This window comes from Paenibacillus sp. OAE614, assembly GCF_040546645.1.
In the GTDB taxonomy this organism is placed as follows: Bacteria; Bacillota; Bacilli; order Paenibacillales; family Paenibacillaceae; genus Paenibacillus_AQ; species Paenibacillus_AQ favisporus.
This window is the reverse complement of record NZ_JBEPOD010000001.1, coordinates 247,407-303,311: the sequence shown is the minus strand read 5'-3', so window position 1 is coordinate 303,311 and position 55,905 is coordinate 247,407. Positions and strand designations below refer to the sequence as shown.

Genomic DNA, 55,905 nt, shown 5'->3' with positions numbered 1-55,905 from the left:
TTTCCATCGCAGAATATCCAGTTTCCACAGCGGCCTCCGTAAGCTGCTTCATTCCGGGCCATGCACTGCGGCTTCTGTACCATCGCACTTTTATCAGGCCATCCGGCTTATTTTTCAGTCCTGCGGCAATATCAGCATAACCGAGCTCTCTACAGCCATGGACTGTTCAACACGGAGTTTTCGCTCCCTGTTCGAGGCGTATATAGGCCTCTCTCCCAAGCTGTTCTGCCAAATCATCCGGTATCAATCGGCCGTGGGCAGACTGCTGCATCCGTCGCGGGCGGCTTTTAACGACATTATTTCAGAGTACGGCTATTACGACCAGGCCCACTTTATCCACGAGTTCAAAAAATTCAGCAGCGAATGCCCAACCCGCTGGATGGTGCAGCTCCTGCGGAAATCGTAATCTAGTTATTACTGCGTAAACTTTCCTGACACGACTTCCGTTTTATACAATTCATGTTAACTCTTCTTCAATATAATAGACTCCAATGACGGAGTGAAGGCATTCGTTTATCCCCAGTTTCTGCGGGTTCGTCCTCCATCCTGCGAAGTTTCTCCCGCGGAAATTTCAAACGATGCCTTCCTTCCGCCAAAAAGTCAGAATACATAACGCTGTATTGGAGGAAAACGACTTGAAGAGTTTTAAGAGCAATCTATTCACGGTTTTAATCGTTTCAGCTTTATCGCTGACCCCGACGCTGGCCTTTGCCTCACCAGCCGCTTCCGCAGCAGCTCTAAGCGGTGAGACGGCCGATGCACTGTCCCAGAACTGGATGCCCAAATCTCTGACCTCCCTTACCGCCAGCAGCAAACCGATTACCGCCGCAGAGTTTGCCGAAGCGATGAAACTCGCTGCTGAAGAAGCCGGGACGACGGTAAGCCCATCCGGTTCCAATATTAGCGGTGCATTGACACGCGAAAAGGCCGCCGTACTGCTGGATTCCGTCATCCATGTCCCTTACGCCGCTTCCGCAGGCTACCAAGACATTGCCGGAGGCAGCCCTTACAGCAAAGCCATCGCCAATGTCTATACCGCCGGCCTTATGCAGGGCAGCTCCTCCCAAACTTTCGGATACGGCAAGCCGCTGACGCACCGGGAAGCCGCCACGATCATCTACCGCCTGTATCAATATTTGCAGCCGTTCAAGCTGACGGAAGCGACTATTGCGGAGATGCAAAAGGCGATGGAAATCGGCCGGCTGACCTCAGAGGAACTTGTCCAGCAGTATTTGGACCGGATCGCGAAGTACGATGACCAGGGCCCGAAGCTGAACAGCATCATCACCTTGAACGATAAAGCGCTGGAAACGGCGAAGCAGCTGGACGCCGAACGCGCAGCCAAAGGGGAACGCAGCCCGCTGCACGGGATCCCGGTGATCGTCAAAGACAACTACAACACTTCCGATATGCCGACCTCTTCCGGGAATATTGGCTTAAAGGATGTCATCCCTCCGGAGGATGCCACACAAGTCAAGGAGCTGCGCGATGCTGGGGCAATCATTATCGGCAAAGCTAACCTGCATGAGTTCGCTTTTGGCTATACAACCGTCAGCTCATTGGGTGGGCAGACGCTGAACCCTTATGACCCGACCCGCGTGCCCGGCGGATCCAGCGGTGGAACCGCAGCCGCGGTAGCCGCCAATCTGGCAGCCGTAGGCATGGGTACCGACACCGGCGGATCGATCCGGATTCCTTCCTCGTTCAACAGCCTGGTCGGCATTCGTCCGACGGTCGGCTTGTCGAGCCGCTACGGCATCGCTCCGCTTGCCCTGACGCAGGATACCGGCGGCCCGATCGCGCGTACCGTGGAAGACGCCGCATTCATATTGAACGCGACGGCAGGCTATGACCCAAAAGACATCGCAACCGCGAAGAGCGTCGGCTTCGTGCCGAAGGATTATACGGATTATCTCGATAAGGACGGCCTCAAAGGAGCACGGATCGGCATCGTCCGCGAAGTATTCGGAGACGACGCCCAGGTCAACGCAGTCGTGTCCCAGTCTATCGAAGAGATGAAAGCGGCCGGGGCGACGTTGGTGGACAACGTCAAAATTCCGAACTTCGATCTCATCAACAAATATGGAAGCCTAAGCGCCTGGGAATTCAAGTTCCAATTCAACGACTACCTGAAGTCCCTCGGCGACGCTACGCCTTACAAGTCTTTGGACGAGCTAATCGCTTCGGGCAAATACGACCCGTCGATTGAAAAGGCCCTGATCGACCGCAACAACCGTGAATCGCTGGATGCCCAGGAGTACAAGGACATCGTCCTGTTCCGCACTAAATACGTACAGGAAGCGGTCCTCAAAATGATGGCGGACAACCATCTGGATGCCCTTATCTTCCCGACCTCCTCCAAAACAGCCGTGAAAATCGGCCAGGAGCAGGTGGCGGGCGACGCCTTCAAACTAAGCTCCTTCACCGGCTGGCCGACGGTCACCGTACCGGCCGGCTTCACCAGCGACCATCTGCCGGTCGGCATCGATTTCTTCGGCAGAGCCTTCAGCGAGCCGGAGCTGATCAAGCTGGCGTACAGCTTTGAGCAGCACACTCACCACCGCGCGGCTCCGCAGACGACGCCTTAAGAACACCCAAGAAAATCGTCTATCCGACGTACCTTCTAAGATTCATTTTCAAAAAGCGCACCCCCGGCTGCCTGTCCGGGCGGACACCGTAATCAGGTCCGACCCTTTCAGCGTGCCGCAAGGTGCGCTTTTTCTTTTTCCATATCAGCTTCCTACCACGGCCACTCCCGGCCCAGCCAGTCCCTCATGACCAGCCGGTCCTCCTCCTGAATCCCTGGTCCTTCATAGCGATCCCGCAGAAAATAGGCCACCGCCATGCGCGCCGCATCATCGGCATCCAGGTCACCGTCGGTATTCAACTCACCCGACATATAGGATCTGACCCAGCCCGGATGGTACAGGCGAAAGGTAAAGCCTTCGGGACGGAGTTCGTCAAACAGGCATTGAACACCCCGGTTCAGCGCGGTTTTGGACATACAGTACCCGTACCAGTTATCGCGAAAGCTGCGGTTGATGCTCCCCGCTTCCGAGGACACGAAACACATGCGCTTTCCGGATCCCGCTCTCAGCAGCGGCACAAACGCCTGCGCCATCCGCATGGGCCCAACCGCGTTAACGTTGTAAATTCGCAGCAGTTCCTCCTCGATCTGCTCTTCATGAATCGTTCTGGGGTAACGCGTGGCGATCCCCGCATTATTGATCAGCACATCCACCCGATCAGTCTTGCCCTCAACCGCCCGGCTGGCCTCCTGAACGCTCTCATCGCTGGCTACGTCCAGCGGAATGATATGCAGCCGCTCCGGCTCTTTCTGTCTAAGCTCCGTCAGTTCCGGCCAATCCGCCAGGTAACTCCCGGCAAAAACGTCCCAGCCCAGCCCCAGCAGCCTTTTTGTGATGCCGAGTCCCAACCCCCGGTCCGCGCCTGTAACAACGGCGATTCTGCTCCTGCTCATCCGTAAGCACCTCCTTTTTAAGCCCGTTATAAAGGAATCTCCTGTCCCCGCCAATCCAGCATAACTACCCGCTCTTCATCCTCCCGGGCCCCGGTAAAATAAGCAGCCGCCGCTTCAGCCGAAGCCCCCGTTTCAAGCTCCGATCCAGGCTCGAACAGCCGGAACGTGAACCCCTTCCCGCTCAGATCCCCATGCAGCATGGTGTACGCCATATGCAGCGCAGCTTTGGACATCGCATATCCTGTCCCTGCCCCCGAAAGGCCAAGCCCCAAACTGCCCTGGACATCGGACAGCAGCGCGATTCTTCGCAGCCCGTTATCCATAAGAGGCAGGCACGCCTCGATGACACGAATCGGACCTAGCGTATTCGCCTGGTAATCTTCCAATACGAGATCCGCCGACATATTGGCGATTCCGGCCGCCTCCCTCCTCTGGCTGGATGCCGTTCCGCAAACGAGCAGATCCACCCGGCTGGTATGCTCCTGAGTCCGCCGGACTGCCTGCTGCACCGATTCTCTGGACCTTGTATCCATCGTGAAGATATGTATTTTATCCGTATCAAAGTCGTCCTGAAATTCCTCTTCGGGAACGGGACTGCACCCCATGACGCGCCATCCCTTTTTGGCGAATTCCTGAACTAGTGCGCATTCCCACGGACGGTGAACTTCCGTAATCAAAACAATCTGGTCCATGACTCGTTATTCTCCTTTTGACGCTGATGCGGTCCACGTCAATGCTTGCCGCAGCAGCTGCTGGTAGCCCGGATGCAGCCAAACCGCCAAATTGTGGCCGGGAGTCAGCACGCAAACCCTTCCCTCGCCTTCCGTTCGGGTCCATCCGCCCGGCTGCTCTCCATGTTCCGACCGGGTCACCATAAATATATTCACGTCACTCTGGTCAGTCATATCCATGAAATAGTGCTCATCTTGCAACGTGAAGGCTTGGACTCCCCGGGTAATCTCCGTGTTTTGTACAGGCTCGACCGTGACCGGACACTGCTCCGGATGGTGATGAAAGACTCCGCCGACCAGCCCGCGCACGTCCTCTATGTCCCGGTAACCTACCGTACCGGAGTGCAGAACGAGCAGACCGGCACCCCCGCTGACGTAACGCTGCAGCAGACCACCGGTTTGGGCTGTGAGCCACGGTTGCTCTTTTACCGCGGAGACCCGATTGGATTTCGCCAAGATCAGCAAATCATATTCCGTAAGCAACCTTTCCAGCGAGTCCTGCCATTCGGCACCGGTTTCCAAAATGTAGTGAAAATTGAACCCGCCTGCCCGAAGCGGCTCCAAGCCTCCCTTCACTACATCGGCCGGATGCCATTGATCGTCGCATAATACGAGTATGTTCACGATGCTCCCCTCCATTGACAGCGTTTGCAAAGTATATTACTCCCAGTATTCCAGAAACCCGCTTGCCACGCAACCCGGTTCCAGGTCCGATCGTGCAGAATGTGGATATAACAAAAAAATCCTTGCCCATTCGCAAGGATTGTCATTAATCAAATTATGGTGCGGTAGAGAGGACTCGAACCTCCACGGGCGTACGCCCACTACCCCCTCAAGATAGCGTGTCTGCCATTCCACCACTACCGCACGTTTAAAGGGAACTTCTATTTAAAAAAACTGGTGAGCCATGAAGGACTCGAACCTTCGACACCCTGATTAAAAGTCAGGTGCTCTACCAACTGAGCTAATGGCTCTCGATGATCCACGACCTGTGCGCCCATAAGCTATAGATGGTACAGATATTGGAATTCTTATTCTGCTGCAAGCAATGAAAGTGGTGACCCGTATGGGATACTCTCACTTCGTTCGAGACTGCGAAGCTGATCCTAACGATGCAGCGCTTCGACGAACCCTCTTGGGTTCTCATCCCTGTTGCAAGCAATGAAAGTGGTGACCCGTATGGGATTCGAACCCATGTTACCTCCGTGAAAGGGAGGTGTCTTAACCCCTTGACCAACGGGCCATATCGTAACATCACTTTCTTGACGACAAGACTGAGTATAGCATAGAACAAAAAAGGTTGGCAAGCCCTTTTTGTAATATTTTTAAAAAAAGTGTCGCTGCCATTTCTCTCCTATTCCCGGGCATAAAATCATCCCTTATTTGGCATCCTATACATGTCAATGACATCAACACACGACAAGGAGACAAAATCAATGGCTAAACCAGACGACCGTTCTGATAACGCGGAAAAGATCAAAACCGCCATTATCAACACGCAGGACAACATTAACGAAACCAACGATTATTTGGCCGAACACGCCGAGGAAATTTCCGGTCAGGAAGTACACAACCTTCAGCACAAAAACGCCAAGCGCGAAAGAGCAATTGAAGGCATGCGGGAAGAGTACGAAGACGAAAAATAAAGCTTTGAGGATTTGCCCAAGCAGCCCCCTGTCCAATGATGGATGGGGGTTGTTTTGTTGCTCCGACGAACCCTCCCCCGAGGGTTCTCATCCCTTTACACCAAAAAGCCCCCAGCCGCAAAGGCGGTGGGAGCTTTCTTACGAAGTATTTCAAAACGGAGAGAGAGGGATTCGAACCCTCGCACCGCTTACGCAGTCTAACCCCTTAGCAGAGGGTCCCCTTATAGCCACTTGGGTATCTCTCCAAGAAACTGGCTCCCCGAACAGGACTCGAACCTGTGACAACTCGATTAACAGTCGAGTGCTCTACCAACTGAGCTATCAGGGAACATTGTTATATGGTAACACCAAATAATTTATCATGATTTTGTAGCGGAGTCAAGCTTGTTCAAGCGAAGATTTCCAGCGCATTTCCCGCACCGGTAACGGTGAGGATCGACCTTGCGTTTGCGCAGATATACCATCCCGCACTGGCGGCACACCAGCTGGTACCGGTAAGGCTGAACCTTACGCTCGCGTGCCGAAGGCAGCGACTGGCAGTAACGGCTTCCCCCGACCTGCTGCAGCAGCATTTTAAAATCCGGATCCCGGTGCTTGTAGCCCCTTCCCGTCAGGTGCAAATGGTAATGGCACAGCTCATGCTTGATGATCTTTTCCACTTCCTCCCGCCCGTTCGCTTCCAGCTGGTGGGGATTAATCTCGATATGATGGCTTTTCATAAAATAGCGCCCGCCCGTTGTGGATAATCGCCGGTTGAACGTGGCCCGGTGCCTGAAAGGCAGGCCGAAGCTTTCCTCCGAAATCCGCTCCACCCAAGCTTGCAGCTCTTCATTGCTCATGACGTCCATGAGGTCCTCCTCTGACTGAATTTGACGGTCTTCGGGGCGGTCGTCCCGAAAGAAACATTCTCTTGAATTATAACTTCCCCATACGCTACACTGACAAGTAGAATGTTATGGAGGGAGATTTTTGCGCCTTATGCCGAAGATGAGATATGTAATTTTACAGAAAAATGCCGACCTCTTTTTTGTGGAAATGCCCGCCGATTACGCTTACCAGCTCAGCGCGCTGAACCTGCGCCTCAATAAGGAAATAGACAAATTGACGGCCTCCGTCGTCCCCGAGCTGCCGCTCGCCGTGGCGGAATGCGATCAGTTGGATCTGCTGCAGGAACATCTGCAAATTCAGGATGGACTTGCCTACATCAACGCACTCGAACAATCCTTTGCTTCCATCGATGAACAGAGCTATCCCCTCATCGCCCTGCTGACCGAAATCCGTGCCCTTCAAGCCCAACTGGAACAGTGGTATGAGGAGGAAGCCGAGGGCTAGGCGGCCGCAGCGTTATTACGGAAATAGCCATGAATTGCCCGGGATCACAGCGAAAAGAATTGTGAAGGAATGCATAATGGGATGCGTTTATAAAAATACAATCCCGTCCCCTTGCTGAACCCGGGAAATTCAAATGAGACCTGCACGCTTTGGGCGTTCTCCCCATATGCTGACCGTAGAGACGGAATGCAAGAGGAGGAGATCACCCTTGCCGCAATGGCTCTGTAATCAGCTGAGGAAGGCGTTTCACAAAAAAGACAGACGCCAGATCAAACTGCTCAACGAATGCTGGTTCTTCTACCGAAACGCCCCGGAAGAAAACTCGGACGCCCGATAAATATTTAGAAATGAAGCCCGCTCCATGCAAACAGGCCGGTACCGTGTACCTGCCTGTTTTTTGCGTTTGGTTTAGACGATTTCTATAGTCAGTGTGCTCCTTGTTACCTACTCAAAGCTTCTCGAAGCCGGCCAGCTTCCTTTCAGCTTGCGAAGTAAAATGATCTGACCCGTATGATAGGCGTCATGCATCATCAGGCTGTGAATCAAGCCGGAAAGCGGCCTGTCCCGAAACAGCGCGTTCAGCTCGCTGTCACTTAAACCGGACAGGAAGCTACGGATCTCGAGATGGATCCTTTTGAGCCGATCGACCGTCTTCTGCCAGGCCTCATCTCCATCTTCGACGTTCCTGAACGTCTCATCATTGCTGGACGCCTTGCCGTCCGGTTCCTCGCCGCGCATCCGCTGCAGGTAATATTCCTTGTAATAAAGCAGGTGGTTTACGTTCTCCCAGATCGTGTTGACGGCTTCCCCTTCCGGTTTCCATACCGCTTCCGCAGCGGTTACACCATCCAATGCCGGCACGAGCGGCGGATACCAGCCTTCCTGATCGAAACATTCATCCCATCTTTGCAGCTGCTCTTGAGTTTGGCCCATCTGCAAATCCTCCCTGTCCGGATTTTTGTAACGAACTAAAACCATTTTATTAGTTACATCCATAAATTAACACAATGCTTTTCTATCGGTCAAGTAACTAGCAAAAGAATTATTTAGTTGTTACAATGTTCCTGAAAGGAAGGATAACGAATGCTTTGGGATGATTTTTTGAACAGCGACTGGCATGATTGGCGGGGCAGCGGCAAGTCCGAGGACCGGTTGGACCGGCCCGGATGGCTGCGGGCATGGCTGCAGGAGCAGCAGCTGCCGTTACTCGATGAACCAAAACCCCACGAGCTGCAGCAGCTGAAAGAGCTCCGCTCCTTGATCCATGGCATGGTCACCTCCATCGTCCAGGGCGTTTCCCTTGAAGCCGAGGCGATCGGCAGGCTAAATGCGGTCATGTCCGCCGGCCCCGTCATTCGGGAGCTGTTCTACCGCGAAGACAGCTTGTCTACTGGGAACAAACCGGTCCGCTGGGACTGGCAGCAGGTCATGTCGGAGATCGCCGCGTCTTTTGCCGAGACGATCGCCAATGGCGAAACGGCAAGAATCCGGATCTGTGACAATCCGGACTGTCTCTGGGTGTATTATGACGATACCCGCAACCGGTCCAAACGCTACTGTGATGACAAAATGTGCGGGAATCTGATGAAGGTCCGACGATTCCGGGCACGGAAGAAAGCAACCCCGCACGACCATGACCAAATCTAAACCCGAACACGCCAAAATCCCGAAGACCGGAAACATTTTTTTCCATTCTTCGGGTGGGCTATGGGATGGAGTCCGGCAGCTGCTCGTGAACCATTAACGTACGCCATGCTGGCCGATACTCCATATATACCGATCTTATAAAATCCTTTAAATCCTGATCTGGTTATAATCCGATCTTGTTTACTTACAGTCTTAAGATAAGGTTATTCTCACTGATGCGGGTTGCGCATCGTCAGGCCAACACGGCCTTTTTTCAAATCGACATTGAGCACCCATACCGTCACATTATCGCCGACGGACACCACGTCCATCGGATGCTTGACATAGCCGCTGCTGAGCTGCGAAATGTGGACGAGACCGTCGCTTTTGATCCCGATGTCCACGAAAGCCCCGAAGTCGATGACGTTGCGTACGGTGCCCTGCAGCTCCATGCCTGGGGTCAAATCCTCGATCTTCAGCACGTCCGTCCGGAAAATAGGCAGCGGCAGCTCCTCCCGCGGATCGCGGCCCGGGCGCTGAAGGCTCTCCAGAATGTCGCGCAGCGTAGGCACGCCGACTTCCAGCACCTCCGCCAGCTTCTCCACGTCCTGACGTCCCAGCAGCTCAGACAGCTCAGGCGTTCCCAGCTTCTCCATGCCGACACCAAGCTCGCGGAACAGACGGTCCACCACTTTGTACGATTCCGGGTGGATCGGCGTGCGGTCGAGGGGGTTATCGCCCTCGGAGATGCGCATAAATCCGATGCACTGCTCGTAGGTTTTGGCTCCCAGCCGCGGCACGTTCTGCAGTTCTTTACGGCTCAAAAACTTACCGTTGGAATCGCGGTATTTCACGATGTTTTTGGCGGTCGTCGCGTTGACGCCGGACACATAGGACAGCAGCGACGGTGAAGCGGTATTCACGTCGACACCAACATGGTTGACGGCCGATTCGACAACGGTCTTCAGGCTCTCGTCCAAATGCTTCTGGGAGACGTCATGCTGGTATTGGCCGACACCAATCGCCTTCGGCTCGATCTTTACAAGCTCAGCCAGCGGGTCCTGCACGCGGCGGGCGATAGACACTGCACTGCGCTCCGCAACGTCAAGATCCGGGAATTCTTCCTGGGCCAGCTTGGACGCCGAATACACGCTTGCTCCAGCCTCATTGACGATCAGGTAAGCCAGATCCGGCACGCCGATGCCACTGATCACTTCTGCCACGAACTGTTCCGTCTCGCGCGAAGCCGTACCGTTGCCGATCACGATCAACTGGATGCTGTATTTCTTAATCAGCTCGTTGAACTTCGCGGCGGCTTCTTTCTTTTTGTTGTTCGGCGGCGTTGGGTACGTCACTGCCACCTCCAGCAGCTTGCCGGTATCGTCGACGACGGCGAGCTTGCAGCCTGTCCGGTAGGCCGGATCTACCCCGAGGACGCAGCGGCCCTTGACCGGCGGCTGCAGCAGCAGGCTGCGCAGGTTGCCGGAGAAGATCGAAATCGCCTGATTCTCCCCCTTCTCGGTCAGCTCAGCGCGGATTTCGCGTTCGATGGAAGGGGCGATCAGCCGTTTGTAAGCATCTTCAATAACGGCCGTGAGGATCGGCTGCACCGCCGAGCTGCCCTTGATGACCTGACGCGCCATAAAATTGTGGATCGACTCAGGCTGTACGTCGAGGCCGACTTTAAGAATATTTTCGCGTTCTCCGCGGTTAATGGCCAAAATGCGGTGAGGCGGCATCTTTTTCGCCAGCTCCCGGTAGTTGTAATAGTTCTCGTACACGGACTCCTGCTCGGGATCCTTCGCTTCCGAGGTCAGCATCCCATGGTCCATCGTATAACGCCGCACCCAGGCCCGGATGGTCGCATCGTCGGCCAGGTTCTCCGCCAGAATGTCCATCGCGCCGGAAATCGCATCGTCCGCCGTTTCCACACCCTTTTCCGCATCGACGTATTTGGCGGCTTCCTTGTGCACATCCCCCTGCTTCGGCTGAGCCATGATCCACTCGGAGAGCGGCTCGAGCCCCTTCTCTTTGGCGACGCTGGCACGGGTTTTACGCTTCTGCCGGTACGGACGGTACAAGTCCTCCACTTCCTGGAGCTTGGCCGCCTTCTCGATCGCCGTCTTGAGCTCCCCGGTCAGTTTCCCCTGCTCGTCGATAATCCGGATGACCTCGCGCTTGCGCTCTTCCAGATTCCGCAGATAAGTCACGCGCTCTTCGATTCCGCGCAGCTGGTTCTCATCCAATTCCCCGGTCATTTCCTTACGGTAACGGGCGATAAACGGAATCGTGTTGCCCTCATCCAGCAGTCCCACCGTCGTCCGAATCTGCTTCAGGGACAGCTGCAGCTCCTTGGCAATCTGCTGCACGATCCGCTCCTTTTCCTGTGCCTTCAGTACTTCACCATTCTGTTCGATAACCATTTCCTTTTCCGTCAAAAGAAATCCCTCTTTCCCATTCGTACTTGCGTTTCCATGTATTCAAACGTTCTCTCATCATCGTCGTCATTAAAACATTCATTCGTCATCATGTGATTGGTCACAGACTTGTCCGAGTAAAGAAAAACGTCTATCGACGCATCTTCAAAGAAGACAGACCGCGTTTAAAGGAAGTTTTTCTTGCAATATCAGGAAGCAATGGCTCTGAAGTTTATACTTTCTGATATTATGAAAAATCGGCTTGGTCTGGTTTATAAACACCTGCTGCCGCAAACCGTCATACCGAAAATTTCATATCAGCGGGGCGGCTTCCTGCGGCGTTATAGGTATCAGCGTCAGCTTGCCTGGCGGCCAGTCCGATTAACGGGCGGACAGCCACTATGGAAAACTGTGAGATCAAACCAAAACTTTAGGCAAATCTACAAAGTTTTCATATCTTATTATCACAAACTTTTAACCATTTTTCCAGCGGTCATGTTTGGCAGGAGAAAGCTTCCACGCCACGGTAGATTTCCCCTAGAAAAGCAAAAAGAACCTTACCCCATAAACAGGGCAAGGTTCATCATACTGCTGCGGCTTCCATCTGTATAGACCTTTACGCAGGCCGGAGGCCGGTTAATTCTGGAAAGGCCCGGGGCTTATACGCGCCGGAAGCGGAAAAACTCGCTGTGGTAATCCCTGCGCTCAGCGCCTACCGCGATGCCCGCATACATCAGGGCGTCGCCAGTGTACACCTCGCTTGTGCCCACCAGCGCATAATCTGCGGCCGGATCGAGCCCCTTCAGCTTGAGGCGGTTCAGCGGCGCGTTGGATTCGGCCAGCACCCGGAAATAGAAGACCGCGGCCTCGCTGCCGTCTTCCGCCACGAACATCCAGGCGGTCTCATTGCCTTCAAACGGGCTGAGGAGCCGATACATCTCGCCGGTCTGGACGAGCCCGCGGATTTCCTTATACAGCGCCACCTGCCGCTTGACGACTTCCTTCTCTTCTTCGGTGAACTTCGTCAAGTCAAGCTCGTAGCCGAAGTTGCCTGACATGGCGACGTAGCCGCGCATGTCGAGCGGCGTAGACCGTCCCACCTGGTGGTTCGGAACGGCGGAAATATGCGAGCCCATGGCGCTCACCGGGTAAACGATGCTCGTGCCGTACTGGATGCGCAGGCGGGACACCGCATCGGTGTTATCGCTTGTCCATGTCTGCGGCATGTAATAGAGCAGGCCGGGATCGAAGCGTCCGCCTCCGCCGGAGCAGCTCTCGAACAGGATGTGCGGGAACGCCGACGTGATCCGTTCCATCACTTCGTAGAGGCCGAGCATGTAGCGGTGCGCCGTCTCCCGCTGACGCTCCGGCGGCAGCAGCGCCGAACCGATTTCCGTCATGTTGCGGTTCATGTCCCACTTCACGTACGTAATCGGCGCGCTGCTCAGCACCTCCGTCAGCATCCGTACAATCTCCTCGCGCACATCCTGCCGCGAGAAGTCGAGGATCAGCTGCTGGCGGCCTTCCGTACGGCGCCGGTCCGGTACATGCAGGCACCAGTCCGGGTGCTTGCGGTACAGGTCGCTGTCCGGTGAAACCATCTCCGGCTCGAACCACAGGCCAAACTGCATTCCCATGCCCGTCACGCGGTTCACCAGGTCTTCCAGTCCTCCCGGCAGCTTGTTCTTATCAACCACCCAGTCGCCAAGAGAGGAATTGTCGCTGTCGCGATGGCCGAACCAGCCGTCGTCCAGGACGAACAGCTCGATCCCGAGCTCTTTGCCGGCCTTGGCAATGTCGACGATTTTATCCGCATTGAACTGGAAGTAAGTCGCCTCCCAGTTGTTGACGAGGATCGGGCGCTCCTTGTCCCTGAACTGGCCGCGGGCCAGGCGCTCGCGGTACAGCCGGTGATAGGTCCGCGACATGCCTCCCAGGCCTTCGGGTGAATAGACCATGACGGCCTCCGGCGTCTGGAACGCGGCTCCCGGCTCCAGCAGCCAGGTGAAATCGAACGGATTGATCCCAATCGACAGACGGGTCGTCCGGAACTGGTCCACCTCGGCTTGGGCGATAAAGCTTCCGCTGTATACCAAGCTGAAGCCGTAGACCTCGCCGTGGTCTTCATCCGCCCCCGGAGACAGCAGCGCCGCAAACGGGTTCTGCTGGTGGCTGCTGGCCCCGCGGCGGCTCTCCACCGCCTGCATGCCATAGGCGACCGGACGGCGAACAACGTCGCGTTCCCGGGTCCAGGCGCCGGACAGCTGCAGCCACTCGTAGTCGGCGCGCGGGAAGTCCACGCTTGCGCTGAGGGCTCTAAGCAGTTCCAGCGGCTCGGTGCTGTCGTTCACGATTTTTAACGAGCGGGTCAGCGCATCATAAGCTTCCATCACCGTGTACTGCAGCTCCACATGCAGCCCCGACACGGGATCCTGCATATTCACAAACAGCGTTTCGGCTTCGGACTCGCTCTCCACATATGTTGAAGGGAGTCCCTCCATCCGCGGTTTGCCCTGCTCTACCCGATGCGACACATACTTGAATTCGGTGACGGTTGAGCCGTCAGGCAGCCGGAACTGTACCAGCGGGTGACGGAAATCGCTCGTTCCGTACACTGGAAGCTCCTGCGGCAGCGTGTCCAGGGAGATCGTACGATCCTCCGGCACCGGATTCGGGCTGAAGGAAGCCCGCTCGGTCGTCACGAGCAGCCAGCTCAGGTCAGCGTCGCGCAGCCTTTTCCCGTAATAGAGATGGGCGGCATAGCCGGACGGAAGAATCCGAAATACGTAGCTTGAACTGCGGGTCTGAAGATGAAATAATTGCTGCTTGGTATCGATATGAATCGCCATAATTCCCTCCCTGATATCACAAGCGGATAGACGCAGATGCAGTACTCACCTGCCCGCTCATACGTTGGATACCATTCATTATAGCGGATGCGTAACCCCTTACAATGGACTTATGTGACTTAAAAACAAGTTCAAAAACAAGAAAAAGGCGCCCCCTTTCGGGTACGCCTTATCCTTCACAACCATATCATCAACCTTATGGTTCAACGCTTAAAAATCGATCAGGCTGAGACTGATTTGCAGCGAATCATCCACCTTTTTCATCGTTTCCTCATCCAGGTGGGTAATTTTGTCCGTCAGCCTCTGCTTATCGATGGTCCGGATTTGCTCCAGCAAAATGACCGAATCCCTGTCGAAACCATGCGAAACCGCATCGATCTCCACATGGGTCGGCAGCTTTGCCTTTTGAATCTGGGCGGTAATGGCCGCCACGATGACCGTAGGACTAAAACGGTTGCCGATATCGTTCTGAATGATCAGAACCGGCCTGACTCCACCTTGCTCAGAACCGACTACGGGTGAAAGATCCGCAAAAAAAACGTCGCCGCGTTTTACGATCAATGTCTACACCCCGCTCACTAAGCGGCCTAGAGTGCTGTCTGCATCTTCTTCCGCGTGAAAGGCCTCCGATGCCATCGTCAAATTGATCTTGGCCATTTCCATATAGCCGCGCTGCATTGACTCCCGTATATAACGTTTCTTCCGCTCCGTTAAATACAGTTTCATGGCTTGCCTGATGAGTTCACTGCGGTTCGAATTCTCCATCGCAACGATGCCATCCACTTCCTGCAAAAGATGATCCGGCAAGCTGATCATAATTCGTTTGGTATTCTGCATATTAGCCACCTTCTGTTCCACCCCCACAATACCTTCTCACCCTTGTGCCCAGTATAACTTGAATCAAGGAAATTTATACAAAGGAATATATATGCCGAAGATATACCAGGTATGCTGCATACATTATAAACTAGACTCGGCATTTACGTACAGTCATTCCGTCATTACCTTTATTCGGGATGCTTGTGCCATATTCCTTCATTTCCAGCAAAAAGGCTGAAATTCCGCCTTTCTTCGCATTAGGTGAGCAGTGGGTTGACCCGGTTGTACAGCGCCCCGTGCTTCGTGTAAACACGAGGTACCCGGTGGGAAATCATACAGATGACCTCATAGTGGATGGTACCCAGCTGAGAAGCCAGCTCATCTGCCGTAATACACTGGCCAGACTGCTGACCGATGAGCACAACCTCCTCGCCCGCATGAATTTCTTCTGCCTCTTCGGCAAAAGATTGAAGTGTTACCATACACTGGTCCATACAGATCGTTCCGACAACGGGAACGCGGCGGCCGCGGATCAGGACTTCCGCTTTACCGCTCAGCATCCGCGAGTACCCGTCGGCATAGCCGATCGGCAGCGTTCCAATGACTTCATCTTGATCCGTCACATATTTGGCGCCGTAGCTGACGCCCCAATGCGGCGGAAGGGTTTTGACATATACAAGCTCTGTCTTCAGCGTCAATACCGGGGAAAGTGCGACAGTCTGATGATTCACCTCATCCGATGGATACAATCCGTACAGGCTGATGCCGACGCGGACCATATTGTAGGACAGCTGAGGGGTATCAATCGCTGTGGCGCTGTTGCCCGTATGTATAAGAGGAGGGCTGAATCCTTTCTCCCCGAGCGAGGCCACCACGCTCTCGAAACGCCGGTACTGCTCCAGTGTATAGCTTTTATCTTCTTCGTCCGCTTTGGAAAAATGGGTAAACAAGCCTTCAACCTCAGCCTGCGAAAGAGCATAGAGCGACTCGATAAACGAAATGGCGTCCGGGCCGGGAAGAAGTCCCAGTCTGCCCATTCCGCTGTCGATCTTAATGTGCACCTTCAGCGGTCTGGACTCGGCGTCCGCCGGGAGCTGCCGGATAGCTTCCCGTACTTCCGGGCTGAACACCGTCACTGTTATGTTATTCTCCCACGCCGTTCTTATGCCTTCCGGAGGCGTGTAGCCAAGCACCAAGATGGGCAGCGTCAAGCCGGCATGCCGCAGTTCAATCGCTTCATCCAGGAAAGCGACGCTTAAATAGTCCACCCCGATGCTCGCAAGCTCCCGCGCCACCTGCACGGCTCCATGACCGTACGCATCCGCCTTGACACAGGCCAGAAATTTCATGCCTTCGGGCAGAGCCCGGCGAAACGCCGTAACGTTCGCTTGAAGATGGTCCAGATTGATTTCCGCTCTAGTTGCTCTATATTGTTGCTGCATTCATTCGTCACCTTCTCTAAGAATTAACACACTCATTACATACAGTCATTGAAAGGAGAGTTGTCATTTTCGTTCGATCATTCTATGGACATAGATGGATCGGATCGAAAATCAGTTGTTATTTACCTTTCGTTATCCTATGTAATCGTAATGTTCAGGAAGGTGACTGTCAATGAACCACGCCCCGGCTGAATCCGGCTGGTTTACCGTACCACAGCAGTTTTCGAAGATGGATAGGCGAAAGCCCCTTCGTTTCGCCGGTGGAATCATGCCCCGCCGGCCCGAAGGGTCCGCCTGTCTGCGTATTATTTACCCGATTGTTCCTGTAAAGACGCTGCGATCTGTATCATTTCGTCCACCGGCAGGTTTGCGCTTGTAATGCGGAATTCCACGCCGTCCCCATTCATCCAGGTCAGCGTCTGCTGCTCATCGCCAGCCAGAAGGCCCGCCGTAAATCCAAGGTCCACCACTTCACCCGACATCAGGGACACGGCACGGTCCTGCGGACGGGATTCCATGATCGTGAACTGGTATGTACCATCATACCGAAGCAGCAGCGCATGGTTGTCACTGTTGTCCAACTTGTTGCTGTCCTTGAGCGTAACGCCTTCAGGCAGGTAATCCGGAATAATCATGCCAAAGTCGCCAAGTTCCTTGGTGACTTCCTGCGCCGCTTCCCCGTTATCGCCCTGCGGCTGGTCCTGGGATGCGACCGGATTGCCGTTCTCGTCGACTTCGGCCACCGTGCCGACCGACGGATCGCTTTGCACGGTCATGTTGCGCTTCATGTCAAAAGAGTCCTTGTCGAATTTCGCATCGAACTGGAACTGGTCGAATTTGACCTCAACGACGACATGGGCGTCAGAGTCGGAGACTTGTACTTGTTTTGGCGCGTAATTGTCCTTGCTGAGCCAAATTTTTTGGCGGACGAGAGACTGGCTGTGATAGTTTGCCGCAACATCAAATACATAGCTGTCCTTGTCAGCTGCAAACTGCCGGGTGTTATCGCTTAAGATGCCCCGGACGAGCGTTTGGTATAAATAGACTTGCCCCTGGTTGTCCGGCCAGTCGCTTTTAAACCGGAAGCTTTTATTCAGGCTCGGCGTCAGCACGAATACGCCATCGTCGTTGCGGAGAACGATTTGCGTAACGTCCTTCTGGGCGTTCGTCAGGCTGATGCGGTAGTAGTTTGGATTCTGGTACCATACCTCCACCTGGTATTCCTGCGGCTTCTCCCCGGTATACAGCGTCATTTTCCCCGTTCCTTTGTAAGAGCCATCCTTGCTTTGCAGTGTATCGACCACGTTGTTCAAGTCTTTGACAACGGAAGCGGCATCCTTTTTGCCACCACAGCCTGCCAACACAACCGTAACGCACAAGATCATGGCGAGCATCCATGAAATCCGGCGCATGACATCATCCCCCTTAGCACTTGGTTTGAACTGATTGATACATGTCTATGAGGGACTTGGTCACATTATGCAGACTAGCATGACAAGCCTGATACCGAATCCGTGTACTGAATATAATGTTATTAATACGCTGTTATATGACGCTGTATAATGGTGACTCGCGGCGGTACCGCTCCATGAACGCTTGCCTGGTCATGAGCAGCATCTGCGGAACCAGCTTGGGAGCGCTGTGCTTCACGCGTTTTTGCCCGGCAGGATGAAGCATTCGCAGCAGAAACCTTAAATAGATCGTCGTCAGCAGCCGGAACCACCCGGCCTTCAGCTGGTGCTGCTCAAAGCCCAGCCCGTGGGTCAGCCCCCGGTGAAGCAGCGTGATCCCGGTCAGTGCTTTGACCTCAGCCAGTTCGGGAACCTGGTCCATCGCTTCACGGATCTGTCTGAGCGATTGCTTCAGGAGCCTGGCGGTTTTCAGCGCCGCCCTGTCCGGCCCAAGGCTCCGCGACAGTTCCAGCACCTGCCCGTTATCCAAATGAAGCTCCCCGATCCAGTCGCCGGCATGAAGCCACTGCCCGCTGTCACTGCGGATGCTTTTCCCGTGAAAAGGCCGAACCACCAGCTTGCAAATTCCGTAACTCAGCACCCGCTTGCTCCGCAGCCGCGTGATCCGGTCGAACAAGCCCTCCCATTTCATCCATGCCGTCTGGACTCCCGTCTTCAAAGCCGTCGTTTTGATCAATTTCATCACATCTCTTCTCTATTAAGTTCGTTCTATTCAGTTTGACGGTTCAAATAAGGGAATCCATGCAAATCATCCAAAAAAAGATATTTGTCTGATTTGCTGACCATGAAACGTTCCTCGTGGAACAAGACGTGTCCGCGGCGCTGTCTGGCAACATGCCCGGATTCCGTTAGCGGGGGAAGGCAGCCATGTTCCAGTCATTCGGCAAAAAGAAACGGCAGGCCGGAGGCAGGGCCAGGATACCGCCCCTGCGGTACCATCTCCGACCCATCCCTCCTGACCTGCCTGTCTTAAAAAATGCTGCTGCTCTATTGATCCGCCAAAATACGATCGATCGATACCAGCTGCACGCATGCGCACAAAATATCGATGGCCTGCGCAAGCTCTTCGAGCGATGGATAGGTTGGCGCAATACGGATATTGCGGTCCCGCGGATCGCGCCCGTACGGATAAGTGGCCCCGGCAGGCGTTAGTGTCACCCCGGCCTCCGCTGCACGCCGCACGACTTCCCGTGCACAGCCGTCCATCGTATCCAGGCTGATAAAATAACCGCCGCTGGGCTTGCTCCATGAAGCGATATCCTTGGTGCCAATCCCGGATTCCAGCTTATTCAGCACCAAGTCGAATTTCGGCTTGATGATCGCAGCATGCTTTTCCATGTGGCGGCCCAGATGCTCCATATCCTTAAGAAAGCGGATGTGCCGCAGCTGATTCACTTTATCCGGGCCGATCGTCTGCACGGACAGCTGTTTTTTCATATGGCTGAGGTTGTCCCTGCTCGCCGCCAATGCCGCTACGCCGGAACCCGGAAAAGTCACCTTGGAAGTGGATGCAAAGATGAACACACGGTCAGGATTGCCGGCGTTCGAGCAGGCTTCCAGCATATTTTTCAGCTCGTCATGCCTTGAAGTCAGATGATGGACCGTATAAGCGTCATCCCAGAAAATGCGGAAATCGCCAGCCCTCGTCTTCATCCGGGCCAGCCGTTCCACCGTTTCGTCGGAATACGTGATACCGCCGGGGTTGCTGTACTTCGGCACACACCAAATTCCCTTGATGGAGTCATCTTCGGCGACAAGCCTCTCTACTGCGTCCATATCCGGCCCTTCCGGCGTCATATCTACGGTGATCATTTCGATATTCAGCTGCTCGCAGATCGCAAAATGGCGGTCATACCCAGGGCTTGGACACAGGAATTTGACGGACGGGAGCTTGCTCCACGGCTGCTCACTGCCAAGCACCCCGAACAGCATCGCCCGTGCCAGCGCATCATACATCAAGTTTAGGCTGGAGTTGCCCTGAACGATCACTTCAGAAGACTGAACCCCAAGCATCTCGGCAAAAAACCGCTTCGCCTCCGGGATTCCGTCAAGGCCACCGTAATTGCGGCAGTCCGTCCCATCCTCCGCCCGAAGTTCTTCCCCGGACGGCAGAACGTCCAGCATTTCGTTCGAAAGCTGCAGCTGCTCCGGGCACGGCTTGCCCCGGGACATATCCAGCTTCAAATTAAGACTCCGGTATGCCTCGTATTCAGCTTGCAGCCGGCCTTGCTCCCGCCTTAACTCATCTTCCTGCCATCCGGTATAACCCGTAACCATCTTCATCTCTCCTCGCTCAGCTCTTCATCTAACTTTTACTAAATTACACCATATGACCGAAGGCAGGCGGATGTCAACTACAAAAATCACCACGCCTGGCGTCATGAAAATCCAAAAAAACCGGACTGCTGTAACGCAGCCCGGTTCCGGTGCTTTTTATGTTTAGCTGTGTGGGGTTGGAGGCTCCTTCGGGACCAGCTTGAATATCTCTCCGCTCTCAAACGTATCGATGAGCCGGTCCAGCCAGCCGTAATAAGCAACCGCCTCGTGCAGTTTGGCGATATCCTTGCGCAGCAGCTCGGTGAACTCGGGATCATGCTCGTACGCCGTCAGCAAGCGGCCCATTTCGTCGATGGACTTGCTCAGAATCTGGATATTGCTCTCTACCGATTTTCTCCACTTGATATCGAAAAAGTCGGTAAACGTCTGATACCAGTCGTATTCCACTTCATATAAGTCCTTGCGGGAGCCCTTCTCCCATACTTTATTGACCATCTTCAAGTCCAGCAGGGTCCGGACGCCCGTGCTCATGCTGGTCTTGCTCATTTTCATTTCCCGTCCCATTTCATCCAGAGTCATCGGCTTGTCTGCAAAAAAAAGCAGCCCGTATAAATGTCCGGTGGACTGGGAGATTCCATATAAGTCCATGTTTCTTCCGATCGTTTCAATGACGCGCTTGCGTACCTTGTGGATTGCTGCGTCGCGTTCATCTTCGAATTGGTCCAAGCTCATGCTTGCAACCTCCTTATTTGTTCAACCATTCTCCGCAGAATCCCCGGCCCATAAGCCTGAACAAGGTCCGGAATCCGCTTGTGTTGCCCGTGTTTGTAAGTGAAAAAGTATGGAGAAGACCAAACCTTCATCGTCTATTGTATGTAAACCGATTTTAATTGTAAAGAAACCGATCCGTCAGGAAAACGGCGGATATGGGAGCATTCGGCAGTAAATTTCGTACAGTTTTTTCTGTACGTTCTTTACGTACGGTTAAAACGTTTGATACTATATATATTAATTGTTACACTGTTACCCGTTGGTTATTCACGCAGCATCGTGTTCGCACTTATCAACGATAGAGAAGCAATAAGGGGGTATCACAGTTGTCTATTTTGCAGCTTAAACAAGTCAGCAAATTGTTCGGAGCCCAGGCGGAGCAAAGCGTCGGACTGCTCGAACAAGGCTGGAACAAGGAGAAGCTGGCGAAGGAAAAATCCGTGACCGTCGGGGTGAACCGGGTCAACCTCAGTATTGAAGCTGGCGAAATTTTCGTCATTATGGGGCTGTCCGGCAGCGGCAAATCCACCCTCGTCCGGATGCTGAACCGGCTGATTGAGCCTACGGCGGGGGAAATCCTCGTTCACGGGCAGGATTTAAGAAAAATGAATAAGGAGCAGCTCCGTAAGGTACGGCGCCAGACGATCAGTATGGTTTTTCAGAAGTTCGCGCTGTTTCCGCACCGGACCGTACTGGAAAACGTGGAATACGGGCTTGAGATTCAAAAGGTCAAAAAGCCGGAGCGCACGGAGAAAGCGATGAAGTCGCTCGAACTGGTCGGCCTCAAGGGCTGGGAAAACAAATCTCCCGACGAGCTGAGCGGCGGCATGCAGCAGCGCGTCGGTCTGGCGCGGGCGCTCGCGAATGACCCGGAGATTCTGCTGATGGACGAAGCCTTCAGCGCGCTTGATCCGCTGATCCGCCGTGACATGCAGGATGAGCTGCTCGAACTGCAGGAGACGATGAAGAAAACGATTATCTTCATCACGCACGATCTGGACGAAGCGCTGCGGATCGGCGACCGGATTGCGCTCATGAAGGATGGCGCCGTCGTGCAGGTGGGCACGCCGGAAGAAATTCTGACGCAGCCGGCCAACGCCTATGTGGAGCGGTTCGTCGAGGACGTCGACCTGTCCAAGGTGCTGACCGCCGCCCATGTCATGCGCCGTCCGGAGACGATCATGCCGGACCGGGGGCCGAGGGTGGCGCTCGAGCTGATGCGCGAGCGCGGCATCTCCAACCTGTTCGTCATCGACCGCGGCAAGCGGCTGCTCGGCGTCATCACGGCGGAGGATGCCTCGGAAGCGATGCGCAGCGGCAAAACGCTTGCGGATATTCTGATCACGGACGGTCCAAGAGTCCATCCGGACGTCCTGATCAATGAGCTGTTTGAAATCACCAGCATGTCCAAAGTACCGCTCGCCGTCGTCGACGACAACGACCGTCTTGCGGGCGTTATTGTCCGGGGTGCCCTGCTTGGGGCGCTCGCCGGGGAGAACAGTTCGAAGGAGGTGAGCCCAAATGCCGAAAATACCGCTGGATGAGTGGATTGAAGCATTGGTCGGCTGGATGGGAGACCATCTGACGGTCCTGTTCGACTTCATTTCGAGCGTCATCGAAGGCATCGTTAACGGATTTACCTGGCTGTTCATGCTGCCGCATCCGTTCCTGTTTATCGTCATACTCGGTATTCTTGCCTTCCTGGTCGGGCGGATATCCCTGACGCTGTTCTCGGTGATCGGATTTCTGCTGATTTATAACCTGGGGTACTGGCCGCAGACGATGGACACCCTCAGTCTGGTCATCACCTCCGCCTTGATTTCGGTCGTCTTAGGCGTTCCGATCGGCATCTGGTGTGCTTACAGCAAAGGGGCGTCCCGCATCATTACGCCGCTACTCGATTTCATGCAGACGATGCCGGCCTTCGTCTATCTGCTGCCGGCAGTTACCTTCTTCAGCCTGGGCGTCGTGCCAGGGGTCATCGCTTCGGTTATCTTCGCGATTCCGCCGACGATCCGCCTGACCCTGCTCGGCATTCAGCAGGTGTCCGGCGAGCTCACGGAAGCAGCCGATGCCTTCGGTTCCACCGGACCGCAGAAGCTCTTCAAGGTGCAGCTGCCGTTGGCCATGCCGACGCTGATGGCCGGCATCAACCAGACCATCATGCTGTCGCTGTCCATGGTCGTCATCGCTTCGATGATCGGCGCCCAGGGCATCGGAGCCGAGGTATACCGCGCGGTAACCCAGCTCCAAATCGGGAAAGGCTTCGAAGCCGGTCTTGCGGTGGTTATTCTCGCTATCGTGCTCGACCGCTTTACGCAAAACCTATTTAAATCCAAAAAAAGGGGTGCATAACATGAAAAAACAGAAAAAATGGACGATCCTGGCCAGCCTTGGTCTGGCCGGCGCACTGATGCTGTCCGCCTGCGGCCAAAACGGCTCCGGCGGGTCGGCAAGCGGAGAAGGCAGCACTGATTCCTTCGGTAAACAGGTCAACTACGAAATTATCGGTATCGACCCCGGTGCCGGAATCATGAAGGCGACCAACAAAGCCATCGAAGAATACGGCCTGTCCGACTGGAAGCTGATTGAAGGCTCCGGCGCGGCGATGACTGCGACGCTGGCCAAAGACATTAAGGCCAAAAAGCCGATCGTCATTACCGGATGGACACCGCACTGGATGTTCTCCAAATATGACCTGAAGTACCTGGATGATCCGAAGAAAGTATACGGTGAAGCCGAGGAAATCCATACGATCGCCCGCAAGGGTCTGGAACAGGATGAGCCGACCGCTTACGCATTCCTTGACCGGTTTGAATGGTCCTCCGATGAAATGGGTGAGATCATGACGGCGATCCAGGAAGGCAAGAAGCCGGAAGAGGCCGCCAAGGCATGGGCTGACAGCCACGCCGACCGGGTCAATGAATGGATCAAGGACCTGAAGCCTGTTAACGGCAACCCGCTGAAGCTGAGCTACGTAGCCTGGGATTCGGAAATCGCCAGCACCAACCTGCTGCAGTACATCCTCCAGGAAAAACTGGGCTACAAGGTAACCGCCCTCCAGGTAGAGGCAGGACCAATGTGGACCGGCGTCGCCAACGGGGACGTGGACGCATCGGCCGCAGCCTGGCTGCCGCTGACCCACGCCGATTACCTCGCCAAATTCAAGGATCAGATCGATGATCTGGGCGCTAATATGACCGGCGTCAAAACCGGCCTGGTCGTGCCGTCCTACGTTGACATTAAGTCAATCGAAGACCTGAAGAAATAATTCAATTCATTCTCTATAGGTTCATACAAAAAAAGGGCTGGGCCCCGGTAGATTGTTCTACCTGGGGACCCAGCCCTTTTTTGCTGGAAGAGGAGTCCGGTCCGTCATCCAGACACCGAGCCGGTGCAGCCATTCTATAGAATGGCTCTGTTGCGCGCCTCTTCACTCTTACGTTTACTCTTCTTCAGCAGCCCGCTTATTCTCCGAACGGTCGTCGATCGTCACGGTCACCGGCGAATACTCGGCCGTCACGACCTGCCCATGAACGGACACGCTGCCTTCCGGCGAGATGTCCTTCTCAGTCATGATGCCGAGCGCGATCGTAAACTCGTTGAACTTGATCGGGATGTTCTTCTCCCGGCGGATTTCCGTGCCGTTCAAATAGAACACAGCTTCGTCGTTTCCGCGGTCATACGTAATTTTGTAGGTGTTGAATTCACGTGGCTTAAAGTTGGTGTCTTCTTTAAAGATGCAGAAATACCGGGTCTTGTCCGATGGCGGAACCTCTACCCCCGGGAAAGGAAGAACAGCGTACACGCTGGCATATTTGTCGTTGCCGGCAAAGAAATCCAGCGCCGCTCCGGTCGTGAAATCCAGCAGGTTAAGCGATACGTAGCCGTCGTACAGATCGTTCGGCACGGTATTGACCGAGCGGGCACGGATCTGCAGTTCGAAGTCGACCACTCCGTGATCCGGTACTTTGACCGTTTCCACTGAATAATACATATGCTTCGCGTTGTCCAAAATTTGAATCTGGTCGTTTTGCCGGCTCAGCGGAGCACGGACGTACAGAATGCCGTTGCGGACAATGACTACCGCGTCAGGCTCCCGGTATTCCCAGAACGTACCGTCCGGCAGCGGAAAGCCGCCGATTTTCCAAACCTCGCCCTCCGACAGAATCGTATGAAAATCCCCAAAAACGCGTTGTTGTACCATGTAGCATCGAACTTCCTTTCTCGCTTAAGTCAATATGGCCGTTAAGGTCAGATCAAGCCTTGTATCAGTAAACATATAATCATAATGATCCCGCTCCGCTGGGTCGATTTCACCGAAGCTCCCATCAGCGGAATATAGGCATGGCTGTTATTATGAGACTTCAGCTTGCCGTACACCTGGTACAGCGGAATCATGCCCGGCAGGGCCAGCAGTCCGTACACCGGAAGCGCCCCGGCAATGACGCTGACCACGAGCATCAGCGCGGACAGAAACAGCAGAAACCGGGAGAAGCCAAGCGCTCTTTGCTCGCCCCACACGACGACCAGCGTACGTTTGCCGGCCTGGCGGTCCGCCTGCCAGTGTAAAAAGTGATGGTTGAACAGAATCAGCGTAGTTAACAGGCCGATCGGCAGGGACAGGAGCAGCGCCCGCAGATCCAAATGCGAGGTTTGCACATAATAGGCCCCCATGACCGGAAGAACGCCGAACGAGAGCAGGATTGCGACTTCCGAGTAGCCTTTGCCCCGGTATCCGAACTTCAGTGGTGGCGCCACATAGAAGTATGCGATCAAGCCGCCGAGTGCGCCGAAAATGAAAGCCCACGGCCCTGAGAATACGGCCAATATAATTCCGCAAGCCGCGGCAACGCCAAACAGCGCCCAAGTGACCGCCGCAAACTTGCGAATGCTCCATACACCGCCCGTCAAAAAGCCCGAGTTCGTGGAGACCGCATCCACGGCCTCTTTGGCAGCCGTATCGGTCCCGCTCTTGTAATCCCACAGGTCGTTCACCATGTTGGAGAACAGGTGGGCCGACGCCGCACCGACGAGCGTAATCAGAAACAGCCAGACGTTAAAAACGCCGTTCCATACAAAAGCCCCCAACGCTCCCAGCGCGACCGGAATCAGCATGACCGGTACAACTCCGAAGCGTGAGGCTTTCATGAACTGTTTGAGCATGCACCATGCTCCCTTCCTTATAATGTACCCATGAAAAATGGGTTCGTATAATTTTCGGGCGAAAACGCCGTATTGCCAAACAAATGATATTTTTCACAAACTTTCCCATGATGGATATCGTTAACGACATGCACTGAAAGGAGGTTTGTATCATCCTTCACAAGGATATCACACTTTCGCGGATGTTGTCACCGGAATGTATAAATCAGGAAGATTCCACGCGATGTCAGGTTCCAGCCCAAGCCAAAAAAGCCACGGCCCTCTTTCCCGCTGCCCTTCGAATGAAGAATGGAGCGTTCCGGTTGTGCCATGGCTTGTTTCTGATTGACGAGAATCAACTGGTAGATTGCCTTGGAAGCTCCTGCCAGGATCCGTACTGTGGTTCGGATCGATCCTGCTAAACTCCTATTGCTCTGTGCTGACCTGCCACGTGATGCCGAACTTGTCCCGGACCATGCCGAAGGCCGGGCTCCAAAACGTCTTCTGCAGTTCCATCAGCACCTGTCCCCCATCCGACAATCCGGCGAAGACCGATTGGAGACGCTCGCTGTCATTTGATGTAATAGCGATGCTCAACTGATCCCCAAGCTGATACGGATTTCCCGGAAACGTATCGGAGAAGAGCAGCATGTTGCCGTCAAATTCAAGTGCGGCATGCAGTACGCGATCTTTGGCTTCATCCGGCAGCGGATGATCCGGATCCGGCATATCGCTGAAGCGGGACAATCCCAGGTTTTTGGCCTGCAGCACTTTTTCATAAAACGCAACAGCCTCGGCACAATTGCCATTCATTACAATGTAAGGCGATATCTTTACACTCATTCGGGTAGTCCTCCTTTATCATATGGGACATGCACAATCCATTATATCCCACGCCCCTGCGATTGATAAGGACATGCCGAAAAATGATGCTCTAACGCCGCCTACGAGCAGCCATCCTCTTCAATCACCCGGCGGCCCTTAATATACAGCCGATTCCAATACGGATCCGAGAGCTCCGTGACCACGACGCCGCCCGCTTTGCAGGAATGAAGGAACCGGCCGCCGCCATGATAAATGCCGACATGGCCGATTCGTTCCAGCCCTTTTTTATGCGTTCGGGAGTGGACGGAAAAGAACAGCAGATCGCCCCGCTGCAGGTTCTTTCTGGCCACGTCATATCCCAGGAGGCTTTGCTGTCTGGACGTACGCGGCAGCAGCAGACCGTTTCTGGCAAAAATAAATTGCATGAACGAGCTGCAATCGAACGCGTCGATGGACCAGGGCACCGCACCGAACCGGTATGGAGTCCGGTAGAATGCCATGCCGTCCTGGATGATCTGTTCGATGAGCTCCGCTCTGGAGCATCCGGACGTATCCCGCGACCATGGAGGTGCCGCCGGAATAACCGCAGCTTGCGTATGAGCCAGATAAGCTGCGTATTGGAACGGCACCCGGATGCTTTTCAAATAGAGTTCGAGGTCACGCTCCGTTCGCATGAACGGCTTGCCCGGCTTATGGTTCACCTCCAGAATATGGAGGGACCGATCCTCGCTTATGGCCAAATCGACGCCCAATTCGGCAAAGCTCCGGTTGTAGTATAGCTCCAGCTGCTCCGCTACCCGCCGTGACAGGTCCTTTACCTGTTCGTACAGCCTCTTCGCTTCCTCCTCCCCAAATCTCTTGGCCAAAAAGGGATACGCCTCCAACGTTTGCCCGCCGTGCTCCGGATGCGTCGTCAGACGGCTTGTCTGTCCTACATGGACGACGAGCCCGGTAAAGCTCCAGCTGCCCAGCCCATCTTTCTGGATCAGCGCACGGCAGTCCCAGGGGTTTCGGCTGTTCACGCGCAAATCGAGCGCCGGCTGCATCATATAACCTTTGGCGGCCAGCTGATCTAAATATCTCCCTGCCGATTCTACCTTAATACCGCGGCATACGCCCCCGTCTTCCTCAACAATCAGCATGTCCTTGCGAAGACTGATCCGTTTGATCCCGGTACCCGAGTCTCCACTGACCGGTTTCAGCATGAGCGCTTTGTGCTGCTCCAGCATGGAAATCCCGTCGGCCGCCCGAATCAGCAGCTCCGTCTCCACCAAGTGCTCCGCGATTTCCGGAGACGCCTTCAGTCCCTGATAGACGACCCACTTATTGCCAAGCCAGTCCCCAAGAAAGGGCAGACGGCTGAAGGATTTGATTTCTTCCGCTTGCTGGTAACTGCGGATCGTCCTGTAATGGCCTATATCATAAATGAGATCCGGAAATCCCTGTACCGTACGCACCCACTTATGCTTTTGATAAGTGTAACCGGTAATTTTTCGACGGGCCAGATTCACATCTTCAGGCGCAAAAAGAATCAACCGTTTGAAACCTGCCTCATTCGCTGCCTCAACATAGGGAAGAAAATGGGACCTTCCGGCTGTCTTGGCAGACATTAGGCCGAGCGTGGTGTTCATACCCATCCCCTGCCTGGGCTTCCGATGCCAAAAGTACGGGTCATCACTTCTGTATCATCCTCCTGGGGGTTTTCAATTCAACTCGTTCGTAACCAGCGTATGCCTTGGAGAGGATGGAAGTGCTTATCCCCTCCTTAACGGCAAGAAGGGACGTCCGCTCCATAAGCGTCGTCCCTTTCTTTCGGGTTTAAGCATTATTGTATGAATTGCCGTTCTCTCAGCCAGGTCGCGCACAGGTCCGGCCATGCCTTGACGGCCTCTTCTTCCTCCGCGAGCCCAAGTCCGTGGCGTCCGGCCTCGAACACGTGCAGCGCATAAGGAATCTTCTCGCGGCTTAAAGCGAGGGCGAAGAGCAGGCTGTTCTCCGCAGGAACGGCCCCGTCATCGGCCGTATGCCAAATAAAGGCCGGCGGCGTATCCGGCGTGACCCGCGTCTCGTTGGACAAATACTGGACCAGTTCGGCGTCCGGCTCTTCCCCGAGCAGCGAATACTTGCTGCCTTCGTGGGTATATGGCCCGAAGCTGATGACCGGATAGCACAGCACCTGCAGTTCGGGACGGCTGCTCTCGCGCTCGACCGGATCTTCCGCATCCGCCTGGCCTGCATCAAAATGGGTGCCAGCGGTGGACGCCAAGTGCCCACCGGCGGAAAAGCCCAAAATGCCTACCCGCGCCGGATCGATGTTCCAATCGGCCGCGAGGCTTCGCACGGTCCGGATCGCCCGCTGGGCGTCTCCCAGCGGAACCGGGTGGCGGTTCGGCGACACGCGGTAGTTCAGGACCACTGCCGACACCCCGATGCTGTTCAGCCACAAGGCGATCGGTTCGCCTTCATGGTCTGCGCGCATGACATATCCGCCTCCCGGGCATACCACCATCATCGGGAAAGGGCCTTCTCCTTCGAGCAGATATGGCGTTATGCTGGGGCAGCCCTCGTTCTCCGGCCCGCTTTGTCCCAGCGGAACATCCTCCCATAATGGTATGCGCTGCTTGCTGTCAGGCAGCCTGCTTGCTGCTGTGCTCATTCGATCGTCCCCTTGTCATATGGTTTTGTCCACCATTTTACAATGGGAGCATACATAATTAAAGGGCTTACACTCAATTTAGCCGAAAAGTCAGCGCGAAAGCCCCTGATTCTTCAGCAGCTTGATATACAATCCGCCAACGACGCTCCGTACTGAAAATTCATCTGCCGGTCGGTTCGGTATCGTGCCAGTCGGTCATCGGAACGCGGTCCGGCGACTCGTGATATGCAATCCATAGCGGAGCTACAAGCTTCGGCTGCGTACATGAAACCGAAGGGAATTGCTCATAATGTAACGGTACTGCCCTACCTAAAACTAAGGAGAGAATGAAATCGATGGGTATTCTCGACGGAAATCCGAAACACCAACCGATGCATTACGGCGAAGTCTTCAATTTATGGGAAGTTTCCATGATGGCCAAAGGACTCGTCTCCTGCTATCAGGTATATCTGAACCATGCCGGAGACAAAGACCTCAAACAAATTCTTGAGGACCTGATCGACCAAGCCAAGACCGAAATCAAGGAATGCGATAAGCTGCTGACCGACAACGGCGTCGTCCCGGCGCCGATTATGGCCGACAGACCGGCCGTCAATCTGGAAGACATACCGCCCGGGGCCCGCTTTATGGACCAGGAAATCGGCGCCAAGCTGGCAGCCGACACCGCCGCGGGACTGGCTGGCTGCAGCGCGATTATGGGCATGTCCATCCGCGAGGACATCGGCGCGTTATTCGCCAAATACCATGCAACCAAGACCGCCCTCGGCGTGCGGATTCTCCGCATGAACAAGGAGAAGGGCTGGCTCGTTCCCCCACCGCTTCACGTTGAGCGTCCGGTTGAGGAGAAGGCGTAACCCAGCCCTTCCGCCGCTTACGGCGACTGCCGTCTTGGTTCGTTCGAATGTACGGCAAAAAGGCTTTCCCTTCGTCCCCATGGACGGCAGGAAAGCCTTTTTTGTGATAGATCCCGTCTGACGTTCTAACGCAGTTCCTGACTCCGAAAGAAACGTCCGGAGACTAGGACAGCTTCACGAGATGGTATTTTTTCTTACCTTTGCGGATGATGATAAACCGGCCTTCGATGGCATGGTCCGCGCTTACTTCCAGCTCGGCGTCGCTGACACGCTCGCCATTCATGGAGATGGCTCCCGAATTCAGATCCTCCCGAGCTTGGCGTTTGGACGGCTCAATGCCGACATCGACGAGCCAGTCGATGATGTTTTTGGATTCCTTCGAAGCTTCAAACGTCGGCATTTCCTTGAAGCCCTGCTCGATTTCGTCCGCGGTGAGCGACTTGATGTCGCCGCTGAAGAGCGCAGCGGTGATTTTTTTAGCTTGGGCCAGCATTTCTTCGCCATGGACGAACCGGGTCATTTCCTCGGCCAGCGTGATCTGCGCTTCGCGTTTGTGCGGCTCGGTCTGCACCTTTTCCGCCAAAGCGTCGATCGCTTCTTTGTCCAGGAAGGTGAAGTACTTCAGGTACTTGACGACGTCGCGGTCGTCTGTGTTCGCCCAGAACTGGTAGAACTCGTACGGCGTCGTTTTCTTCGGATCGAGCCAAATGGCGCCGCCGGCGGTTTTGCCGAATTTCGTGCCGTCCGCCTTCAGCATGAGCGGGATGGTCAGGCCGAATGCTTTCGCTTCCGGGCCTTCCTTTTTCCGGATCAGATCCAGGCCGCTCGTAATGTTGCCCCATTGGTCGGAACCGCCGATCTGCAGCTGGACGTCCTCTTCCCGGTACAGGTGCAGGAAGTCCATCGACTGCAGGATTTGGTAGGAAAATTCGGTGTACGAAATGCCGGTTTCGAGCCGATTCGCGACAATATCCTTGGCCAGCATCGTGTTGATGCTGAAGTTTTTCCCGTAATCGCGGAGAAAATCAATGACGTTCAGCTGATGCGTCCAGTCGTAGTTATTCACCATGCGCAGCTGGTTGTCGCCTTCCGTCAGGAACAGCTTCTTCATTTGGGCGGTCAGGGCGTTCACGTTCGCCTGCACCTGTTCCATCGTCTGCAGCGTGCGTTCGGACTGGCGTCCGCTCGGATCACCGATTGTTCCGGTGGCGCCGCCGATCAGAATGACCGGCCGGTGTCCGGCCAGCTGGAACCGTTTCAGCATCATGAACGGGATCAGGTGCCCGATGTGCATGCTGTCCCCGGTCGGGTCGACGCCGCAGTACAGGGAGATCGATTTCTCCTCCGTCAATTGGCGGAGTCCCTCCGCGTCCGTCTGTTGGTTAATGGCCTCGCGCCACTCCAGTTCGTCAATAATGTTCATTTCCTTGTCCAGCTCCTTTGTTTGTTCATAGAAATATGGGATAAAAATCGGTTATACATGGAACGAGGCGGGCTTCTGCCCAGATGCAAGGCTTCCGCATAAAGCCGGGAAACGCAAAAAATCGTCCCTCGGCCTGAAACAGACCTAAGGGACGATTGTCATAACCGTGTTACCACCCACATTGCGCAGGTCCGCCTCGTTCAAGGCATGCTGCACCACTCGACGGCGCATGTAACGTTGGCCATTCCGCTTGGCATTACCCAAGATACTCCAGAGTGTAATTCGTCAGGACCGTGTGCTGCCGGGTCGCATCGACCCCCGGCTTTCTGAGAACAGGGACTTCCCGCTACTTCGCTCTTTCCGCGTATATTCCGAATATTCAAATGGATAAGCAAAGTATATTGATTTCCTCCGGGGTTGTCAAATGCCAGGGTTTACCGGCTTTTCACAAGCAGCTCCACGGCTTCCTTCACCATTTTTCCGGTGTCCATATTCCCGGCCTCCTGCTCCGCCAAGATGCACTGCTGCAGGTTCTCCGCGACGATCTGGGCGATCGCCTTATCCGAGGCGTTGCGCACGGCGGACAATTGGGAGACGACCTCCTTGCACGATTTTCCTTCATCCATGAGGCGCAGCACGCCCCGGATCTGCCCTTCGATGCGGCGCAGACGTGTTTTCATTTCATCCGTGTAATTGTAATCCATGTCAGGATCCCACCTTTTCTAACGATATACCGGTATGGGTATATTATAGAGCAAAAAAAACAAAACTACACTGGTACGGATCCCGCTGCCGCACTGAAATTTATTCCACCCGATCTTCCTCACAGCAGGGACGCCCATATTTTCACAGCCGTGAAAGCGATCAACACCACCAGCGCGTACCGCAAAAATGTCACGTTCATCCTGGAGCTGATTCTCGATCCGAGCGGAGCCCCGATCAGGCTGCCAAGGACGGTAAAGACGGTCGGTCCGAGCGGAATGCCTCCGCCCGCGATTTTGCCGATGACCCCGCCGACCGCCGAAATCAGCACAATGGCCAGCGAGGAAGCGATCGTCGTCCGGGTGGGAATGCGCAGCACCGTCAGCATGATAGGAATCAGTATAAACGATCCGCCCGCACCCACGATGCCGGAAACAGCACCGACCAGAAAGGCCGCAATGACGGCTACGGTTTTGTTAAACGTTAGCGGTTCAGACCGGCCCTCCGTTCCCCGGTTCGGAATGAGCATGAGGACGACGGCGAGTACCGCCAATATGCCGTAAATCACGTTGATAACCGTCCCGTCCATCGCTCCGGAGACCAGTCCTCCAAGCAGGCTGCCGGCCAGAATGCCTCCCCCCATATACATGACGAGGCCTTTGTGGACCGTCCCTCCTTTCGGATCGGGCTTCGACCGGTACGCCAGCACGCCCGACAGTGAAGAGAAGAAAATCTGGAACATACTGATCGCGGAAACCTCGTGCGCGGAGAACGACGGCAATCCCAGCATGGGCGGAACATACAGCAGCAGGGGGAAATTGATGATCGCTCCACCGATGCCGAGCAGTCCGGAGAAGAACGATCCGACGAGCCCCAGCAGCAGCATGACAGCGTACAGCATCATATCCGCCATGGTATCCTCCCTCCTTTCTCCTCACTAAGCATCCTTAATGAAAACAGGCTGTCGCGCATTTCGCGCGCCGGTTACTTGTCATGAACCGCACAGCGGTTCGGCCCGATCTCCATCTCGCGCTGCTCCTCTTCGGTCGGATGGATTTTGCCCATGTTTGCCTGCCGGATCTCCTGATAGGCATGGGGCTGCGGCGGAAGATTATCCGTAACGGTGCGCCGGAACGTTGCCTCGTCCGGAATGTTCAGCCCCGGATTGTGACGGAACAGGTCCGCCAGCCGGGCCATGACCTTCCCGTCCTCACCAAGCTCGGAGATTTTACCGAAATGCGCCGGCAGCACGATCATGTCCTCGGACAGCCCTTTATACCGGCTGTACAGCGTGCTCCGCAGGTCGTCCACCCAATCCTCCGCCTGGCCCGCTAGGTCTGGACGGCCGATAGATTCGACGAATAAAATATCGCCGGTCAGCAGATACTTCCCGTCGATGATCAGCGACGTGCTTCCAATCGTATGCCCCGGGGAATACACCGGCTCGATGGCAATGGTGGTGCTTCCCACCTTAATCTCCCGGCCTTCCTCCAGGCGCTCATAGGAAAAGTTAACTTCCTCCGCATCTTTCGGCGGCAGCCAGTAGGCCGCTCCGGTGCGTTCGGCTAACGCTTTTCCGCCGGAAATGTGGTCGGCATGCAGATGCGTGTCCAGCGTATGCTTGATCACCGCCCCCTGTTCGCCTGCAAAGCTTTCCAAGATGCCCGTCATGCGCGGCGTATCGATAACGGCAGCTTCGCCGCCGGAGACCACCATATAAGACAGGCAGCCTTTGCCGATCCGCACGAACTGATACAGCGCGCCCCCGCCGTCCAATTCGGCGATCTGGACCGGTTCCAAATGCTCGCTCCAGGATTTCATGCCGCCTTCCAGGTAGGACACGCCGGTTCTGCCTGCTTCAGCCAGCTGTTCAGCGACGAATTGGGAGGATCCCTCCTTGGCACACACGACGAGGACGTCTTTACCTTCAGGCAGCCGGGCAAGGGCGTCATCAACACCGTCCAGCAGATCGAAGTACGGGATGTTGATAATCTCGATCTTCTCCCCTTCGATCTTCCAGTCGTTAAAGTCACTCTCATTGCGCACGTCCAAAATCAACAATTCTTCCTTGGCCAGAATCCGCCGTGTCAGCTCCTTGGCCGTCATGACGCCCGGATTCGTATTCACTGAAGCTGTCATATCAAAGATTCCTCCTTGTCAGAAAGATAAGGTGACGTTGGCATCCTTGGCAAAGTCGAGAAAGGTCACCGCTCCCCCGACTTCAATTCCGTCGATAAAGTCATCCTTCGTCAAATTCATGACGTCCATCGTCATTTGGCAGCCGATCATCCGGACGCCAAGCTCCTGCGCCATCGCGACAAGTTCCGGAATGCCCGGAACGTTAGCCTTCTGGAACCCTTCGGCGAAATGCTCGCGTCCGGCCGGCAGCGGCAGCTGCTGGTGGGCCTGCTTGTGAATCAGATTCAAGCCTTCGAAAGTAAAGAAGATGGCTACCTCCGCCTCGGTGGCTGCAGCCGCCGTGGCAATGTTAAACACTTTATAGGCATCGAACAGTCCGCCGTTGCTGGCAATAATCGCTACTTTTGTACTCATCGATCATACCTCCGTAAAATATTGAATTTGGTTTTTGGTTTTATTGATTTTCAATCGGTCCCGTCCATGCGGACATGCCGGGCACGACGTTGCTTACATGCTGAAATCCATGCTCGGCAAGAAGCTGACATGCCAGATCGCTGCGCGATCCTGTGCGGCATACCACATGAATGCTGTCTTCAGGATCCAACTCCGAAAGGCGATCCTCCAGGTCCCCCAGCGGAATGGATACCGCCCCGGGTATGTGGCCAAACGCATATTCAGCCGGCTCCCGCACGTCCAGAACAACCAAGTCCATGCTCGCTGCGAGCTTGCTTTGAAGCTCTTCATTGGTAGCGATGTGCGGGTAATTCGCCGCTTCCTTCAGCTCTTCCGGCCGGGATTTGCGCAGGTAATGCTTCAGCACCTCCCCGTCTTCGAGCGTCCCCAGGTACTGGTGGCCCGTATTTTTGGCCCAGCCCTGCATATCCGCCAAAGACCCCCGGTCTGTGGCCAACACCTCGATGACCTGCCCCGCTTCAAGCTGATCCATCGCTTTTTTGGTTCGGACGATAGGCATCGGGCAGGACAAACCTTTGCAGTCCAACGTGACATTTGCCGATATTTCCGCCATGCTTGTAAACCTCCCTTATAAAGTAAGATCCGGATGTGTGTTGCTCATTGATCGAGGTATTATACGTATACCCCTATGGGTATAATTCTAGGATGAAAGCAGCGAATTGTCAAACCGCCAAATCATGGAATATTAAAAAAAGCCTCCTGCAGGATGACCCCTGCTGGAAGCTTGTTTATCTTTTCATTGTTGTCCTTAGACATCAGCATATGAATCGCCAAAGGAACTGGAGATTCGGGTATCCGTGTTAAACAGGGAACTTCGGTTCTTCTGGTTCTTTTGGTTCTTCTGATTCTTCTCGTTTTTCCGCCGCTCGCCCGGCTGATCCCTCCTCCCGGTACCGTTTTGGCGTCACACCGGTCATTTTTTTAAATACCCTGTTGAAGTAACTCTGATCGTTAAAGTTCAACCATGAGCAGATGTCCGAAACCTTGTATTTCGTCAGCATCAGCAGCTTTTTCGCCTCGTCAATTCTTTCGAGCTGGATATATTCACTGATGGAGACACCTACTTTTTTCTTGAACAGGCTGGATAAGTAGTTGGGACTCAAATAGGTCAGCTTCGCCAGCTGCTCGAGTGTAATGTCGTCGTAGAGGTGGTCGGAAATATAGTGCTGGCAGGCTGTAATCGTTGAGGAATACCGCTGCTCCTTAACTTTGGACACCCGTTTCGTAAACGCAAACACCGCCTCGGTCATCACCTTGGATATCGCCTGCAGGCTTTCCTGCTCCTCCAGCTGCTGAATATAGTAATCGCTCAGCGTAAAGGCCGTCTCCTCGTTCAGCCCGCCTTCGATCGCCGCCCGGCAGATCAAGGCCACGCCGGTGATCATCAGGTTTTTCTCGCTGCGGATCCGGCTGCGCCTGGACAGCTTGCCCAGCTCGTCTTCGCCGATCAGTGAATAACGGACGACGTCCTGGACTTTATCGGTGCGTCCCTTGCGGACATAATCCAGCAGCACCCGCTCATGCGAAAGGTTGGTATGGGAAATCAGGTTCATCCGTTCCCGCGAAATCTCCAGATCCGGCGCATGCGGCGGCTGATTCTCCGGTGGCTGCTCGCCGCTGGTCTCAACGATCTGTGCCGGGTCCAACCGTTCCTGGTAGAACAGGCTGTAAACCAACAGGCTCATGGAACGAAAGCGTTCCGGGCCAATAACGGGCAGGGATTGGTAAAACTCAATCAGCACCCGGACATTTGAAAATTCGTGCATCAGCTCCGTGATGTAATCGATTTGCGTTTCGTCCAGCCCGGCGTCGAGACAGGGTCCAACCACGATTTGTCCCAAGGCTGCATCGTCATGCTGCAGAACGATTCGAAAAAAATGCAGCCTGTTGATGGAAAAAAAGGCCGGAATCTTCTTCAGTCCGCCGTTTACCGCATGTTCCCTGACTTGCTCCTGAAGCGGAACATAATACGGGCTCTGACGGATGCTCGCAGCCGGACTTTCATATTCAAATTGCCCGCGGGTGTTGACATAAAATACAGACACGCCATGGGCCTCATGCAGATGGTGGCACACGTATTTAATTTCTTCCAATGCGAACCGCATGACGCTCCCCCTTTTGCCGGCATAAATGATAACGGTTTCTTTACATTAAAATAATACAATTAAGCGTAGAAGAGTACAATAATTGCCGATCAAACCCTCGTACAATGGTCAATGAACAGATCAAGATCAACGATTAGGGGGAATTTACGATGGAACTGGAAAATAAAATCGTGCTGGTCACCGGCGCCGGAAGCGGCATCGGCAGAGCCAGCAGTTTAAAGATGGCCGCCAATGGGGCCAAAGTTGTGCTGGTCGATTTTAACCGCGAAACCGGCGAAGAAACGCTGCGGATGGTTCAGGACGAGGGCGGCGAAGGCATTTTCGTTCAGGCGGACGTATCCAAGAGCGAAGACGTGCAGCGCTACGTCAATGCCGCCGTGGACACCTATGGCCGGATCGATGCCTTTTTCAACAATGCCGGCATCATTCAGAAGTTTTCACTGCTGGCCGACGTGGAAGAAGCGGAATTCGACCGTCTCGTTGCCGTTAACATGAAGGGTGCCTTCCTGGGGCTGAAATATGTACTCAAAGTGATGGAGAAGCAGGGCAGCGGCTCGATCATCAATACGGCGTCGACCGCCGGCATCCGCAGCGAGCACAGCGTGTCCGTATACTCTGCAACCAAGCATGCGGTGATCGGATTGACGAAGTCGGCAGCCATGGAATACGTGAAAAAGGGCATCCGGGTCAACGCCATCTGCCCTGGCGGCGTGCAGACCTCGCTGACCCAAAGCGTGGAAGAACAGTTCAAAGCGGGCGGCTATATGCCGGAAGAAGTCAGCAACATGCGGATCGGCCGCTACGCGCAGCCGGAGGAATTAGCCGAAATGGTCTCCTTCCTGGCCTCCGACCGGTCAAGCTACATGGTTGGCTCCATAGTCCTTGTGGACGGCGGCCTGACACTGTAAGCTGCTTAGCTTACGACAAAGACCCTCTCTGGAATCAGAGAGGGTTTTTCTCATTCTCAAATACTGAACACACCTGCCAAACACAGCAGTCCACCGAAGATCATAAGAATCATGCCGACAAAGCGAAGGTACCATCGCCGATCTTCACTCAGCTCCGCATCCCAATCCTCGCCGAATCTTCGAAACCACCACGATTCCGGCTTTTTTCTGGCAAACCAGCCAATCGCAGCAAGCACGATTCCCATGATCAGCACCGGCATATGTATCGACTCCTTTATGGATAAACGGGATCACGCAGCCGTCGTTCCGGGATAAGCAAGTCAACTGAGCAATTTGATAAGTAACCGAGGGAGATACAGCAGCACATCCAAAAGCCAGGTGGATCTATCCGCATAACGTTCGACTTGATTGTACCTCATATTTTTCATAGGGCCACTCCTTTTAAATCAATGGCTGCCTGCTTACGGAGCAAACGACACATGCCGGATGATGTAACGCACTACAAAGAAACTGATGATAAACAGTGCCGCCAACCCGAGCAGGAAAAAAATCAGGATCTTATCCCCTAAGGAAAAACGCTTCATTGGTTCCACCTCGCAATTTTCCCTTAATTATACAGGAAAGTGGGCTGTATGTTAATTTTTGTTGCAATAAACGGCTGGGTGAAAATAACATAGCTGAATCCTATATAAAGGAAAAGGCCCCCACCTTTGGGAACCTTTAATGGATATCAGACGCCAGTTCTATATTATAAGAATGACCCTCGTTTTACCGATGCTGCTCCCGAATCGCCCGTACGATCCGATCCGCCCGTTGATCTTCTTTGTATGAATGAACCACAAGCATCGCATGAATGACGCCCGGAATGTAGCCGATGCACGTAAGAATGATACTTAAGATGAACTGTCCCAATTTACCGCAGCTCAGAACGGCCAGCGGCGGAAGAAAGCATAATAAATAACGCATTGGCGTTAACCTCATTTCTGTTCGAATGATCTATAATACGCCGCCGCGGTATCTTCGTTTCATTTTGTGCCGCACTCATTTTTGGGGTAATAAAAAGAAAACGGAGATGAAGTAAGGAGGACATGACATGTGCGGACGGTTTACATTGGCGGTTGAAGAAGAGGATCTCGTTCACCCATTTGACATCGATGATGTCCAGTATGAAATAACTCCACGGTATAATATAGCCCCGACCCAAACGGTTGCCGGCGTTCGAAGCGATCACGCAAAGCGGATATTGCAGGGGTTTCACTGGGGTCTGCTGCCGTTCTGGGCCAAGACGAAAAAGATGGCCTACCATACGTTTAATGCCCGTGCGGAGTCGATTGACAGCAAGCCGGCATTTCGGTCAGCTTTTCCTGAGAAACGAATGGCTGTGTTGGCAGACGGATTCTACGAGTGGACTCATGAAGGCGAGCATAAGCAGCCCTACCGGTTCCGGGTTAAATCGAGAAACGTGTTTGCTTTTGCCGGCCTGTACGATGATTGGAAAAGCCCGGAGGGCGAGCTGATCACGAGCTGCACCATCATAACGACAAAGCCGAATTCCCTTACGAAGAAGGTCCACGACCGCATGCCCGTTATTCTTGGTGAGGAAGAGCTGAACATCTGGCTGGATCCCGGCGTGTCCGATAAGGACTTGCTGCAGGGGCTGCTGCGGCCTTACGAGGCAGAGGACATGTACTCCTATCCCGTGTCGAGATCGGTCGGAAACGTGCGGAATGAAGGTGAAGAATTGATCGAGAAAATCGCCCTGAATTCCAAATAAAAATGCAAAGAGGACCTCCGGTTCATCCGTCAGTCCTCTTCCAACTTAAGAAACAACAAACTGAACGACAATTGGGGTACCGGGGTCTAACACATCTCCTCCAGGAATGGTAAGCGTCGTTGTTGTAACCGTAGAGACGTCTGCTGTCTGCATCAAACCATTCAAATAAAGGTTATAGTAGTTAAACGTACCCGGAAATGCCGTAGCAGCCACTCCCGCGTCATTAGTGAAGGCCGTTGCGGCTATGGCAAAGGTCGCTCCGGTTCCGGTACCTGCACCAATGGTCGAAGTGAATCTCACGCTGTTCTGATACGGGGTTACGATAGGCATATTCTCTCCTCCCTTCTTGGTTGAGGAACATATAGATTTTCAAACCAAAATCTTTGAAAACCATCTGAGCCTCTACCCTATTAAATGCAAGAAGGATAGAATTGGCTTGGGGGAAAATACGAAAAAGTGCTAGACTGTAATATTCGCCGTTAACTGCACCGTTTCCAAAACAATGGGAGTCCCCGCATATATCGTCGTGTTTTGCGGTGGAAAATATAGTTCCGACGGATTGATGCTGTACGAATTCCCCGGCTGGATGATCCCGTTGATATAGAGGTTGCTGAAACTATTGGGACCAAGCGTCGAAAAATCGGCAACCGCATTACCTTCATCATTCGTGAATTGGGTCGCCGCAACCGCAGCCGACGCCGTTAAATCCAGATCGGCCTCCGGCTCATAAAAATAACGAGCGGCCGTCGGCAGCACAGCTACTCCTGGTATAACGACGGGTCCAGGAGGGCCCTGCGGACCCTCGGGTCCTTCTGGGCCAGCCGGCCCTTGAATGCCCGGTGCTCCTGGTGCCCCCTGCATTCCTTGAGCTCCTTGGGGACCAGGGCCACCCGGTTGCCCGGGGAGACCCTGTATGCCTTGAGGCCCCTCAGGTCCGCGGAGGCCTGCCGTCCCCGAAGGACCCTGTACCCCTTGTATGCCTTGCGGTCCGGGAATCCCGGGCAGTCCTGCCGTGCCATCCGTCCCCCGTTCCCCTTGAGGGCCGTGAATGCCCTGCATCCCGGTCAATAGGGCCAGCTCTGCTTTGATTTGTGCCTTGGCTTCCTCGATTGCTGCTTGTAAGACATGATGATCAATCCAAGTTCGGATCTTCCGTTTTCTGCTATGGCTCCCCATTTTACAAACGACGGTCTTTTTGATTCTTTTAGCGCCGATGCGTTTTATTTTTTTCATTACATATGTGCGCTTTGTTTTTCCTCCTTTTCCCATTCACGGCACCCTCCCCTTAAAAAATTAGGAATATGTGTATATGACATATGTATATGTCCAATGCACATCATGGGAGTGGACTATTCGCTATCTTCGGTGTTACCGGGATGAAGGTTGGAGAATTAGGCGTAATGAGAAAAACTGGTGGCATCCATGCAAATCGTTGTCCGTTCGGGTACAATAAAACCAAACGACCTATGGAGGCTGCAACGATGAATATGGAAGAGGAACCAAAGCAACAGGCGATTCCCGCCGAAGACGACCAAGGCAATTTCAAGCTGCTCGACACCCAGCGCATCCTCTCAATCACGTCCGAAATCGAAGGCGACGAGGACAGCGCGGCGATTTTCCATTACGACGACGGCAAAAAGTACAAATACGTGCACAGCGAGAAAGCCATGAAACAGTTCGGGGAGTGGATTCAAAAAGGGGAAGGTTAAAGGTTAAACGCTAAAGTTGAAGATCTAAAAGCTGCCGCTAGGCAGCTTCTTTTTATAGGCTTACAGCTATAAAAGAGATGACCCCAGTATCGTACGGGAGTCATCTTTTTTAAATCTATTGGTATCGTGGATGGTAATAATCCTGAATATTTGTGCCCCATCAATGCTGCAGCAAGCGGGCCCACCTGCGCCAAAAGCGCACATGTCTCGGCTGCCGCCGGTCCACGCCCTGCATCGCTTCTTCGATGAAATGCTTCTGGCTGTCCATCAGGTTGGCTTCATACGGCGAGGACAGCCGTTTGTACTGCCCGTTGCTGGACATCTGTCTTGCTTTATCATTGTCCTGCAGCATGACATCCAGATGATGAAGGATGCGCTGCTTCAGCCGAGGGTCATACACCGGGCAAGCCGTCTCGACACGGCGGGTCGTGCTGCGCGTCATTAAGTCTCCTGACGAAATGTAGATGGAGCAGTCCTCATCCGCACCGAAGCAGAAGATCCGGGAATGCTCGAGAAAACGTCCGACGATGCTGCGAACCGTAATATTTTCCGTTTTTCCCGGGACGCCTGGCAGCAGGCAGCAGATTCCGCGGATGATGAGCTGAACGGGAACCCCGGCTTCCGAAGCCTCGAACAGCTTCTGCAGAATTTCCCTGTCCGTCAAGGAATTGGACTTCATCAAAATCCGGCACGGCTCGCCTCGGCCCGCTTTCTCAATCTCCCGGTCCATGCATTCAAGCAGGGGCTGCTTGAAATGATTCGGCGCGACGAGCAGATGCCGGTACTGCCCGTCCAGATTCGAGATCGCCATATTTTTAAAGAAGGCGTCCGCGTCGCGTCCGATCTCTTCATGAGAGGTCATCATCGAAACATCCGTGTACAGCCTGGCGGTCTTTTCGTTGTAATTGCCCGTGCTGATCTGCGTAATATATTGAATTTTATTCCGGTCCTTGCGGGTAATGAGGCATATCTTGCTGTGGACCTTATAGCCCTCGACGCCATAGATGACCTGGCAGCCGGCCTCTTCCAGCCGCTCGGCCCACTCAATGTTATTTTGTTCATCGAATCTGGCCTGCAGCTCAATCAAGACAGTGACGTCCTTCCCGTTTTCGGCCGCGAGGCATAAATACTGGGTAATGATCGAGTGCTGAGCCAGCCGGTAAATCGTGATCTTGATCGACACGACATGGGGATCCTCGGCGCTTTCCTTGAGCAGCTGCAGAAAAGGCTCCATCGAATCATAGGGGTAAAAGAGCATCATATCTTCCTTCAAACACCATTCCGTTACCGTTGGGTAAGCCTGCATATCAAGAAGATTGTTGGCTCTGAAAGGAGGATACGTGCACTTCATTTCCAAATGCTTCGGCATGCGCTGGATCAATTCGAACGGATAATTCAGCACGATCGGTGCCACGCTGTTGAACACTTGTTTGCGGCTCAACTGCAGCTTGTCGCACAACAATTGCCCGACGCGTTTGGGAAGCTGTCCTTCGACCTCTAATCGGACCGGTGCCAGGCGTGCCCGTTTCTTAAGCGTCTTCTTCATCAGCTGCCGGATATCGTCATCGTCGTCGTATTCCAGATGTTCGTCATCCAGCGCAATGTCGGCGTTCCGGGTAACGGCAACCAACTGGGTGCTGCTCAATTTGTACATATTGAACAGCTGCTTGGCATATCCAAGGATGACGTGGCTCGTCAATATGTACCGAAAGGAGTCCCCAGGCAATTGGATGAAGTCCGGAAAAGACGGTGAGACCGGGATAATGCCAAGCGTTTGGTTTTTGTCCTCGAAACTGCACATCACGTACTGCTGCTTGTTCATCAGATGCGGAAACGGATGATGCGAATCGACCACAATCGGCGACAGGACCGGGAAAATATGCTCTACATAATAGTCCTCAATGAACTTTTTCTCCTGCTTGCTGAGGTCATCCATGCCGACACGGTAAATCTGATAGTTCTCCAAAGCTTGTTCGATCTGGGCAAAAATAGCGTTTCGCTTCTCATAATAAGGCTCAGTGGCATCAAAAATGTAATTCAGCTGCTCCTGGGCCGTCCACCCGGTTTTGTTATCCCGATGCTCTTCCTTCATACCGGCCAAATCGGTTAAACTGCCGACCCGAATCATATAGAACTCATCCAAATTGCTGGTGAAGATGGAAACGAACTTCAGACGCTCGAACAGTGGAACCCGCTCGTCCATCGCTTCTTCAAGCACGCGCTCATTAAACCTAAGCCAGGATAGCTCCCGGTTCTGCATATAAGAGGTTTGTGTTTTCAATGGCGTGGAGGCTGTCATTTCTCTTCACTTCCTTTGGTTAAGCGATCATATAAAAACCCTTCACGAACCCCGAAACGGCTGATATGCACCACTTCGCTTTGAAAAAAACGGGCGATTTCGTTAAGCAAAATCATCCCTGGGATCAGGGTGTGAATCCGATCCGGTGTCTTCACCAAAATGGGAGCGATATGCTTTTTCTTGTGATTTTTAAAACGCCGAATCATCCCTTGCAGCTCTTCGATGCTCATCTGGTTGGCATGGTCCGTTTCGCCAAGAACACCCTTCAATTTGAAGGATGCGCGGATCGTGCCGCCCACGCCGCAGATCGGCAAGGGACCCAGTTCCGGGATGGACATGGCCTGTAGATGCTTTTGCACCAGTTCCGCAATCGCTTGACGCTCTTTCTCGGACGGAATAATTTTCTCGACGCATTTCTCATAGGCATTCAAGCATCCGATAGGCAGGCTATCGCTGTAACAAATCTCTTTATTTTGAAAAACGGCAATTTCAGAGCTCCCGCCGCCGATGTCGACGAGTACGCCCTCCTCCAGCTCTACGCTGTGCATAGCTCCCACATAGCTGAGCCTGGCCTCTTCATCGCCCGAAATCACCTCCACCTCAATGCCGGCGCTTTCGCGGATCGCATCGACCACCTGCCGGGTATTGGCGATATTGCGGATGGCAGCCGTTGCAAACACATGAATACTGTCCGGTATAACGGGCAGCTGCTTCAGCATGCTCATATAGTCGTTCAGGGTCTGGCAGACAACCCGTATGCCGGCATCACTCATGCGCTTCTTGTCGATATAATGGACAAGCCCGGCCATAGTCTTGCGATGAAACAACACCTGTGTATCCTGACCTTCGTATTGGTATACGGTCAAACGGATCGTATTTGATCCGACGTCGACAATTGCAGCAATCAACCTGTTCACCACACCTTAAATCTACATTTTCTCTCATATATTAATCTCGAAATGTTATCGCAATGTAAAATCAGGAAGATGTCCTAGAAATAGCCGCAAATTGGGTCGAAAAAGGCGATATAAGGCATACAAAAAAGGCTCCCTCTCGGGAGCCTTCTCTTTACTGCTATAGCAGGCTTTGGAAGCCTTTTATTACATCATTCCACCCATGCCGCCCATGCCGCCCATGTCTGGAGCAGCAGCCTTCTCAGGCTCTGGCTTGTCGGCGATTACGGCTTCTGTTGTCAGGAACATAGCCGCAACGGAAGCTGCGTTTTGCAGTGCAGAACGCGTTACTTTCGCAGGGTCAACGATACCTGCTTCGAACATGTTCACCCACTCGTCCGTAGCCGCGTTGTAGCCGATGCCCACTTTTTCTTTCTTCAAGCGGTCCACGATAACGGAACCTTCTTGACCAGCGTTGGCAGCGATCGTGCGGATTGGCTCTTCGAGAGCGCGCAGAACGATGTTCACGCCTGTTCTCTCGTCGCCATCAACCTCAACGGCAGCTACCGCATGGTATACGTTCACAAGGGCTGTACCGCCACCGGATACGATACCTTCTTCAACCGCAGCGCGGGTTGCGTTCAGGGCGTCTTCGATGCGCAGTTTGCGCTCTTTCAGTTCGGTTTCGGTTGCAGCACCGACTTTGATAACCGCTACACCGCCGGCCAGTTTAGCCAGACGCTCTTGCAGTTTCTCTTTGTCGAACTCGGAAGTCGTTTCTTCCAGCTGCGAACGGATTTGGGAGATACGAGCGTTGATGTCGCTCTTCTCGCCGCTTCCGTCAACGATGGTTGTGTTTTCTTTCGTTACGCGCACTTGACGGGCGTTACCCAGTTGCTCGATGGATGTGCTCTTCAGATCCAGGCCGAGCTTCTCGGTGATCACTTGGCCGCCAGTCAGGGCAGCGATATCCTGCAGCATCGCTTCACGACGGTCGCCGAAGCCAGGAGCTTTAACGGCTACCGCGTTGAACGTTCCACGCAGTTTGTTCACGATCAGCATCGCTTGAGCTTCGCCTTCGATGTCTTCGGCGATGATCACAAGCGGTCTGGCTTGTTGAACGATTTTTTCAAGCAGCGGCAGGATTTCCTGCGTGTTGCTGATTTTCTTGTCAGTGATCAGGATGTATGGATTTTCAAGCACAGCTTCCATTTTGTCCGTGTCCGTGATCATGTATGGAGAAATGTAGCCGCGGTCGAACTGCATACCTTCCACGACTTCAAGCTCTGTAGCGAATCCGCGGGATTCTTCAACGGTGATTACGCCGTCTTTGCCCACTTTTTCCATAGCTTCGGCGATCAGTTGGCCCACTTCTTCGTCAGCTGCGGAAATGGAAGCGACTTGAGCGATTTCTTGTTTCCCTTTAACTTCGTTTGCGATGTTCTTCAGCTCGGCAACTGCCGCTTTAACCGCTTTGTCGATCCCTTTGCGGACAACCATTGGGTTAGCGCCTGCAGTTACGTTCTTCAGACCTTCGCGGATCATGGCTTGAGCCAGAACCGTAGCGGTCGTCGTACCGTCACCGGCTACATCGTTGGTTTTGGTTGCTACTTCTTTAACGAGCTGAGCGCCCATGTTTTCAAAAGCGTCTTCCAGTTCGATTTCTTTAGCGATCGTCACACCGTCATTAGTAATGAGCGGGCTGCCGAATTTTTTCTCCAGAACGACGTTGCGGCCTTTAGGCCCGAGCGTCACTTTTACAGCGTTAGCCAAAGCGTCTACACCACGCAGCATGGAGCGGCGTGCGTCTTCACTGAAACGGATATCTTTTGCCATGTTGATAAAAACCTCCCATAAATGATATAGATGTTGCTCATATGTTCAGGCTCTTCGCCGAAAATTCAATCCTCGCCGGATCAAAAAGTCGCTTAGCCTACGATTGCATGTATGTCGCTTTCTTTCATAATCAAATATTCTTTACCTTCATATTTGATTTCTGTTCCGGCATATTTGGAGAACAACACACGGTCGCCTTCTTTGACTTCCAAAGGAACGCGTGCCCCGTCTTTAACGGCTCCGCTGCCAACAGCGATAATTTTGCCTTCTTGCGGCTTTTCCTTGGCGGAGTCCGGAAGGACAATCCCGAACGAAGTTGTTTCCTCTTGTTGGATTGGTTCTACCAAAACGCGGTCACCCAAAGGTTTGATCATGAAAAATAGCCTCCTTATTTAGTATGTTGTGCTGCGGTTAAAGTCTGGTTGACGATACTTGTTAGCACTCGACAACGTTCAGTGCTAACAACCACTTTTATGATACTCAACTTGGGAACAGATTTCAAGTCCTCTTTGAAGCATTTTTCTAAGAACTTCACACTTTTCATAGCACCCCCGCCGAACCCGTCCCATCCTGCACCGGACAAGCCTGTCACAGGCCTCCGCAGCGAATAAGACACCCTCCATCATTGTATCCACCGGAATCCGAAATATGCCGTTTTCCGTGATTTCTGAAAAAGAAATGCCCGTTTTCGAAGAAAAGAAAAAAGCATCCTTTTTCCGTCCAGAAAAAGAATGCCTGTGTCCTCTTATTGCGGTTCGGCCGGGAACCGGTATCTTGCCTCTACTGCCGCATCCGCAGCCAGCTGCTTACGGTACACGACGGAGGATAAAAACACGCTGAACTCATACAGCACGAGCAGCGGAATCGTCACGAGAAAATCCGAGATGAAATCCGGCGGCGTAATGACGATCGCGATAAATACGAGAGCAAAATAGGCGACCTTCCGCATTTTCCGCAGCCGCAGCGGGTTCAGGATCCGCAGCTTGGTCAGAAACATGACGATGATCGGCAGCTCGAACAGCAGCGCCACCGGTACGACCAGCGTAAACAAAAAGCTGAAGTATTGGGAGATGCCGTACGTCTCCTTCAGTCCCATGGACTTGGTCACCTGGGTCGTAAAGCCCAGCGCCATCGGGAATACAACGTAATAGCCGAAGGCAAGTCCGGCCAGAAACAGCAGAAATACGTAAGGCACATAGCGAAGCGCGGCCTTGCGTTCCACTTCGCGGAGCCCCGGGCTGACGAAGGCCCACAGCTGGTACGCCGTAAACGGAATCGTCGCCACAAGCGATACAATCATGGCGATCTTCATGTACATGCCGATCCCGTCCCAGAAGGAAAATGCGTGCAGCTCGAAATCCTTCGCCGAGTCGACGCTGATCAGGTACTGGTAGATGGGATTGGCGCAGACCAGGCCGACCACAAGCCCGAGCACGAGCACGACCAGGACGTAAATGATCCGTTTGCGCAGCTCGCCCAAATGCTCGACGATCGACATTTCTTCCTGTTTTTCCACGATGAGGTCACCTTCCTTCGCTTTAAGCCTTCCGGACAAAACAAAATCCCTCCCCGCAAGGAAGGGATGGATATAGACTGCCTGGATTTCTCCCCGAAATCACTCCGGCAGGCGCTTATCTTGGGCAGCGCTGCTCTGCACAGGTGCAGGCTGCTGCGTTTCACTTGCGGCCAGCGGCTTAGGCTCGCTCTTGCGCGGTGCCTGATCGTCTTCGCCGATGATATCGCGGGCACCGTCCTTGAACTCGCGGAATGTGCGGCCGACGGCCCGTCCGAGTTCAGGGAGCTTGTTGGGTCCAAACAGCAGCAATGCCAAAATGACCAGCAAAATAATGCCTGGCACACCGATTCCACTCAGCATATGGTATTCTCCTCTCTGTACTTTACTCTTAACCAAAATCCGGATATGTAACACACCGTGTCCGAGTAAAGCAGATCATTGATGGATGTTTGCATGTCGATTGGGCTTGTTCACAGCAATGACATAAAATTGCCACATCGCCATCATACCATATCACGGATCATTACAATATCAAATAAGTGTGACAATTTTGAAAAAAGTCAGGTAAATGCTGGATTATTGGCGGTATTGCCCGGTCACCATCAGCAGCGCTTCCGGCAGCTGGTCCATAATGGCCGCCAAGTGCTCGTGCACGCCCTTGGGCGAGCCCGGCAGGTTGACGATCAGCGTCCGTCCGCGGATGCCGACAATGCCGCGGAACAGCATCGCCGCGCGGTTCTTCTGCATGACGGTCGCCCGCATGGCCTCCGCGATGCCCGGCACTTCCCGCTCGATGACCCGGCGGGTGGCCTCCGGCGTTACGTCCCGGATCGCCAGCTCCGTACCTCCGGTCGTGAGCACCAGGTCCGCCTGGAAATAATCGGTTAACTCAATGAGCGACGCGATAATATCATCCTGCTCGTCGGGAACGATGCGGTATTCCACGATCTCCCCGCCCAATTCCTCCTCCACCAGCTCCCGGATGACCTGTGCGCTCGTATCTTCACGTTCACCTCGGGCTCCCTTATCGCTTGCCGTCAGGATCGCTGTTCTCCACACCATAAGATCACCCCTCCTCCTTTAACCCTAAGTTCTTATCCTTGTGAACCGTCTGATCCGAGCAGGTCCTTCTTCGACTATACTCAAGCTTCGCGGCTGTAGTCGCCGCTCTTGCCCCCGGTCTTGGATTCCAGCCGGGTCGGACCGATGACCATATCCTTCTGCAGCGCCTTGCACATGTCGTAGACCGTCAGAGCAGCAGCCGATACGGCGGTCAGCGCCTCCATTTCGACACCGGTCTTGCCCGTAGTCTTCACAGTTCCTTCTATATAAAGTTCATCATTTCCGTTATCGCTGAAATGAATATCAATGCCTGTCAGCGGCAGCGGGTGGCACATCGGAATGATATCCGACGTTTTCTTCGCCGCCATGACGCCGGCAACGGAAGCGACGGCGAGCACGTCTCCTTTGCCGATCCGCCCTTCCTTGATCCGCGCCAGCGTTTCTGGCGCCATCGTGACCGTCGTGCGGGCCACCGCCGTACGCGAGGTGACGTCCTTCTCCGATACGTCTACCATTTTGGCCCGGCCTTGTTCGTTAAAATGCGTCAGATCCATCGTCAGCCCCCTTGTTCATCGTGTATATCCCTTGGTCGGTTATGAGGACCTGAAGACGGGCGTCGTTCTCGTCCATGGGGACGCGGTCCACTACCTGCGGCGCAAAACCAATCCCGGCCCACACAGGCATGGTACCGTCCCCGGCCGCAGCGCTCCATCGTTCGTAAAGCCTGTCGTAGTAACCCGCACCGTACCCGAGTCTTCCACCTTCGTGATCGAAAGCGAGTCCGGGCACCAGCACCGCATCCGGCAGCATTCCGTCCCGCTCGGCCTGCACCCGCTCGGGGTCCGGCTCCAGGATGCCGTACGCGCCGGCCTGAAGCTCGTCCCACCGCCGCAGCCGGTGAATCGTCATGGAATGATCCCCTGGATGGCAGCGCGGGACGTACACATCTTCGCCCCGAAGCCAGGCCCGCTCGATCAGCGGCCGCGTGTCCAGCTCGCTGCGGAACGGAACGTACACCATCACGCTCCGGCATCCAGCCGCTTCCATCCACGCCGATGCATGACGGCAGGCCTGATCGGAAGCGCGTCTCCGCTCCTCTTCCGGCAGACCATCCCGCATCTGCCGCATGGCAAAGCGAAGACGCGCCTTCTCTTCTTTCATCCAAGCCGCCCCCTGTGGCATCCAACGACGCTTTCGATTTTCAGTCCTGCATCCGTTGATTTGCTCTTATCTTACCACTGTTGCTTCTCTTTCGCCAAGATTGTCCCGAAGTCCTGCACTGCAAGTCGCGCATTCTCAGTATTTCATGTAAACTGATCTTATTAAGATGATAGATGGAGGTTGCAACGTCACATGCTTCTTCAAGCGAGCGGAATCAAAAAATTATTCGGCATCACTCCCGTGCTGGAAGGCATCAACCTGCAGGTTCAGGAGAGGGAACGTATCGGCCTCGTCGGCGTCAACGGCGCGGGCAAGTCGACCCTTCTGCAAATTTTGGCAGGGGAAATGTCCTATGACGGCGGGCAAATTTATAAATCGAAGGAAACGACAATCGGGTATCTCGCCCAGAACAGCGGGCTGCAATCCGACCGTACCATTTGGGAAGAAATGCTGGATGTGTTCACCCCTTTAATTGAGACGGAAAAAGAGCTCCGGGTGATGGAGCAGCAGATTGCCGATCCGGCGGTCATGGATAATCCGAAGAAATACCAGGATCTGCTGGACCGTTATGCTTCCCGTTCGGACTGGTTCAAGGACCACGGAGGCTACGAAATGGAAACGCGGATCCGCAGCGTGCTGCACGGCATGGGCTTTGGCAGCTTTGCGCCGGAGACCCCGATCGCCACGCTCAGCGGCGGGCAGAAAACGCGGCTTGCACTGGCGCGCATCCTGCTGCAGGCCCCGGACCTGCTCATGCTCGACGAGCCGACCAACCACCTGGACATTGCGACGCTGACCTGGCTCGAGGATTATTTGCGCGCGTATTCCGGATCGCTGCTGGTCGTATCCCATGACCGGTATTTTCTGGACCGCCTTGTGACGACCATCGTCGAGATCGAGCGGCATCAATCCAAGCGGTATACGGGCAATTACAGCCGGTATATGGAGCTCAAGGCGGCCGAGTACGAATCCCAAATGAAGATGTATGAAAAGCAGCAGGACGAGATCGCCAAGATGGAAGCTTTTATCCAGCGCAACATCGTCCGCGCGTCGACCACCAAGCGGGCCCAGAGCCGGCGCAAAGCCCTCGAGAAAATGGACCGGATGGACAAGCCGCTCGGTGATTTGAAGAAGGCACACTTCTCCTTCGAGGTCGAGTACATGTCCGGCAAGGAAGTGCTGCAGGTGCGGGACTTGTCCGTGTCATTCCAGCCGCCGAAGGCGCTGTTTAAGGACGTATCCTTCGACTTGCGGCGCGGGGAAACGGTCGCGCTCATCGGGCCGAACGGGATCGGCAAATCGACCCTGCTCAAGTGCCTGATCGGAACCAGCCAGCCGCAGACCGGCGCGATCCACTGGGGGACCAAGGTCAAAATCGGGTATTACGACCAGGAGCAGACCAACCTTAATCCTTCCAATACCGTGCTCGAGGAGCTTTGGAGCGCCTACCCGCACATGGAGGAAGCCCGGATTCGCACCGTGCTCGGCAACTTCCTGTTCAGCGGTGAGGACGTGCTCAAGAAAATCGCTGCGCTCAGCGGCGGCGAGAAGGCTAGGGTATCGCTGGCCAAGCTGATGCTGCTGGAAGCCAATATGCTTATACTGGACGAGCCGACCAACCATCTGGACCTCTTCAGCAAGGAAGTGCTGGAGTCGGCCCTGATCGATTACGAAGGCACCCTGCTGTTTATTTCGCACGACCGGTACTTCCTGAACAAAATGGCCGAACGCATTATTGAGCTTCATCCCGAAGGGACCGAGCATTACCTCGGCAACTATGACGACTATGTAGCGAAAAAGCAGGAGCTGGAGGAGCTCAGCCAAGAAGCGCTTGAGCAGGCAGGCGGAGCCGCTGGCAAGAACAGCCCGCCCAAGCCGGAGGCATCAAACGATAACGGCGATAAATCCGGCGTATCTTCGTTCGAGGCCGACAAACAGGCCAAGCGCGAGGAGCGGAACCGGCAGCGCAGGCTCGCCGCGCTGGAGGAGCAGATCCAGAGCCTGGAAGAAGAAATTTCGGAACTTGACGCGGAAATGGCCAAGCCGGAGGTCTACCAGGACTACGTCGCCCTGCAGGAGCAGCAGCAGCAGCAGGAGGAAAAGAAAAACCAGCTGGAAACGATTTATGCCGAATGGGAAACATTGGCCGCGGAGTAAGCCGATTTTCAGCAAATGGAGCCGGCGGAAGCTCCAATGTTCGAACTTTTGTCAAATTTACAAAAAAAGTTTTGATGTTAAGATTCCACTTATTCACAGCCTTATCCCCAAAAAAAGTGCATAACTTCCAACAAAGGATGGCCTTAAGGGCCATTTTTTGTTGAGAAAATGCGCCTCTTTGTAAAATATCCATCTTTATCCACCAAATTATCCACATTATCCACAGTTCCCACAGGAAACCTGTGAAAAACCTATCCCCTATTTTCACCCCCTTATAAACCAGCGATTTCATTAAGAAACAGGTGGTTGTGCACAATTTCGGTGGAATATGTGGATAACCTTGTCCACATCTTGACAAGGACCAGGTCCTAAGATATAGCCCCAAAATAGGTCCTTGGCCTGCCGATTCGCCGATTCTTCCGACAAGAATGACAGGAGCCTTCGACGGCATAACGGCTTTTTCGTCCCCTATCGTCGGACAACAACCGCCATAACCGCCAAGTGTGCAAAACAGCCTGCCGTCTCATCAACGAGACAACAGGCTGTTCAAATTCACGAGGTCTATGTTTGCTGATTTCCCTCCGGCTCAGGCCGGATCTCATGATCGGGAAAACATACGGCCAGCTTTCAAGCGCGCACGGACCATTCCTCCAGCGAAAATTGCGGCATCGCCCGCAGGTCCAAACCGGCGAACTGCTGCTCCTTCCATTTCAAATAAGCAGCGGCACCGATCATCGCCGCATTATCCGTGCAGTATTTGAACGGCGGGATAATCAGCTCGATGCCTTCCTGCTCGCACTGGCGGGACAGCTCTGCCCGCAGGCCCTTGTTCGCCGCCACGCCCCCGCACAGCAGCAGCTGCTTCGCATCGTAAGACTTCACCGCGCGGATCGACTTCGTGACGAGCACTTCCACGACAGATTCCTGGAAGCCGCGCGCAATCGCGCCTTCTGCGGCAGGCTCCCCGCGCATCTTGCGCTGGTTCACCACGTTCAGCACCGCCGACTTCAAGCCGCTGAAGCTGAAATCGTAGCTGTCCGGCTCAAGCCAGACGCGCGGAAGCGGAACGGCCTCTTCGGATTCCAGCGCCAGACGGTCCACGTGCGGACCGCCCGGATACGGAAAGCCGAGCGCCCGCGCCACTTTGTCGTATGCCTCGCCGACCGCGTCATCCCTCGTGCGCCCGATGACTTCGAAGTGGCCCTCTTTTTCCAGGTAGACCAGCTCCGTATGCCCGCCGGAAGTCACCAGCGCCATACACGGGTACTTCAGGTCGGCCACCAGGTTGTTGGCGTAAATATGGCCGGCAATATGATGCGTGCCGATGAGCGGCTTCGAGAGCGCAAACGCCAGACTGGTCGCTGCGACGACGCCCACAAGCAAAGCCCCGACGAGGCCGGGGCCTTGGGTGACGGCAATGGCCGACAAGTCCTGCAGGGTGATGCCCGCGGCCTGCACCGCTTCCTGAAGCATCAGCGTAATATTCTCGACATGCTTGCGGGAAGCGACCTCCGGCACGACGCCGCCGAACGCCTTGTGGGTTTCGATCTGGCTGGCGATCAGGTTGCTGAGCACCTCTTTGCCGTCTTTGACCACAGCGGCGGACGTTTCGTCACAGCTCGTTTCCACCGCCAGAATATAGCATGGTTGTGATTGTATGTTGGCTTGATTCATTTGTGTACTTTCCTTCCTAGCCGCGGGCGTTCTGACTGCGGTCCGGAAACAGCTCGGCCCACATGATCATCGCGTCCTCCTGGTTGTCCGAATAATACCCTTTTCGGAGTCCGGCCGGCTCGAATCCCATTTTCATATATAAATTTTGCGCCACCCGGTTGGAGACCCGGACTTCGAGTGTCATCCGTTTCATGCCAAGCTGCGAGGCTGTCTTCATCAGTTCAAGCAGCAGGCGCTCTCCCCATTTGCGGCCGCGGTAAGGGGACAAAACGGCAATATTCGTCACATGCGCTTCGTCAATGACCGTCCACATCCCCGCATATCCGACAGGTTCCCCGTTCCATTCCATCATCATATAACGCGCAAAATGATTATGCGTCAGCTCATTCCGGAACGCTTCCTCCGTCCAGGGCAGAGTGAATGCGTCATGCTCGATCACCATCACGGCGGGTATATCCTCTAATGTCATCGGACGGAAAGTTAATCCTTCCGCGTCCTGTTTGATCTCCTGCTCCATGATTGTCAAAAGACTCCCTTCACGGCTTGCGCAGGAGCTTTTCAGCTTCGGCAAGCTGCGTATAGTTTGGCACCAGGGCGTGCAGCTCATCCCGCTCTCCCCGGAGGAGGCGGTCCGCACCAAGCTTTCCTACCGGCTCCCCTTTCATATCGCAGGAAGTCAGATGAAGCCGGTCTCCCAGCATGGAATGCAGCCGCTGCGCCGATTCCTGATGATTGCCGATCTCGCCGACAAAATGGACGGCAGCCGGCCATTCTTCCTCCGGCATGGACAAGAGGAGCTGCTCCAGCTCCTCCACCCACGGCTGCATCAGCCGGATGGCATCGTCCTTCTTCCGCTGCGGGATGCCCGCCTGCCCGGCCGCAAACAAGGCCGTATACGCCTGGCCTCTTCTGGCGTCCACGAGCGGAATAACCCAGCTCGTTCCGCCTGGGGCCCGTGAGTCCGGGCCGGCCATCAGTCCGCTCCAGGCCAGCGCATGCAGGCTGGAAATGCCGGCGACCGGCACGTTCCAGGCCCAGGCCAGCGTCTTGGCGGCCGTGACGGCAATCCGGGTTCCGGTATAAGAACCCGGGCCAACGCCCACGGCAACGCCGTCGACTTGGGATGCTTCCACACCGGCTTCCCGGAGGCCTTTCTGGATCAAAGGCAGCAGATGCACCGAATGATTCCGCTCGCCTGAAGCCTCGATTGTGTGGAGCACGCGGTCGTTCTCCATGACCGCCAGCGCCAGGCAGGCCGTCGAGGTGTCAAGCGCCAAAAACCGCCGCAGCGGCTGTGAATTCTCGTTATTCATGTTGATACGACTCCATTTCTGTTCAAACTGCCGACCCATTCTTCATAAGGCTGTCCATACCCCCGGACCGTAATGCTTCGCTCCGTGAGGCCGGCAGTCTCGATGTAGATATGCAAATGCCGGTCCGGCAGCAGTTCTTCGATGATTTGCGACCATTCGACCAGGCTGACGCCGTTTCCGAAGAAGTACTCGTCCAGTCCCAGATCCTCGGCCTCCTCCAGAGACACTCGGTAGACATCCATATGATAAAAGGGCAGACGCCCTTCGTATTCCTTAATAATGGTGAATGTGGGGCTGTTCACAACATCCTGCACCCCAAAATGCCTGGCGAATGCCTGCGAAAAGGCAGTCTTTCCCGCCCCCAGATCGCCGTCCAGGCCGATCACGGTCCCCGGCTCCGCTACGCCTGCCAGCCAC

At 54.3% G+C, this 55,905-nt stretch carries 57 protein-coding genes and 5 tRNA genes (2 of these 62 running past the window's edge); 14 read left to right on the top strand and 48 right to left on the bottom strand.

Annotated features, from left to right (window positions below; all coding sequences use genetic code 11):
• Both ABIE48_RS01600 and ABIE48_RS01595 read left to right on the top strand, forming a co-directional pair.
• A protein-coding gene (locus ABIE48_RS01600; protein WP_145025963.1) for an AraC family transcriptional regulator crosses the window boundary here: on the top strand, positions 1–406 show its end. Its footprint begins 434 nt before the window's first position; the window shows 406 of its 840 coding nt (coding positions 435–840); its start codon lies beyond the left edge, outside the window; its stop codon occupies positions 404–406.
• Positions 407–635: 229 nt separating this feature from the next.
• Positions 636–2,588, top strand: coding sequence for an amidase family protein (locus ABIE48_RS01595; RefSeq protein WP_354518168.1), 1,953 nt, complete (start codon positions 636–638; stop codon positions 2,586–2,588).
• 152 nt (positions 2,589–2,740) lie between these two features.
• On the opposite strand, the gene ABIE48_RS01590 is transcribed toward ABIE48_RS01595, so the two are convergent.
• The 6 genes from ABIE48_RS01590 to ABIE48_RS01565 all read right to left on the bottom strand — a co-directional run bounded on the left by ABIE48_RS01590 (position 2,741) and on the right by ABIE48_RS01565 (position 5,455).
• Positions 2,741–3,481 (bottom strand): SDR family NAD(P)-dependent oxidoreductase, encoded by a 741-nt coding sequence (locus ABIE48_RS01590; RefSeq protein ID WP_192716285.1) that lies wholly within the window; start codon positions 3,479–3,481, stop codon positions 2,741–2,743.
• A gap of 26 nt (positions 3,482–3,507) precedes the next feature.
• Positions 3,508–4,173 carry an SDR family NAD(P)-dependent oxidoreductase gene (locus tag ABIE48_RS01585; protein ID WP_192716284.1) on the bottom strand — a complete coding sequence of 222 codons (666 nt, stop codon included), beginning with the start codon at positions 4,171–4,173 and terminating at the stop codon, positions 3,508–3,510.
• Positions 4,174–4,179: 6 nt separating this feature from the next.
• Positions 4,180–4,836, bottom strand: coding sequence for a ThuA domain-containing protein (locus tag ABIE48_RS01580; protein WP_192716283.1), 657 nt, complete (start codon positions 4,834–4,836; stop codon positions 4,180–4,182).
• A 157-nt stretch (positions 4,837–4,993) separates the two neighbouring features.
• Positions 4,994–5,079, bottom strand: a tRNA-Leu gene (locus ABIE48_RS01575).
• Between the two features lie 31 nt (positions 5,080–5,110).
• Positions 5,111–5,186, bottom strand: a tRNA-Lys gene (locus ABIE48_RS01570).
• A 194-nt stretch (positions 5,187–5,380) separates the two neighbouring features.
• A tRNA-Glu gene (locus ABIE48_RS01565) sits at positions 5,381–5,455 on the bottom strand.
• 193 nt (positions 5,456–5,648) lie between these two features.
• Between ABIE48_RS01565 and tlp the strand changes: the two genes are divergently transcribed.
• Positions 5,649–5,858 (top strand): small acid-soluble spore protein Tlp, encoded by a 210-nt coding sequence (gene tlp, locus ABIE48_RS01560; RefSeq protein WP_076174820.1) that lies wholly within the window; start codon positions 5,649–5,651, stop codon positions 5,856–5,858.
• A gap of 156 nt (positions 5,859–6,014) precedes the next feature.
• On the opposite strand, the gene ABIE48_RS01555 is transcribed toward tlp, so the two are convergent.
• The 3 genes from ABIE48_RS01555 to ABIE48_RS01545 form a co-directional block, all read right to left on the bottom strand.
• Positions 6,015–6,103 (bottom strand) — tRNA-Ser (locus tag ABIE48_RS01555).
• A gap of 7 nt (positions 6,104–6,110) precedes the next feature.
• Positions 6,111–6,186: transfer RNA gene (locus tag ABIE48_RS01550), tRNA-Asn, on the bottom strand.
• Positions 6,187–6,217: 31 nt separating this feature from the next.
• A complete protein-coding gene (locus ABIE48_RS01545) occupies positions 6,218–6,697 on the bottom strand; it encodes a SprT family protein (protein ID WP_192716615.1) in 480 nt (159 codons plus the stop codon).
• 139 nt (positions 6,698–6,836) lie between these two features.
• Between ABIE48_RS01545 and ABIE48_RS01540 the strand changes: the two genes are divergently transcribed.
• The gene (locus ABIE48_RS01540) at positions 6,837–7,190 is read left to right on the top strand and encodes a hydrolase/acyltransferase (protein WP_076174826.1); all 354 of its coding nucleotides are present in this window, start codon (positions 6,837–6,839) and stop codon (positions 7,188–7,190) included.
• 208 nt (positions 7,191–7,398) lie between these two features.
• Positions 7,399–7,527 carry a cortex morphogenetic protein CmpA gene (cmpA, locus tag ABIE48_RS01535; RefSeq protein ID WP_089549977.1) on the top strand — a complete coding sequence of 43 codons (129 nt, stop codon included), beginning with the start codon at positions 7,399–7,401 and terminating at the stop codon, positions 7,525–7,527.
• A gap of 107 nt (positions 7,528–7,634) precedes the next feature.
• Here cmpA and ABIE48_RS01530 read toward each other — a convergent pair whose 3' ends face one another.
• The gene (locus tag ABIE48_RS01530) at positions 7,635–8,123 is read right to left on the bottom strand and encodes a DinB family protein (protein ID WP_145025977.1); all 489 of its coding nucleotides are present in this window, start codon (positions 8,121–8,123) and stop codon (positions 7,635–7,637) included.
• Between the two features lie 150 nt (positions 8,124–8,273).
• Between ABIE48_RS01530 and ABIE48_RS01525 the strand changes: the two genes are divergently transcribed.
• A complete protein-coding gene (locus ABIE48_RS01525) occupies positions 8,274–8,837 on the top strand; it encodes a CGNR zinc finger domain-containing protein (protein ID WP_192716282.1) in 564 nt (187 codons plus the stop codon).
• 209 nt (positions 8,838–9,046) lie between these two features.
• Here the strand turns inward: ABIE48_RS01525 and ABIE48_RS01520 are convergent, their stop codons facing one another.
• The 9 genes from ABIE48_RS01520 to ABIE48_RS01480 form a co-directional block, all read right to left on the bottom strand.
• Positions 9,047–11,239: a Tex family protein gene (locus ABIE48_RS01520; RefSeq protein ID WP_192716281.1), complete on the bottom strand. Its 2,193-nt coding sequence runs from the start codon at positions 11,237–11,239 to the stop codon at positions 9,047–9,049.
• A 653-nt stretch (positions 11,240–11,892) separates the two neighbouring features.
• On the bottom strand, positions 11,893–14,082 hold the full coding sequence (locus ABIE48_RS01515) for an alpha-galactosidase (RefSeq protein ID WP_192716280.1): 2,190 nt from the start codon (positions 14,080–14,082) through the stop codon (positions 11,893–11,895).
• A gap of 210 nt (positions 14,083–14,292) precedes the next feature.
• A complete protein-coding gene (locus tag ABIE48_RS01510) occupies positions 14,293–14,643 on the bottom strand; it encodes a type II toxin-antitoxin system PemK/MazF family toxin (protein ID WP_076174838.1) in 351 nt (116 codons plus the stop codon).
• 3 nt (positions 14,644–14,646) lie between these two features.
• Complete coding sequence (locus ABIE48_RS01505; RefSeq protein ID WP_036648438.1) at positions 14,647–14,928, bottom strand: CopG family ribbon-helix-helix protein; 282 nt, start codon at positions 14,926–14,928, stop codon at positions 14,647–14,649.
• Between the two features lie 230 nt (positions 14,929–15,158).
• Complete coding sequence (gene alr, locus ABIE48_RS01500; RefSeq protein ID WP_076174841.1) at positions 15,159–16,343, bottom strand: alanine racemase; 1,185 nt, start codon at positions 16,341–16,343, stop codon at positions 15,159–15,161.
• Positions 16,344–16,648: 305 nt separating this feature from the next.
• Positions 16,649–17,755, bottom strand: a complete 1,107-nt coding sequence (locus ABIE48_RS01495; RefSeq protein ID WP_076174843.1) for an outer membrane lipoprotein-sorting protein — start codon at positions 17,753–17,755, stop codon at positions 16,649–16,651.
• Between the two features lie 133 nt (positions 17,756–17,888).
• Complete coding sequence (locus ABIE48_RS01490) at positions 17,889–18,497, bottom strand: YkoP family protein (protein ID WP_354518164.1); 609 nt, start codon at positions 18,495–18,497, stop codon at positions 17,889–17,891.
• A gap of 305 nt (positions 18,498–18,802) precedes the next feature.
• The gene (locus tag ABIE48_RS01485; RefSeq protein WP_483312641.1) at positions 18,803–20,098 is read right to left on the bottom strand and encodes an aspartate aminotransferase type Ic; all 1,296 of its coding nucleotides are present in this window, start codon (positions 20,096–20,098) and stop codon (positions 18,803–18,805) included.
• A gap of 156 nt (positions 20,099–20,254) precedes the next feature.
• Complete coding sequence (locus ABIE48_RS01480; protein ID WP_192716278.1) at positions 20,255–20,824, bottom strand: GbsR/MarR family transcriptional regulator; 570 nt, start codon at positions 20,822–20,824, stop codon at positions 20,255–20,257.
• Positions 20,825–21,189: 365 nt separating this feature from the next.
• Here ABIE48_RS01480 and ABIE48_RS01475 point away from each other — a divergent pair, with 365 nt between their 5' ends.
• Genes ABIE48_RS01475 through ABIE48_RS01465 form a run of 3 tightly spaced genes read left to right on the top strand, consistent with a single transcriptional unit; the run spans position 21,190 to position 24,134 of the window.
• The gene (locus ABIE48_RS01475; protein ID WP_076174856.1) at positions 21,190–22,407 is read left to right on the top strand and encodes a quaternary amine ABC transporter ATP-binding protein; all 1,218 of its coding nucleotides are present in this window, start codon (positions 21,190–21,192) and stop codon (positions 22,405–22,407) included.
• Positions 22,385–23,218 (top strand): ABC transporter permease, encoded by an 834-nt coding sequence (locus ABIE48_RS01470; protein ID WP_145025989.1) that lies wholly within the window; start codon positions 22,385–22,387, stop codon positions 23,216–23,218. The genes ABIE48_RS01475 and ABIE48_RS01470 overlap by 23 nt, the downstream gene beginning before the upstream one ends.
• Position 23,219: 1 nt before the next feature.
• Positions 23,220–24,134 (top strand): glycine betaine ABC transporter substrate-binding protein, encoded by a 915-nt coding sequence (locus ABIE48_RS01465; RefSeq protein WP_145025992.1) that lies wholly within the window; start codon positions 23,220–23,222, stop codon positions 24,132–24,134.
• Positions 24,135–24,308: 174 nt separating this feature from the next.
• On the opposite strand, the gene ABIE48_RS01460 is transcribed toward ABIE48_RS01465, so the two are convergent.
• The 5 genes from ABIE48_RS01460 to ABIE48_RS01440 form a co-directional block, all read right to left on the bottom strand.
• Entirely contained in the window at positions 24,309–25,070 is a 762-nt protein-coding gene (locus ABIE48_RS01460) for a DUF6081 family protein (protein ID WP_105442101.1), read from the bottom strand.
• A 47-nt stretch (positions 25,071–25,117) separates the two neighbouring features.
• Positions 25,118–26,029 (bottom strand): prenyltransferase, encoded by a 912-nt coding sequence (locus ABIE48_RS01455; protein WP_076174866.1) that lies wholly within the window; start codon positions 26,027–26,029, stop codon positions 25,118–25,120.
• 405 nt (positions 26,030–26,434) lie between these two features.
• Positions 26,435–26,851: a VOC family protein gene (locus ABIE48_RS01450; RefSeq protein ID WP_145025995.1), complete on the bottom strand. Its 417-nt coding sequence runs from the start codon at positions 26,849–26,851 to the stop codon at positions 26,435–26,437.
• Positions 26,852–26,952: 101 nt separating this feature from the next.
• Positions 26,953–28,464 (bottom strand): YheC/YheD family protein, encoded by a 1,512-nt coding sequence (locus ABIE48_RS01445; protein ID WP_354518160.1) that lies wholly within the window; start codon positions 28,462–28,464, stop codon positions 26,953–26,955.
• Between the two features lie 194 nt (positions 28,465–28,658).
• A complete protein-coding gene (locus ABIE48_RS01440; protein ID WP_192716276.1) occupies positions 28,659–29,489 on the bottom strand; it encodes an alpha/beta hydrolase in 831 nt (276 codons plus the stop codon).
• 335 nt (positions 29,490–29,824) lie between these two features.
• Between ABIE48_RS01440 and ABIE48_RS01435 the strand changes: the two genes are divergently transcribed.
• On the top strand, positions 29,825–30,343 hold the full coding sequence (locus ABIE48_RS01435; RefSeq protein WP_145026004.1) for a DUF3231 family protein: 519 nt from the start codon (positions 29,825–29,827) through the stop codon (positions 30,341–30,343).
• 163 nt (positions 30,344–30,506) lie between these two features.
• On the opposite strand, the gene tyrS is transcribed toward ABIE48_RS01435, so the two are convergent.
• The 7 genes from tyrS to ABIE48_RS01400 all read right to left on the bottom strand — a co-directional run bounded on the left by tyrS (position 30,507) and on the right by ABIE48_RS01400 (position 37,186).
• A complete protein-coding gene (gene tyrS / locus ABIE48_RS01430) occupies positions 30,507–31,766 on the bottom strand; it encodes a tyrosine--tRNA ligase (RefSeq protein ID WP_192716275.1) in 1,260 nt (419 codons plus the stop codon).
• 434 nt (positions 31,767–32,200) lie between these two features.
• Positions 32,201–32,470 (bottom strand): metal-sensitive transcriptional regulator, encoded by a 270-nt coding sequence (locus tag ABIE48_RS01425; protein ID WP_152400323.1) that lies wholly within the window; start codon positions 32,468–32,470, stop codon positions 32,201–32,203.
• A gap of 119 nt (positions 32,471–32,589) precedes the next feature.
• The gene (locus ABIE48_RS01420; RefSeq protein WP_192716274.1) at positions 32,590–33,381 is read right to left on the bottom strand and encodes a sulfite exporter TauE/SafE family protein; all 792 of its coding nucleotides are present in this window, start codon (positions 33,379–33,381) and stop codon (positions 32,590–32,592) included.
• Positions 33,382–33,452: 71 nt separating this feature from the next.
• Positions 33,453–34,607, bottom strand: coding sequence for an MBL fold metallo-hydrolase (locus tag ABIE48_RS01415; protein ID WP_192716273.1), 1,155 nt, complete (start codon positions 34,605–34,607; stop codon positions 33,453–33,455).
• A gap of 18 nt (positions 34,608–34,625) precedes the next feature.
• On the bottom strand, positions 34,626–35,021 hold the full coding sequence (locus ABIE48_RS01410) for a DsrE/DsrF/DrsH-like family protein (protein WP_089549959.1): 396 nt from the start codon (positions 35,019–35,021) through the stop codon (positions 34,626–34,628).
• A gap of 40 nt (positions 35,022–35,061) precedes the next feature.
• On the bottom strand, positions 35,062–35,634 hold the full coding sequence (locus ABIE48_RS01405) for a sulfurtransferase TusA family protein (protein WP_192716272.1): 573 nt from the start codon (positions 35,632–35,634) through the stop codon (positions 35,062–35,064).
• A 247-nt stretch (positions 35,635–35,881) separates the two neighbouring features.
• Positions 35,882–37,186, bottom strand: a complete 1,305-nt coding sequence (locus tag ABIE48_RS01400) for a helix-turn-helix domain-containing protein (protein WP_192716271.1) — start codon at positions 37,184–37,186, stop codon at positions 35,882–35,884.
• A 149-nt stretch (positions 37,187–37,335) separates the two neighbouring features.
• Between ABIE48_RS01400 and ABIE48_RS01395 the strand changes: the two genes are divergently transcribed.
• Complete coding sequence (locus tag ABIE48_RS01395) at positions 37,336–38,094, top strand: SDR family NAD(P)-dependent oxidoreductase (protein ID WP_145026022.1); 759 nt, start codon at positions 37,336–37,338, stop codon at positions 38,092–38,094.
• A 56-nt stretch (positions 38,095–38,150) separates the two neighbouring features.
• Here the strand turns inward: ABIE48_RS01395 and ABIE48_RS01390 are convergent, their stop codons facing one another.
• Together ABIE48_RS01390 and ABIE48_RS01385 are read right to left on the bottom strand one after the other, a co-directional pair.
• Positions 38,151–38,354 carry a DUF6199 family natural product biosynthesis protein gene (locus ABIE48_RS01390; protein WP_192716270.1) on the bottom strand — a complete coding sequence of 68 codons (204 nt, stop codon included), beginning with the start codon at positions 38,352–38,354 and terminating at the stop codon, positions 38,151–38,153.
• A 508-nt stretch (positions 38,355–38,862) separates the two neighbouring features.
• Positions 38,863–39,060 (bottom strand): YqaE/Pmp3 family membrane protein, encoded by a 198-nt coding sequence (locus tag ABIE48_RS01385; protein WP_076174899.1) that lies wholly within the window; start codon positions 39,058–39,060, stop codon positions 38,863–38,865.
• Positions 39,061–39,187: 127 nt separating this feature from the next.
• Between ABIE48_RS01385 and ABIE48_RS01380 the strand changes: the two genes are divergently transcribed.
• A complete protein-coding gene (locus ABIE48_RS01380; protein ID WP_192716269.1) occupies positions 39,188–39,868 on the top strand; it encodes an SOS response-associated peptidase in 681 nt (226 codons plus the stop codon).
• Between the two features lie 45 nt (positions 39,869–39,913).
• Here the strand turns inward: ABIE48_RS01380 and ABIE48_RS01375 are convergent, their stop codons facing one another.
• Positions 39,914–40,198, bottom strand: coding sequence for a DUF4183 domain-containing protein (locus tag ABIE48_RS01375; RefSeq protein WP_145026031.1), 285 nt, complete (start codon positions 40,196–40,198; stop codon positions 39,914–39,916).
• A gap of 129 nt (positions 40,199–40,327) precedes the next feature.
• Positions 40,328–41,101 carry a DUF4183 domain-containing protein gene (locus tag ABIE48_RS01370; RefSeq protein ID WP_354518154.1) on the bottom strand — a complete coding sequence of 258 codons (774 nt, stop codon included), beginning with the start codon at positions 41,099–41,101 and terminating at the stop codon, positions 40,328–40,330.
• Between the two features lie 248 nt (positions 41,102–41,349).
• On the opposite strand from ABIE48_RS01370, the gene ABIE48_RS01365 reads away from it, so the two are divergent.
• Positions 41,350–41,577, top strand: coding sequence for a hypothetical protein (locus ABIE48_RS01365; RefSeq protein ID WP_089549950.1), 228 nt, complete (start codon positions 41,350–41,352; stop codon positions 41,575–41,577).
• 160 nt (positions 41,578–41,737) lie between these two features.
• Here ABIE48_RS01365 and ppk1 read toward each other — a convergent pair whose 3' ends face one another.
• From ppk1 to ABIE48_RS01320, 9 genes are all read right to left on the bottom strand, one after another.
• Entirely contained in the window at positions 41,738–43,876 is a 2,139-nt protein-coding gene (gene ppk1, locus ABIE48_RS01360) for a polyphosphate kinase 1 (protein WP_192716267.1), read from the bottom strand.
• Complete coding sequence (locus ABIE48_RS01355) at positions 43,873–44,784, bottom strand: Ppx/GppA phosphatase family protein (RefSeq protein ID WP_192716266.1); 912 nt, start codon at positions 44,782–44,784, stop codon at positions 43,873–43,875. Before ABIE48_RS01355 ends, ppk1 begins: the two co-directional genes overlap by 4 nt.
• 192 nt (positions 44,785–44,976) lie before the next feature.
• Complete coding sequence (gene groL / locus ABIE48_RS01350; RefSeq protein ID WP_145026042.1) at positions 44,977–46,605, bottom strand: chaperonin GroEL; 1,629 nt, start codon at positions 46,603–46,605, stop codon at positions 44,977–44,979.
• A 92-nt stretch (positions 46,606–46,697) separates the two neighbouring features.
• On the bottom strand, positions 46,698–46,979 hold the full coding sequence (gene groES, locus ABIE48_RS01345; RefSeq protein ID WP_076174926.1) for a co-chaperone GroES: 282 nt from the start codon (positions 46,977–46,979) through the stop codon (positions 46,698–46,700).
• A gap of 371 nt (positions 46,980–47,350) precedes the next feature.
• Positions 47,351–48,124 carry a twin-arginine translocase subunit TatC gene (gene tatC, locus ABIE48_RS01340; protein ID WP_192716613.1) on the bottom strand — a complete coding sequence of 258 codons (774 nt, stop codon included), beginning with the start codon at positions 48,122–48,124 and terminating at the stop codon, positions 47,351–47,353.
• A 96-nt stretch (positions 48,125–48,220) separates the two neighbouring features.
• Positions 48,221–48,478 carry a twin-arginine translocase TatA/TatE family subunit gene (locus tag ABIE48_RS01335; protein WP_076175208.1) on the bottom strand — a complete coding sequence of 86 codons (258 nt, stop codon included), beginning with the start codon at positions 48,476–48,478 and terminating at the stop codon, positions 48,221–48,223.
• A gap of 219 nt (positions 48,479–48,697) precedes the next feature.
• Complete coding sequence (locus tag ABIE48_RS01330; RefSeq protein ID WP_076174928.1) at positions 48,698–49,183, bottom strand: MogA/MoaB family molybdenum cofactor biosynthesis protein; 486 nt, start codon at positions 49,181–49,183, stop codon at positions 48,698–48,700.
• An 80-nt stretch (positions 49,184–49,263) separates the two neighbouring features.
• Entirely contained in the window at positions 49,264–49,737 is a 474-nt protein-coding gene (gene moaC, locus ABIE48_RS01325) for a cyclic pyranopterin monophosphate synthase MoaC (RefSeq protein WP_076174931.1), read from the bottom strand.
• Positions 49,718–50,344: a 5-formyltetrahydrofolate cyclo-ligase gene (locus ABIE48_RS01320; RefSeq protein WP_354518150.1), complete on the bottom strand. Its 627-nt coding sequence runs from the start codon at positions 50,342–50,344 to the stop codon at positions 49,718–49,720. The genes moaC and ABIE48_RS01320 overlap by 20 nt, the downstream gene beginning before the upstream one ends.
• Before the next feature lie 192 nt (positions 50,345–50,536).
• On the opposite strand from ABIE48_RS01320, the gene abc-f reads away from it, so the two are divergent.
• Positions 50,537–52,501, top strand: coding sequence for a ribosomal protection-like ABC-F family protein (gene abc-f / locus ABIE48_RS01315; RefSeq protein ID WP_192716264.1), 1,965 nt, complete (start codon positions 50,537–50,539; stop codon positions 52,499–52,501).
• A gap of 627 nt (positions 52,502–53,128) precedes the next feature.
• Here the strand turns inward: abc-f and tsaD are convergent.
• The 4 genes in view from tsaD to tsaE are tightly spaced (at most 19 nt apart) and all read right to left on the bottom strand, a layout consistent with a single transcriptional unit that may run on beyond the window.
• Complete coding sequence (tsaD, locus tag ABIE48_RS01310; RefSeq protein WP_192716263.1) at positions 53,129–54,175, bottom strand: tRNA (adenosine(37)-N6)-threonylcarbamoyltransferase complex transferase subunit TsaD; 1,047 nt, start codon at positions 54,173–54,175, stop codon at positions 53,129–53,131.
• A 16-nt stretch (positions 54,176–54,191) separates the two neighbouring features.
• A complete protein-coding gene (gene rimI / locus ABIE48_RS01305; RefSeq protein WP_089549944.1) occupies positions 54,192–54,692 on the bottom strand; it encodes a ribosomal protein S18-alanine N-acetyltransferase in 501 nt (166 codons plus the stop codon).
• Positions 54,693–54,711: 19 nt separating this feature from the next.
• Positions 54,712–55,488: a tRNA (adenosine(37)-N6)-threonylcarbamoyltransferase complex dimerization subunit type 1 TsaB gene (gene tsaB, locus ABIE48_RS01300; protein WP_076174945.1), complete on the bottom strand. Its 777-nt coding sequence runs from the start codon at positions 55,486–55,488 to the stop codon at positions 54,712–54,714.
• Positions 55,485–55,905, bottom strand: the 3' portion of a protein-coding gene (tsaE, locus tag ABIE48_RS01295; RefSeq protein ID WP_374954603.1) for a tRNA (adenosine(37)-N6)-threonylcarbamoyltransferase complex ATPase subunit type 1 TsaE. Its footprint extends 74 nt past the window's final position; the window shows 421 of its 495 coding nt (coding positions 75–495); its start codon lies beyond the right edge, outside the window; its stop codon occupies positions 55,485–55,487. Before tsaE ends, tsaB begins: the two co-directional genes overlap by 4 nt.

Coding starts and splice junctions, on each gene's coding strand:
- ABIE48_RS01540 (WP_076174826.1), top strand. CDS start 6,837: ATGCCGAAGATGAGATATGTAATTTTACAGAAAAATGCCGACCTCTTT.
- tsaB (WP_076174945.1), bottom strand. CDS start 55,488: ATGAATAACGAGAATTCACAGCCGCTGCGGCGGTTTTTGGCGCTTGAC.
- ABIE48_RS01330 (WP_076174928.1), bottom strand. CDS start 49,183: ATGGTGTGGAGAACAGCGATCCTGACGGCAAGCGATAAGGGAGCCCGA.
- groL (WP_145026042.1), bottom strand. CDS start 46,605: ATGGCAAAAGATATCCGTTTCAGTGAAGACGCACGCCGCTCCATGCTG.
- alr (WP_076174841.1), bottom strand. CDS start 16,343: ATGCAGCAACAATATAGAGCAACTAGAGCGGAAATCAATCTGGACCAT.
- ABIE48_RS01490 (WP_354518164.1), bottom strand. CDS start 18,497: ATGAAATTGATCAAAACGACGGCTTTGAAGACGGGAGTCCAGACGGCA.
- ABIE48_RS01435 (WP_145026004.1), top strand. CDS start 29,825: ATGGGTATTCTCGACGGAAATCCGAAACACCAACCGATGCATTACGGC.
- ABIE48_RS01520 (WP_192716281.1), bottom strand. CDS start 11,239: ATGGTTATCGAACAGAATGGTGAAGTACTGAAGGCACAGGAAAAGGAG.
- ABIE48_RS01410 (WP_089549959.1), bottom strand. CDS start 35,021: ATGAGTACAAAAGTAGCGATTATTGCCAGCAACGGCGGACTGTTCGAT.
- ABIE48_RS01365 (WP_089549950.1), top strand. CDS start 41,350: ATGAATATGGAAGAGGAACCAAAGCAACAGGCGATTCCCGCCGAAGAC.
- groES (WP_076174926.1), bottom strand. CDS start 46,979: ATGATCAAACCTTTGGGTGACCGCGTTTTGGTAGAACCAATCCAACAA.
- ABIE48_RS01405 (WP_192716272.1), bottom strand. CDS start 35,634: ATGGCGGAAATATCGGCAAATGTCACGTTGGACTGCAAAGGTTTGTCC.
- ABIE48_RS01545 (WP_192716615.1), bottom strand. CDS start 6,697: ATGAGCAATGAAGAGCTGCAAGCTTGGGTGGAGCGGATTTCGGAGGAA.
- ABIE48_RS01525 (WP_192716282.1), top strand. CDS start 8,274: ATGCTTTGGGATGATTTTTTGAACAGCGACTGGCATGATTGGCGGGGC.
- abc-f (WP_192716264.1), top strand. CDS start 50,537: ATGCTTCTTCAAGCGAGCGGAATCAAAAAATTATTCGGCATCACTCCC.
- ABIE48_RS01480 (WP_192716278.1), bottom strand. CDS start 20,824: ATGAGCTTGGACCAATTCGAAGATGAACGCGACGCAGCAATCCACAAG.
- ABIE48_RS01380 (WP_192716269.1), top strand. CDS start 39,188: ATGTGCGGACGGTTTACATTGGCGGTTGAAGAAGAGGATCTCGTTCAC.
- rimI (WP_089549944.1), bottom strand. CDS start 54,692: ATGGAGCAGGAGATCAAACAGGACGCGGAAGGATTAACTTTCCGTCCG.
- ABIE48_RS01450 (WP_145025995.1), bottom strand. CDS start 26,851: ATGAGTGTAAAGATATCGCCTTACATTGTAATGAATGGCAATTGTGCC.
- ABIE48_RS01415 (WP_192716273.1), bottom strand. CDS start 34,607: ATGACAGCTTCAGTGAATACGAATCCGGGCGTCATGACGGCCAAGGAG.
- tsaD (WP_192716263.1), bottom strand. CDS start 54,175: ATGAATCAAGCCAACATACAATCACAACCATGCTATATTCTGGCGGTG.
- moaC (WP_076174931.1), bottom strand. CDS start 49,737: ATGGATCTGACGCATTTTAACGAACAAGGCCGGGCCAAAATGGTAGAC.
- ABIE48_RS01400 (WP_192716271.1), bottom strand. CDS start 37,186: ATGCGGTTCGCATTGGAAGAAATTAAATACGTGTGCCACCATCTGCAT.
- ABIE48_RS01395 (WP_145026022.1), top strand. CDS start 37,336: ATGGAACTGGAAAATAAAATCGTGCTGGTCACCGGCGCCGGAAGCGGC.
- tlp (WP_076174820.1), top strand. CDS start 5,649: ATGGCTAAACCAGACGACCGTTCTGATAACGCGGAAAAGATCAAAACC.
- tyrS (WP_192716275.1), bottom strand. CDS start 31,766: ATGAACATTATTGACGAACTGGAGTGGCGCGAGGCCATTAACCAACAG.
- ABIE48_RS01530 (WP_145025977.1), bottom strand. CDS start 8,123: ATGGGCCAAACTCAAGAGCAGCTGCAAAGATGGGATGAATGTTTCGAT.
- ABIE48_RS01590 (WP_192716285.1), bottom strand. CDS start 3,481: ATGAGCAGGAGCAGAATCGCCGTTGTTACAGGCGCGGACCGGGGGTTG.
- ABIE48_RS01425 (WP_152400323.1), bottom strand. CDS start 32,470: ATGGATTACAATTACACGGATGAAATGAAAACACGTCTGCGCCGCATC.
- ABIE48_RS01465 (WP_145025992.1), top strand. CDS start 23,220: ATGAAAAAACAGAAAAAATGGACGATCCTGGCCAGCCTTGGTCTGGCC.
- ABIE48_RS01375 (WP_145026031.1), bottom strand. CDS start 40,198: ATGCCTATCGTAACCCCGTATCAGAACAGCGTGAGATTCACTTCGACC.
- ppk1 (WP_192716267.1), bottom strand. CDS start 43,876: ATGACAGCCTCCACGCCATTGAAAACACAAACCTCTTATATGCAGAAC.
- ABIE48_RS01495 (WP_076174843.1), bottom strand. CDS start 17,755: ATGCGCCGGATTTCATGGATGCTCGCCATGATCTTGTGCGTTACGGTT.
- ABIE48_RS01585 (WP_192716284.1), bottom strand. CDS start 4,173: ATGGACCAGATTGTTTTGATTACGGAAGTTCACCGTCCGTGGGAATGC.
- ABIE48_RS01515 (WP_192716280.1), bottom strand. CDS start 14,082: ATGGCGATTCATATCGATACCAAGCAGCAATTATTTCATCTTCAGACC.
- ABIE48_RS01320 (WP_354518150.1), bottom strand. CDS start 50,344: ATGAAAGAAGAGAAGGCGCGTCTTCGCTTTGCCATGCGGCAGATGCGG.
- ABIE48_RS01470 (WP_145025989.1), top strand. CDS start 22,385: ATGCCGAAAATACCGCTGGATGAGTGGATTGAAGCATTGGTCGGCTGG.
- ABIE48_RS01445 (WP_354518160.1), bottom strand. CDS start 28,464: ATGAACACCACGCTCGGCCTAATGTCTGCCAAGACAGCCGGAAGGTCC.
- ABIE48_RS01370 (WP_354518154.1), bottom strand. CDS start 41,101: ATGAAAAAAATAAAACGCATCGGCGCTAAAAGAATCAAAAAGACCGTC.
- ABIE48_RS01440 (WP_192716276.1), bottom strand. CDS start 29,489: ATGAGCACAGCAGCAAGCAGGCTGCCTGACAGCAAGCAGCGCATACCA.
- ABIE48_RS01420 (WP_192716274.1), bottom strand. CDS start 33,381: ATGGCGGATATGATGCTGTACGCTGTCATGCTGCTGCTGGGGCTCGTC.
- ABIE48_RS01390 (WP_192716270.1), bottom strand. CDS start 38,354: ATGCCGGTGCTGATCATGGGAATCGTGCTTGCTGCGATTGGCTGGTTT.
- ABIE48_RS01455 (WP_076174866.1), bottom strand. CDS start 26,029: ATGCTCAAACAGTTCATGAAAGCCTCACGCTTCGGAGTTGTACCGGTC.
- ABIE48_RS01385 (WP_076174899.1), bottom strand. CDS start 39,060: ATGCGTTATTTATTATGCTTTCTTCCGCCGCTGGCCGTTCTGAGCTGC.
- ABIE48_RS01460 (WP_105442101.1), bottom strand. CDS start 25,070: ATGGTACAACAACGCGTTTTTGGGGATTTTCATACGATTCTGTCGGAG.
- ABIE48_RS01485 (WP_483312641.1), bottom strand. CDS start 20,098: ATGAAGATGGTTACGGGTTATACCGGATGGCAGGAAGATGAGTTAAGG.